The organism is Streptomyces sp. NPDC002835, from assembly GCF_053591995.1.
Genome location: NZ_JBSFUW010000030.1, coordinates 55,613 through 98,837, shown reverse-complemented (window position 1 = coordinate 98,837; position 43,225 = coordinate 55,613). Strand labels below are relative to the sequence as shown.

The window sequence follows — 43,225 nt, the reverse complement described above, 5'->3', positions numbered from 1 at the left end:
GCTGCGGGGTCCGAGGGCAGGTCCCAGGACGCGACCTGGTCCGAGCCCAGCAGGTGGGTCCTGGCAAGGAGGAGGGCGGCGTCGTCGCGCGGTGGGACGGTCAGCAGCGCGTCGACGACGTTGTCGCCCGTCTCCTGCAGAGACGGGCCGGGCACCGCGAGCGTGCGGCTCAGCCGGGAGAGCCCGATGTCGATGTCGCGGTCCGGAGCCCGGACGAGGCCGTCGGTGTACAGCCCGATGAGGCTGCCCTCGGCCAGTTCCAGTTCCGCGGACTCGAAGGGCAGGGAGCCGAGGCCGAGCGGCGGTCCGGCGGGCAGGTCCAGGAAGTCGTCGGCGCCGTCAGGGCTCACGATCACGGGCGGGAGGTGACCGGCCCGGGCCACTGTGCACAGCCCGGTGACCGGGTCGTACACGGCGTACAGGCAGGTGGCCCCCATCATCGCGGCGCCCACGCTCTCGCTCTCCGCCGATGCCGGCTCGCCGCCGTCGGGCGACTCGCTGAGGCCGATGACCAGATCGTCCAGGTGGGCCAGCAATTCGTCGGGGGGAAGGTCCAGATTGGCCAGCGTGCGCACCGCCGTGCGGAGCCGCCCCATGGTCGCCGCGGAATGGATGCCGTGCCCGACCACGTCCCCGACGACCAACGCGACCCGGGCCCCGGAGAGGGGAATCACGTCGAACCAGTCACCGCCCACGCCGGTCGGCGCGTCCGCCGGGCAGTACCACGATGCCACCTCCAGAGCGGATCCTCCGGTCACCTCCTGTGGCAACAGGTATTGCTGCATCGACCGCGCCGCGCTCCGCTCGCGGGCGAAGCGGCGTGCGTTGTCGATGGACACAGCGGCGCGGGAGACGAGTTCCTCGGCGAGGCGTACGTCGTCCTCCTCGAAGGGCCCCAGGCGTCGGGAACGGACGAATGTCGCCGCGCCCAGGGTGATGCCGCGGGCCCGAACCGGCACCACCATCACCGAGCGAAGGTCGAACCGCCGGATGGCGGGGCCCAGTGACGCGTCCATGGCCACCCACGCCTCGGGGGAGTGTTCCAGGTCCTCCACCAAGGTCCTGCTCTCCAGCAGGCAGCGGGCGACGGGTGAGGACGGCGCACGCTGGACCACATCCCCCACGGCCAGTCTCGCCTCCGGGCTCCCCTCGCGGACCGACCTCTGCCCCGCGCGGCGGATGACGGGTCCGAGGTCGACCGGCCCGGGAGCGGGCTCCTCGCCCCTGATGACCGACTCCAGCAGGTCGACGGCGACGAAGTCGGCGACGGAGGGCACGGCGTTGTCGGCCAGTTCCTGCGCGGTCAGCTGTACATCCAGCGCGCTGCCGATACGGGCACTGGCGTCGTTCAGGAGGGCGAGACGCTCCTGTGCCCGTCGGCGCTCGGTGACATCGATGATCATGTACCAGACGCCGACCTGCCGGCCGCGGCGGTCTTTCATGCCGAAGAACGACGCCGAGTACGCCCGCTCCCGGTAGGGCTCGCCATGGCCGAAGCCGCTGAACTCGTGGTCCATCACCGGAGCCCCGGTCCGCAGGACGGTCCGCATTCTCTCCTCGAACGCCTCCGCCGTGGGGCTCGGCAGTACCTCCTTCACCTGGCGCCCCAGTCGTCGTTCCGGCGGCATCAGCCGCCCCAGCACCTTGTTCACCCAGACGTAGCGCAGATCGGTGTCCAGGACGGCCACACCGACCGGCGCGTCGGACAGGAACGGCACGAGCAGCAGCTGGCTGACCCCGCCTCCCGGCATTCGCCAGAAAGCACGTTGCGGTGGCCGGCCGACGAACCTGCCGAAGACCAGCGCGGCGGCCGTGGCGACCAGCACGCCCGGGACCATTTCGTAGATGTCCGACTCGAACGGCCCGAGCAGCGGATTGATCCTGTCCCACAGGAGCACCGTGGCCGCGCCCGACACGATTCCGGCCATGGCCCCGGCCCAGGTCATACGGGGCCAGTACAGCGACAGGAGCACGACCGGTCCGAAGGCCGCGCCGAAGCCCGCCCAGGCGTAGGCGACGATGTTCAGGATGCCGCCGCCCCCCAGTGCGACCAGGCAGGCGACCATGATCACCAACACCACTGCGCCGCGACCCACCCACACCAGCGTCCTGTCCGAGGCGCGCCGTCTGAGGAACGCCCGGTAGAAGTCCTCCGTGAGGGCGACGGAGGACACCAGGAGCTGACTGTCCGCGGTCGACATGATTGCGGCCAGTACTGCGACCAGCATCAGCCCGGCGATCCAGGGGTTGAGCAGGGTCTCGCTCAGGACGATGAAGACGGTCTCCGGGTTGTCCAGGGGGATGTCGAGCTGCGCGATTCCCACGAGGCCGACGAGAGTGGCGCCGGTGAGCACGACCAGCACCCAGACCGTTCCGATGCGCCGGGCCGCCGGGACGGCCCGGGTGCTGCGGATGCCCATGAAGCGGGCGAGGATGTGCGGCTGGCCGAAGTAGCCGAGGCCCCAGGCGAGGAGCGACACGATCGCCACGGCGCCGAGCGACCCGCCCGCCGTCCACCGGCCGTCGACGAAGCCGGCCTCGGCCCCGACGTCCAGCAGTGTCGGCGTCTTGCTGTCGAGGGAGTCCGCCAGGGAGCCGAAGCCCCCGAGCGCCGCGATACCGACCAGGGGGAGTACCAGCAGGGCGAGGAACATCAGAGTGCCCTGCATGACGTGTGTCAGGCTGACGGCGAGGAAGCCGCCGAGACACGCATAGGTCACGATCGTCAGAGCGGTCAGCACCACCCCGAGTTCGAAGGCAACGCCGAATACCTGCTCGAACAGCAGCCCCCCGGCCACCAGACCGCTGGCGACGTAGACGGTGAAGAACACGACGGTGACGGCGGCCGACACCATCCGGAGCGTCCGGGTGCGGTCCTCGAAACGCTCCTCCAGGTAGGCCGACAGGCTGACGGCGTTACCGGCCCGCTCGGTGTAGGTACGCAGCCTCGGCGCGACGAGTAGCCAGTTCAGATAGGTGCCGGCGGCCAGACCCACGGCGATCCAGCTTGCGCCGATGCCGGCCGCGTAGACGGCCCCGGGAAGGGCCAGGAACAGCCAGCCGGACATGTCGCTCGCGCCGGCGGACAGTGCCGCGACCGGCGCGCTGAGCCTGCGCCCGCCCAGCGCGAAGTCGGCGAAGGTACGCGTCCGGGTGTAGGCCCAGATTCCCACCGCGATCACGGCCACCACGTATACGACGAACGTGGCCAGAACCGGCGCGCTCAGGTCGGACATGTCTTCCTCGCTCGGGAGGCGGATGAGCACAGACAGCAACGGTGGCTGGGCTGCAGCTCGCCCTGGCACAAATGTACCGACTTGGGGTCGCAGGTTGCCGATCGGGATAATTACACCTGAATCACCTGATTCATGTCGCCTTGTGGTGTTGTCTGGGGTGAGGTGCCGGCTGAGCCGTGGGGGCGGTGTCAGCGGGCGCCCCGCACCCCGGTGCGCGGACGCGCCAGACGACACCGGCACCGGCCGCACACGCCAACAGGACTCCCCCTGCCACCAGGAGGGTGCCGGATCCCCCCGTACCGGAAGGGGCCGCAGTCTCAGGGGCGGCCGCCGCGGTGGTCCGCCCCCTGCCGTCGCGTCCCGCAGACTCGGCGGGCGTGGCGGGCTCGGGCTGTGCCGGACCTTCTCCGGCCGTGGGCGAGGCAGGGGTCCCGGGAGAGACCGTGATCTCTTCCTCGTCCCGGCCGAGCCCTGGATGGCCCGCCTCCACGGTGACCCTCCAGCGCCCGGGAGGGAGCGCTTCCGCGGTGGTGTAACCGGTCGTCGAGGCGGGGTCGCGGACGAGTCTCCAGGGACCGAGGGACCTGTTCCCGTCGGCGCTGACCGCGTTCACCGTGGCAGCGACCCGCTCATCGACCGGGTCGTTGTCGTTCTCCCAGGTGACGGTCGTTCGCACGCGACCGAAGTCGTGTCCGGTGATCTCCACCTGCAGGGTGTCACCGTGGGCCAGGGCGGCGGTGGCGGTGGTCAGGGACAGGGCCGCGCCCGCCAACGCGGTGGCGACGGCCGGGACGAGGGCTCGGCGCATGACGATGTCCTCCATGGACGAGATGTGGGGGTTGGAATGGAGACGGCCAGCGGGCCACAGGCCCGCCGGCCGTCATGGGAAGTGATGCGGGGTCCTCAGGCTCAGGCGGCCTTCTGGACCGTCCACACCTGGGCCGGTGCCCCCGCCGCGTTCTGCAGCTCGATCAGCCATGACCCGTAGTACGGGCGGTTGCTGACGCCGAGGACGTAACGGCTGTCACCGGCCGTCACGGTCACGCCGTTGCCGCTCGGGGCGATCCTCCACCGCTGGGCAGCGGTGCCGGCGCAGGGCTGCTGCGCCACATACATGCCGGCGGAGGGGGCGCCGCCGACCTGGAGGCACTTGCCGGAGACGGCAGAACGAATACGGGTGTAGCCGCTGCCTGCGCTGTCGAAGTACCACTGCTGCTGGGCGTATCCGTTGTGCTGCGAGCCGACGAGGACGGTGCCGTCGCCGCTCCTGCCACCCCAGACCTCGGCGGCGTTCCCGGTCGCGCCGTTGGTGAGCAGATAGCGCGTGTTGGGCGTGGGGGTCGTACCACCGCCGTCACCACCGCCGGAGGTACGGAACGCGGCCGCCCTGCCCCGACCGCTGTCGCGGCCCGAGGAGTCACGCACCGAGACGGAGACGGTGTAGTTCGTTCCCGGCTTCAGGTTGTAGATACGGGCGCTGGGCGCCTGCACCCAGCCGATGGCCTGGTCGTTCAGGAAGATCTGGTACCAGGCCGCACCGCTGACCGCGTTCCAGCCGGCGACTGCGGAGTCCGGGCCGATCTGCCCGACGGTGACGGCAGGCCCGGTGCCGGAGCCGTTCGTCGGCGTGGGCTTGGGCGTCGGGGGCGTCGGCGTCGGACTGGGGTTCGGGTCGGGCCCGGTGTTGCCCTTGATCAGGAACTGGTTGTCCGCGACGTTCCAGTGCGTGGCGAGATAGCTGCCCTGCCTGGGGTTGGTGTGGAAGTAGTCGTCGTGGTTGCAGTCCAGACGGTTCTCGTACTCCTGGCCCTGGCAGACGGAGCGCATCCTCGGGTAGTACGGGGTGTCCGAGTAGCACATGACGTCATATTCGTCCGTGCAGTGCGCACCCCGGCTGGTGTTGGGTGCGCTGTTGTTCACGGCGCCGAGGTTGTGGCCCAGTTCGTGCGCCGCGGTGTGTCCGCCCCAGCAACCGGTGTCGGTACGGCCGTAGGACGGGCCGAAGTTGCTGAGGTTGCTCTGACCGGGACGCTCGTCTCCGGCGAAGCTGCCGATGCCGCAGTAGACCTGAGTGTCCGCGAAGATCATGTACTTGCGGTCACGGCGGTCGAGGCCCTTGGCCGCGAGCGCCCTGTTCGTGGCGCTGAACTCGGACAGCGCGGAGGCCGGGAGCTCGATGTTGAGCACGGTCGGCGTACAGTCGGCGGCCGTCACATAGCGGATGTTCCGCACACCGCCGGTGTCCTTGGCGCTCTCCGAGTAGATGAGGTCGGCGTCGGCGGCCCACTTGCGGAACGACGGGAAGTACTGCGCGTACCGGTCTCGTCCGGGGGCGTGCACGTACACCACCTGGACACGGTTGCCGCTGTTGCCGTCGCCGTCGCAGCGCACGGTCTGCCCGGCGGGCCCGTTCGCCGCGGGGGCCTGCGAGGTGGAACCCCCGGCAGCGGGAGGGCTGCTCGCCTTACCGGCCGCGGCGTCGAGTGCGGGCGCGGTGCGCGGAAGCTCTCCCCCGGAAGGCTTCGCGCTCTCCGCCTTGGTCGGATCCTCCGCGGGTGCGGCGGCCTTCACCGCGGGAGGGGTGTCCTTCTTGATGTCGACGCCCTTCGGAGGGGCGTCCGGGCCATGAGTGCAGTGACCGCCGGCCGTGCGGTACACCCCCGCGCACGGATCCCCCTCGTGCGCGGGCTTCAGCCCTTCGTAGATCATGCCCCGCTTGGGCTCGCTCTTGGGCACTTCCTTGAGCGGCTCGGGGTCCTTGTCGCGAGCCGGCTCCTTGGCCGGCTCCGGGGTCGCTGCGAGCGCCTCTCCCTGGGCGAGCGACAGCGGTTGGGTTGCGTCCGTCCCCGGCTGGGTCACCTGGTAGGCCACTCCGGCCACGACCGCCATGACGGCGACCGCGGCCGTGCCGAGTATGAGCCGGCGGGACTTGCGACGCGGAGGCTTCTTGAGTCTTCTGCGTCCGGACAAACTGCACCTCTTCCTTGGTCAGGGGATGGGTGCGCGAAAGCTTGCCAGACCAAATGAGTGGAAAATTCAGACAAATGGGGTCGGCTTTCCGGAGTTGTTCTGTTATCAACGCTCTGAAATTGATGATCAGTCAATCTCCCTTCCATCCAAGGGAGTTACGCGCGTTGAGTCGCGGTGGTCTAGTCCCATTTAAGGATGTCGTAATCTGATCGAAATATGAGACGGCCCTTTTTGAGTCCCCGTCAACTAGGCCTTTCACGCGGCGAGTTGATGTGATCACCAACAGTGGCCTCCTTCCTGTCGAGGGGAGGGGAACGCTGCCCCCGGCGATTTCGACGAATAACCGATCCACCACTGCTCACCCGCCCTCGGCGAGCTGCTCACCAGTCGGGGTGACGCCACAGACGTGTGCGCGGCTCGCGCCACGAGGTAGCCACGGGGCGTGAGCCGGATCCCTGTGGCGATCGCCGAACTCGTGGATAGAAGTCCTTCGGGGTCCGAAGTGGTTCGTGAGACAGACCAATGGGCTGCCTGTGAACCTGTCGCCGGCGATGGTTTCGCGACGGTCCTCGGGGATCGCGGCCGACATGTTCTCCCGGTCCGGCTCAGCCGGCGACCTGGTGCGTGATTGGCATGAGGCCGTGTTGGGTCTCGGTCGGTGTTGTGGTCAAAGCTGTGAGGGCAGCGCAAGTGCCTTGTTGTGTTGGGTTGCTCGCTGCTCGGTGGTCAGGAGCCGGTTGACGAACACCAGCTTGCACTTCGCCCCCTGCGTCCACGGCTCGACGGCGCGGAACTGCGTGACCCGGTTGAATCCTGGGGTGGCTTACCAGCGAGGTGTATCCGGCTGACCCGACGAGAGCCTCACGCGCCACCGTTCGCCCCGCCTTGCTGCCTCTCGCCGGCCCAGCGGGGCGCCGGCAAGCCCGGTTGATGGTGGAGTCCACCGACACGGCAACGCCGGGGGCGCCCAGCTCCGCGCAGAGGGCCACGAGATCCGGCGTGAGCATCGCCCTCCCGCTCAAGCACCGCAACCTCAACGTACTCGGCTCGCTACGGTTTCACCGCCTCCGTCGCGCGAGAGAGGCAGCGGCCGCTGCGCGCCCCGGGTACGGTCCCCTGTTTGCAATTCGCTTGCGGCGGACATCGAAGGGGGGAGTCCATTTGCTGGCTCCTGGTAGCGGAGGGACCGGTGGGCGGCCCCTGCGAAGTGGTGGGGCGGGCAAAGGCGTTCGGGGGTGATCCGGGCATCGAACGTCTCGAGCAGCGCTCCCCCTGACTCCACATGACTCCGTTGAGTGACGTACTAAGTGCGAAGCGTAATCGTTTTGGCGCAAACCCGCCTTGAGTCGGGCGGGGAGTGGCAAAAGACTGCTCGTGTGCCGAAGCGGACATCCGTCCGAGGGGTCCGCCCGCACGCCCGTCACGTATGCCATTGTCAGGAGACCATCGCATGCCCGACGTCGGCCAAGACACCGCGCACCCGATCACGTTGACCGACGGCACCGCCACCCGGACCCGCGAAGTGACACCCGCCGATCTCGAACCGATCCAGGCACTGCACCGCCGCTGCTCGCCAGGCAGCCGGGCCCTGCGCTACCACACCGGCAAACCCCAGCTCTCTCCCGCCGGATGGCGCCTGCTGTCCGACCCGGAGCGAGGCACCACGTTGGTGACCACCCCGGCCCAGCGCATGGACCACATCATCGCCATGACCAACGTGATGCGCACCGACCGGCAAGGGGTGGGCGAGTTCGCCGTTCTGGTTGAGGACGCCTGGCAGTCCAAGGGGCTGGGCACCGCCCTGGCCGCACACGCGGCCGAAGTGGCCCGCCGCGCGGGCCACCGTACGCTGACCGCGGCGGTCGCTGCGCAGAACGTACCGATGCTCCGCGTCCTGAAGCGTCTGGACGCATCGCCCCCTCGTGCCGCCGGACCCGTCCTCGACTTCCACGTCCCGCTGTAGGGCCGACGGACGGCCGTGGTCTTCTCCTCCTTGAAGCGAAGCCCCCTCGCGGCCAGCCAGTCCTCCAGCCGGGCCCTGACCTGGTACACCTCTCTTTCGGCGCGGGAAAGCACGACGAAATCATCGGCATACCTCACCAGCACCGGAGTGCCCGGCATGGCGCCCGGCTCGCGCCCGGCCCGCACCGTGTGTTGGCACCCAGTGGCCTGTTCCGGTCCAGAGCGACGTTCATCAGCTGTGTGCGTGTCGCGTGTCCGTGCCCGGCTCCCGCGGGGGTTTCGCGGCAGGATGGAGACAGGGCGAGGCGCCCGCGGCCGTCCGATGCCGTGACCGTGTGCGTGGCGAAAGGTGATCCGGCCATGGAGCTCACTCTGGTGGTGCTGATCATCATCGTGGGGCTGACGTTCGACTTCACCAACGGCTTTCACGACGCCGCGAACGCGATTGCCACCTCCATCTCCACCCGGGCCCTCACGCCCCGCATCGCCCTGGCCATGGCCGCCGTGATGAACTTCCTCGGCGCCTTCCTGGGCACCGAGGTAGCCAAGACCGTCGGCAGCGGCATCATCGGTGCACCTCAGGAACTGTCTGGCCTGCTGCTGGTGTTGTGCGCGCTCATCGGCGCGATCGGCTGGAACGTCTTCACCTGGTGGCGGGGGCTGCCGACCTCGTCCTCCCACGCCCTGATCGGCGGACTGGTCGGTGCCGCCCTCGCCGCCTCCGCCACCGTGCACTGGACCGGCATTGTGGACAAGGTCCTGCTGCCCATGCTGCTGTCCCCGCTGGTCGGCGTGGCCCTCGGCTACACACTGCACACGATCATCCTGTGGGCGTTCCGCCGCTCCGCCCCGCGCCCCGTCACCCGCCGCTTCCGTATGGCGCAGACCATGTCAGCCGCCGCCATGGGCCTCGGACACGGGCTGCAGGACGCGCAGAAGACCATGGGCGTCATCGTCCTCGCAATGGTCACGGCGGGATGGCAGGACGACTTCTCCGTACCCCTTTGGGTGATCGCGGCAGTGGCCGCGGCGATGGCCGCCGGCACTTACAGCGGCGGACGCCGCATCATCACCACCCTGGGGCGGCGCATCGTCCACCTCGACCCGCCGCGCGGCTTCGCCGCCGAGACCGCCGCCACGGCCGTCCTCTACACCACCGCGTTCGTCTTCAAGGCCCCGATCTCCACCACCCAGACGATCACCGCGGCCATTCTGGGCGCCGGCGCGACCCGGCGTATCTCGGCCGTGCGCTGGCAGGTGGCCCGTTCCATCGGCACCGCGTGGATCCTCACCTTCCCCGGAGCCGGGCTGCCCGCCGCCGCCCTCTACCTGATCCTGCACGCCATCACTGGCCTGTGACCGCAGCGGAGGCCCACGATGCCCACCCCAGCCACTCCCAAGTCAGGCAGGCCGCCAGGCGCCGGACTTCCCGACGGCCTCCCCGTGCCAGGCCGCTTCAGCCATCTGCACCCCGACGACGGCGCCTGCCTGATGGAGGAGGCCTCCCTGCTGGCCACCGGTCGCTTCACCGATCGACCGCCCGGCACCCATCCGGTACTCGCCGCGCTCGCCCGTACGGTCAACGACGCCGTCGACGACGCCACCCGCCACACCCTGTGGCCGCTGGCCGCCGATCTCGCCGACGCGGACCCCGCCGACCGTGCCTACGGTCCGCTATTGGTGGGCACGGTCGTGGACGCCGCCCGCCGCGTGCGGCCCGGCTCTCGGCGCCTGAAATGGCGCAGCGCGGCCTGCCACGCCCGGGCCCACCGGCTCGCCGTAGCCCGTACCGCGACGACACCGGCCCGCATCGCCGACGTGCTGTGGTGGCACGGCCCTGGCCACCACCACCTCGAACACGCCCTCCGCGTCCTGCTCACAGCCCCCGACGCCGACCAGCGCCTGTCCCGGCTCCTCCACCAGGCTGTGACCGACGCCCGGGTCCGAACCACCAGGGAACAGGCACCGACCCACGCGGAGCCCTCCTCGGAGCGCGGATCATCCGCCGACGTGGTCCGCTGATGGCCGGCACCGCCTTCATGTCGAGCAGAAGCCGGCACTCTCGACGGCCTGCATGGCACCGCGGTGCGTGCTCTCTCCCGCCGCCGGCTTCTGACTCAATCTCTGAGTCGCGGCAGGAAGACGCTGCCGTCCACACATGACCGGAACGCACGAATGGGAGGACGCTGGACGAGACGAGCCCGCTGTCACGAGCGGAAGCTCTCCTCGGCCCACGTCAGGTCGGCGGTGTCCTCCATCGTGTACGTCCCGGGTTCCAGAGCGGCGCGCAGCACGTCGGCCCGGAGCGTGTCTCCGGGCATGACGACCAGGCTGCGTCCTGGATGCTGAGCACCAGCTCAGCAGGGGTCTCCTGCCCGCGAAGGGCCGCGGTGAGAACACTGCGCAGCAATGCCGTCCGGGCCGCTGCGTCCACGGGCGGCGCGTCGAGGTCCGCATGGGCGTGGACGGTCACCACGCAGCCCGACTCCCGGGCGCCGCTGACCAGTTCACGCAGGGGCCGGTCGAGCACCCCTGGCCCGGACACGCGGCCGCTTCTGGCAGTGACCGCCTGCCGGGCCGCTGCGCCGGGCCGCCGAGGGGCGAACGGTGGGCCGTGTGCGGCCTGGTCCACGGGACGACGACCGACCAGGGGGCGGTGCTCTGCCGGCACCACCAGCCCAGCGATCTGAGGGCCCGGCACCGGAAAACCTCCGGATTCGAGTAAACCTCCCGCGTGGTTTGCCCCTCTGATGACTCGACAGTGCCGAAGGTCAACCCCCTTGCGAGGGCCGGTCCTTCGGCGTCCGTGATCAGAAGGGAGATCAACCCCCATGAGCGTTTCCCCGATCCGCAACAGTCTTCGCCGGATAACCTCCGCCGGGCTGGTGGCGAGCGCGGCGCTGGCCCTCGTCGGATCGGCCGTCACCACGGCCACGGCGCAGACCGCACACGACGAGGAGCGGACGAGGCCCGGCGTCAGGATCATCGGTGGGGTGGAGCAGTCCAATGGCGCCCACCCCTGGATGGCGGCCTTGCTGAGCAAGGGCTCCAAGAACCCGGCCGATCGCCAGTTCTGCGGCGGCAGCCTGGTCAGCGACACCGTGGTGCTGACGGCCGCGCACTGTGTCACGGGCACCAAGCCGAAGCAGCTCGAGGTCACGGTCGGACGGACCGTGCTGTCCGACAAGCGCCAGGGGCAGCTGCGCAACGTGCGGAGCATCGTCTCGCACCCCCGCTACGTCAAGGGGAACGAGGCGTACGACCTGGCGCTGCTGGAGCTGGCCAAGCCGGTCACCGGCATCGCCGCCGTGAAGATGCCGACCGCCGGCACCGACGCCCTGCTCCGCCCCGGTGCGCAGGCGACGGTCATCGGCTGGGGCAACACCGACACCGAGGTGCCCAGCTTCCCCGACCGGCTGCGCGGCGTGAAGGTGCCTCTGCTCTCGCACGCCGAGTGCACGGCGACGTACCCGGGCTACAACAAGGCCGTCAACGTCTGCGCGGGCGTGGAGAGCAAGGACTCCTGTCAGGGCGACAGCGGCGGACCGCTGTTCCGCAAGGTCGCGGGCCGCACGTACCAGATCGGCATCGTGTCGTACGGCGAGGGCTGCGGTGAGCAGGGTGCGCCCGGCGTCTACACCTCCACCAGCTCGAAGAAGCTGTGGGACACCCTCGCCGAGTCCCCCGAGGGCAAGCGAATGAAGCAGTTGCTGCGGCGCTGACGCAGCGAGGCGGTGCCGGATCACCCCGTGCGCCCTCGGTCGGGCCGCGTTTCGGACACGCATCGCCGGGGCGGCCGTAGTCGCACATGGCGGACCACCCGAGGGGGCCGGCGTAGTCGATCCGATGGCGGAGGCGCCTGGCGGCCGCGCAACCGGCCAGCCGCTCTCCCGGCGAAGCACACCGCGGGCGGCTCATCGGGCACCGGGGGCGCCCTCGGCCCAATGCTGCGCCGGTGCGCCGCCCCCTCCGCACCGCGGAGCCGGCCGTCACACCCCACGTGAAGGAGCGGGGGCGGAATCCGGACCTTCCGATGTCCACTGCCGGATGGGTGATCGGGTGGGCACTGATTCCCCCCGCCGTCGGGGGCCGCATCACGCCCCTCGCGCGGTGCTGCGTCTGCTGTCAACGCCATGGTCGGTGGACTGTTTCCCCGAGGGAGCGGTCAACTGCGCCCAGAGGGACCCTGGTTGAAGCCGGCCGTGCGGACCGCTCCAGGGCGACAGCGGTGGTGGAGCCGCCCCGGCTGCCGGTCATCACGAGTGGAGGACGAGGCGACCACCCGCATAGGGGAGGGTCTTGGCGCGCGGGAGATGCACCAGGAACTCTTCGGTCGCCGGGATACCGTCCTCCCGTGGCACCTTGGCCCGGATGAGCCGGCCGGCCAGCTCCATTTCGAGAACGCGCTGCGGGCCGTGGTCCCGGACGCCCCGAAGCCTGGCGGGAAACGTGTTGGGCCCGGGCTGGGTGACGACTTTGACGTACTCGGGCCGGATTCCCACCTGTCCCTCGGTGGTGGTCTCCGGAATGTCCCACGCCGTTGCCAGGGCCCGGCCCCCGAGGGTGACGTTCCCGTGTGCCCGGTCCACGCTCAGGAAGTTCATTGCCGGTGATCCGATGAAGTAGCCGACGTACGTTGTCGCCGGGGCCTCGAAAAGCTGCTCCGGGGTGCCCTGCTGCATGGCTCGGCCGTCCTTCATGACCAGCACTTCCTGCGCGATACTCATGGCTTCGTACTGGTCGTGGGTGACGTAGATGACGGTGGGCCGGAACTGCTCCGTGATCTCACGAATCTTGCGCCGCAGCGAGTGCTTCAGCTGTGGATCGATGACGGTCAGCGGCTCGTCCATCAGCACGGCGGCCACGTCGTCGCGCACCAGACCGCGGCCGAGCGAGATGAGCTGCTTGTCGTCGGCGGTGAGCCGCCGGGCGGGCTGCCCCAGCCTGTCGTCCAGATCCAGCGCCTCGGCGACCCGGCGGACCTTGGCGTCGATCCTCGCCTTGTCCCACCGGCGGCACTGCAGGGGGAAGGCGAGGTTCTCGTACACCGTCATCGACTGGTAGATGACCGGAAACTGGAACACCTGGGCGATGTTGCGCGCCTTCGTCGGCAGAGCGGTGACGTCCGCGCCGTCGAAGAGGACTTGGCCCTGCGATGGTCTGACCAGCCCGGACAGGATGTTCAGCAGTGTCGTCTTGCCGCAGCCCGACGGTCCGACCAGTGCGTAGGTCTTGCCGGCCTCGAAGGTCAGCCTCAGTGGCTTGAGCGCCCACTGCTCCTCTTCGACCCCGCGCGTGTAGCTGTGCCCGACGTCGACGATGTCCAACTGCGTCATGTCAACGCCCTTCCACTGAAGCGGGATCGTATGAAGGCGTCCGCACGAGCGTCCCTTCCTCGGTGAAGGCGAACAAGCGCTCCGGACGCAGCCGCAGTTTCACGAGTTCACCGATGGCGACGTCATGGATGCCCTCGATCTGTACGACGAACGGGGTCTCGCCGACGGCCGCGTGGACGAAGGTCTCCGACCCGGAGATCTCGACGAACGTGACCTCGCCCTGGACGCCGAGGGACGTCAGACCGACATCCGTGGCACGAAGGCCGAACCGGTAGGCGCCGTCGGGCAGGCCGGCGAGATGCGGGGACACGTGCGTGGCCTGGAAACCGGCCACCGTGACCTGCCCGCTCTCGATGCGGCCGGCGAAGATGTTCATGGGCGGGTCGTTGATGATGGACGCCACCGTGGTCGTCGCCGGGCGCTCGAAGACCTCCTGCGGGGGACCGATCTGGAGGATCCGTCCCTCGTGCATGACCAGCACCACGTCACCGAGCATCATGGCCTCGGCGGGCTCGGTGGTCGTGTAGATCACTATCGTGTCGCCCTGGTCCGAGAAGAGGGTCTTGAACTCGTCTCGCAACTGCTCACGCAACTTGTAGTCCAGATTGGCCAGCGGCTCGTCGAGCAGGAGGATGCCCGCGGAGCGGGCGAGGGCCCGGGCCAGCGCGACGCGCTGCTGCTGGCCGCCGGAGAGCTGGGACGGCTTGCGCCGCTCGAAGCCGGCGAGGCCGACCCGTGCCAGGCTGTCGCTCACACGCCGCCGGACCTCGTCACGTGCCACCCCGGCCCGCCGGAGCGGGAAGGCGACGTTGTCGAACACGTTGAGATGCGGGTAGTTGATGAACTGCTGGTAGACCATGGCGGTGTCGCGTCGCCAGACCGGCGTCTTCAGGAAGTCCGTGCCTTCCCTGGTCAGCGTGCCGGAGTCCACCCCCTGCAGACCCGCCAAGGCCCGCAGCAGCGTCGTCTTTCCCGCCATCGTCCGGCCGATGACGGTGTGGAGCCGGCCCGGCAGGAAGGCGGCGGTCACGTCCTTGAGGTGATCGACGCCGTCCACGGTCAGAGACAGCCCGGTGGCGCTCAGGCCGGCGCCGCTCAGGCCGGCAGTACTCACGTCGGGTGTACTGGGCACAGTGGTGGTCGGCTTCATCGGACCGCTCCCGAGAGGTTGCCTTTGGACAGGTAGCGCTCCACCCGGAGCGCGAGAAGAATCAGCGGCGTCACGCCGAAGAGGGCGGCGGCGGACAGCGTCCACCACGGCGGGATGGACGAGTTGAGGGCGACGACGGTCTGAGGCAGCGTCTGGACCTCGGTGAAGGTCAGCCTGAAGGCGAAGAAGAAGTCGTTCCAGCCGAACACGACACAGAACATCGCGGCCACCGTCAGCCCGGGCAGCGAGTTCGGTAGGATCGCACGTACGAAGGTCTGGAACGGGCCGCAGCCGTCGAGCATGGCCATCTCGTCGATCTCACGCGGAATGCCGTTGAAGAAGTCGACCATCACCCAGACCGCGATCGGCAGCAGCAGCGCGACCGTCACGACGACCAGGCCCAGAATGGTGTCCAGCAGGCCCGTCCACTGCAGCAGGTAGAAGAACGGGATCACCAGGACGACGGGCGGCATGATCCGCTGCGACACGAAGAAGAAGACGATGTCGCTGTTCTTGATGAAGCCGAACCTGAAGCGGTACCGGGACAACGCGTAGGCGGCCAGCGACCCGAGGACGAGACTGATGGCCGAGGCGGCGACGGTGACGACGGCGCTGTTGAAGAAGGGCTCCATCACATCGACGCCCCCGGCTCCGCCGAAAATGTTGCGCCACCCGGTGACGGTGGGTTCGTACTGCAGCCACGGCAGATACGTGGCGCCGCCCTGGACGCCGTTGACGTCCTTGAAACTGGTCGTCATGGCCCACAGGAACGGCCCCGCGACGAAGCACGCCCAGAGCGCGATCACGGTGTACTTGAACACGGGATAGAGGCGTGACCTCATGAGTCCCCCTTCAGCTTGAAGGCCCTGGCGAGCAGCGCGGCGACAACCGTGAGCGTGACGATCATCAGGACCAGATAGGTCAGGGACATCGCCCCGCTGTAGCCGGTCTGCTGGTCCCTCAGCCCCTGGATGTAGAGGTAGTAGCCCGGCGTCTCCGTGGCGGAGCCCGGCCCGCCGGAGGTCAGCACGTAGACGCTGTCGGAGAGCTTGGACGCCTCGATCAGCCGGATGATGACCGCCGCGACCGACACCGGCGCCATCAGCGGGAAGGTCACCTTCCGGAAGGTGCGCCAGGCGTCCGCCCCATCGATGGCCGCCGCCATGAACGGCTCCTTGGGGAGGCTCAGCAGGCCGGCCAGCAGCAGCAGGAACATGAACGGCGTCCACTGCCAGACCTCGACGGTCATCAGCGCGATCAGCGCCGGACCGGACTCGGTGAGCCAGGGCACCTCGGCCAGGCCGGCCATCCCGAGCAGGTCGTTCACCGGCCCCAGCGACTCGTGGAAGATCATCTGCCAGATGGCGGCCATCACCACGGGAGTGGTCATCATGGGGACGAGGAACAGCACACGCCACAGCCGGCGGCCGCGTGTCTCACGCCAGACCAGCAGGGCCATCCCGAAGCCGATCACGTACTGGATCAGGACGGTGCCGCCCGCGAGCAGGGCCAGCCGCATGATCGACGCCCGGAAGCGGCCGTCGTGCAGCATCGTCGTGTAGTTGGCTCCGCCGATGAAGTCCATCTGAGGGCTGCTGACGTTCCAGCCGGAGAAGCTGACGCGGATGGTGAACAGAAGCGGAAAGATGATGATGAGTGCGAGCGTGAGCAGTCCCGGCAGGAGGAACATGCTCTTGTGCCGGCGCAGAGCTTCCATGGTTGTCCTTGCGGAAGTGGGCGGGCGCCCCCGGCGGCCGACCGGTTCGGCCGGCCGCCGGGGCACCCTGGTGATCAGGTCGGATCGGGTCAGTCGTCCTCGAGTGCGACCACGTGCCGATAGGCGCTGCGGACCTTGTCCTCGCCGATCTGGCCGGTGATCTTCTCCCACTCGGCGGCCACCTCGTCCAGCGCGCGCTGCGGCGCCTTCTGCCCCGCGAGAGCCGCGGCGACGCCGTTGGCCAGTGCGGACATGTAGCCGTTGACACCCGGTACGCGCAGGTCGAAGACGCGGTTGGTACTCGACTCCATGCCGGACAGCGTCCGGACGTACGATTCGGCGACGTCCTTGTCCCAGCCCTGCCGTTCCCAGAATTCCGCGTCGAAGTGCGCGTTGCGGTAGGGGTTGACGCCGAACCGGCCGATGGTCAGGTCGAGCGCGGTGTTGGCCTCGTTGCTGAAGAAGCAAAGATAGTCGAAGGCCATGTTCTGGTTGCGCGCGGCCTTGGCCACCGCCGATGTCCAGCCCCAGGTGAAGTACGGAGCCTGGTTGGGCTTTTTGTCCCAGGTCTTCGTGGTGCGGTTGTAGACCTCCTCCGATCCGGGCAGTTCGGCCGCCCGGATCTTGTTGCGGATCCTGCCGTCCGGCTGCTGCGCCTGGATGAAGGCGTCGTCCCATGAGTACGACATCAGGCTCTGGCCGCCGCCGAACGAGAGGATCTCGTCCCCCAGCCCGAAGTTCGCGCCGCCCGGCGCCCAGGTCGACTTGGCCTTCACCATGTCCTCGAGGGCGCGTACGAAACCGGGCGTGTTGATCAGCGGCTTCATGGTCTCGAGGTCGAAGTAGAGGCCACCCCCGACGTCGGGGTGCTTGATGTACGGCGCCGCACGGCTGATGAACGCCGAGAACGTCAGGTCGTCGCGCTTCGTCACCTCGGCGCTGCCGAAGTTCGGCTTGCCGTCGCCGTCGACGTCCTTGCCACTGAAGAACGCGGCGATCTCCTGGTATTCGGCCCACGTCCGGGGCGTCCGGAGGTCCTTGCCCGTGGCTACCTTGTACGCCGCCCGCCGCTTCGGGTCCTCGAGGACATCCGTGCGGACCTTGAGGTAGTGCCTGTCACCGTCCACGGGGTACTGCACGACCTTCCCGTCCCAGGTCGCCACGTCCATGTAGGCCTTGGTGACGTCCTTCATCGCGGGAGTGTCCAGATACTTCTTCGGCACCGGCGCCAGATGAGGGGCCATGTCGCCGATCCACAAGGAGGGGTAGAACATGACGTCGTACGCCGGCTGGCCCGCCTGCAGGGGCGTGAGAATCTTCTGGTGCAGCTCCCCGAAGGGGACGTTGACCACCTCCACCTTCGCCCCGGTGATCTCCTCGAACTGCTCGGCATGCAGCTGGGTCGGCTCCCCGATGACCGGGATGGCATGGCTGATGATCTTCAGCGTCTGACCGGAGTAGTCCTTGCGGCTGATCGACTCGTAGCTGCACGGGCCCGGCACGTCCCTGACCTTCGTCTTGGGATAGTCCTTGCTGTACTTGCTGTAGCTGATCTCCGAACCCGGCTTGAACAGGGCGGGTTTGTCGGGCTTGTTCTCCACCGGGCCCTGGCCGGTGCAGGCAGTGGCGGTGAGGGCCACGACGATCGCGGTGGCGATCACGCCCCGGTACGAACTGTTGCGCATGGAAGTGCTCCTTCGACCGTCAGGGAATCAAGATCGCTCTGCCGCGTACGGCGCCGGCGGACAAGTCGTCGAGGGCGTCCTTGAACGACGCCAGGGGGTACCGCTGGGTGTGCAGGCCGACCTTGCCCCGCGCTGCCAGAACCATCAGCTCGGACAGGTCGTTGTAGGACCCCACGAGGTTGCCGATGAAGTTGATCTCGGTGGAGATGACGTCGATCGTCGGGACGTCGAGCCGGCCGCCGTAACCGATCACGTAGTAGTCGCCGTTACGGCGCAGACAGGCCACGCCCGTCTCGACGGCGCCCCCCTCGCCGACGAAGTCCAACACTGCCTCCGCCCCGTGCCCCGCGGTGAGTTCCCGTACGCGCTCGGTCTCACTGCCGTCGGCGAGCAGCGTGTGTTCGGCCCCCAGCTCCTTGGCGAGGGCTAGGGCGTCAGGACTCCGGTCGATCACGATGATCTCGACCGGAGACAGCGCCCGGAGCACCTGAATCCCGATGTGCCCGAGACCTCCGGCGCCGATCACCACGGCCCGGTCACCCGGCCGCAGGACCCGGGCCGCCTTGGCGACGGCGTGGTACGCCGTGAGCCCGGCGTCGGCCAGGGCCGCCACCGACGCCGGCTCCAGTGACGGGTCGAGCGCCACGACCGAGCGGGCGGTGGTCTTCAGATAGTCTGCGTAGCCCCCGTCGGCGTCGATCCCCGGGAAGGCCGAGCTCATGCAGTGCACGTCGTCGCCGGCCCGGCAGGCCGGGCACAGACCGCAGGTCACCAGCGGGTGCAGGATGACCGGGTCGCCCACCTTGACGTTGGTGACGGCCTGCCCCACCTCCTGCACCCAGCCGGCGTTCTCATGGCCGATGGTGTACGGCAGGACGACCCTGCTCTTGGCGGCCCACTGCCCTTCGAGAATGTGGAGATCGGTACGGCAGACCCCCGCACCTCCGACCTTGACGATCACATCCAGCGGACCGGTGATCTGCGGGTCCGGCACCTCCACGAGCACGGGCGGCTCGTCGTACTCGATGACCTGCACGGCTTTCATGGCGCTCCCTGCGAATCGGCGGGTGGAGACGGTGCGCCGATTACACAGGCCGCCGCTCGCACGCCGATGTCTCAGAAACGGTCCGCGGATGTCTCAATGTGATACACGGCATAGGCGCGACGTCATCGAGCTGTTCCAATCGGTCCCCCGAGGGATGACGCGCGTGATACGGAAGTGTTAAATGCCCCGACGTCGACCTGGCAGCTCGCTGACTGCGGCCAGAGAGCTGTATCTGGAAGTCACCAAGGACCCGAGCGCCCGCCCGCTCGTGGTCGCTTCGTGGCAGCGCTCGATCGAGTACGAGGTGAAGTCGAGCTGCGTCGACGCTCCGTACCTCGAGAATCCCAATCTGGACAGCCCGCTCGCCAGGGCAGCGCTGCCGATAGTGAACAGGCTGCACGAACAGCTCGCCGACGACCCCGTGTCCACGATGATCACCGACCGGGACGGCGTGGTCCTGTCCCGCAAGCTCTCCCACGAGGGTCTGACCACGCGCCTCAACCGGGTGCAACTGGCCCCGGGCCATGTGTTCGCCGAGCGCTACGTGGGCACCAACGGCATCGGAACCGCGCTGGCCAGCGGCCTACCCGTCATGATCGCCGGAAGCCAGCACTACGTCGAGGAGCTGCGGGACTTCCACTGCGCGGCCGTGCCGATCCTGCACCCCGTCCGGCGCACGCTGCTGGGAGCCTTCAACCTCACCACGGTCCGCCAGGGCTCCGCAGGGATGCTCATGGCCCTCGCCCGCTCGGTCGCGGGCCAGATCGAAGGCGAGATCGCCGCGATCAGCTCGCGACGTGAACGGGCCCTGTTCCAGGACTACATGGACGCGTGCTCAGCGGTGCGCCCGGGACCCGTCCTGGCCCTCAACCCCGAAGTCGTCATGATGAACGAGCAGTTGAGAACAGCCGTGACCGGGCCGGACCACTACGCACTGCTCGACCACGCACAGGAGATCGCCGCCGACGCCCGGTTCGAAGGGACCCGGAGCATAGCCCTCCCCTCCGGACGCGTCGCCGAACTCCGCGTCAACCGAAGCCGACGCGAGGACAGCGACGCGGGCGCCATCCTCCGTGTCCGGGTCATCGGCCGTCCCCAGCCCGGACCCGTCCCTTCCGCGGGCCCCGGAGGATCCGGCCTGGGGCTGGTGGGCTCCTCCACGCCATGGCGGCGCGCGGTCGCCGAAACCGAGGCGGCGTACGTTGCCGGCGCCTCGCTCCACCTCGTGGGCGAAGCCGGCGTCGGCAAGCGGACGCTGGTCCACGCCGTCCACCGCGCCCGCGGCGCCGGGCGCAGGCTCGACATGGTGGAAGCCCCGCTGTCCGAGTCAGCGCAGGCCACCGAGCACTGGCTCCGCGAAGTCCGCGAACTGCGGGCCAGGCCGTCGACCGTGGTCGTGCTGCTCGATGTCCATCTGCTGGGCGACCAGCTCCGCCGCCGCCTCGCAACCCTCCTGGCGGACACCGACGGACCCGCCACCGGACAACTGATCATGACCAGCCAACCCTCCGTGGTCACGAGGGACGACGAACTCGACCGTCTGTGCGGCTCCTTGCTGGAGGTGCCGCCGCTGCGCCATCGCTACGGCGACCTCGAGCACCTGGTCCGGTTCTTCCTCCTCAAATACCGCCCGAGCGGAGAGATCAGCTTCTCTCCGGATGCGCTGGCGATGCTGGAGCGCTGCCCCTGGCCGGAGAACGTCCGCCGGCTGGAGTCCGTCATCCGCGGCCTTGCCCGCCGCCCGTCCGGTGGGATCCTCCAAGTGGACGACCTCCCGCCGGAATGCCGGGTGTCGTCCCACAAGGTCCTGACAACCATCGAGGCGCTGGAACGGGATGCCATTCTGCGTGGGCTGATGGACCGCAACTCCAACGTCCAGCGCACCGCGCAGGACCTCGGCATCTCCCGCGCGACCATGTACCGCAAGATGCGCCGTTACGGGATCGTCCCGTCGAACCTCAGCTAGTTTTCTGAGTCAGGAATTCTGTTCAGACATGAGACGAGACGTCGACGAACGTTGTCCCTCGATTCAGCGGCCGAGCGGAGTTGCGAGGGGGGCTCGAAGCGGTGCAGCGTTTCGGCGAGGATCTGCTCGAATTCGTGGCGGTCTTCGGGAAAATGTTGATCACGGTGATCCAAGGTCCGCCCCGGACGGGGTGGCGTGGCAGCATCTTGATCAGCGGACCCGGCTGATCCGGTATGGGCCCCTGTGCTCCGAGCAGGCAGGCCCCCGGCGCGCACTCCGGTGAAGGCCGGGGCGGTGCACACGTCGACCGACCCAACGGACTCCACGCCGAGTCGGCAGAGTGCTGCGAGGGTCCGATGATCCCATGCCGGATGGCCTGTGGGAACGTGCAGCCCCGCTCCTTCCGCCCGTCCACCGCGGCGCCGGCGATATCCCGGCCGGCTGCCGGCTGATGATGGCGCCGCCCCGCGGAGCATCGTTTACCTGGTGTGCGAGAGCATGAGTCGGAGAGACGTACTCACAGAGCGCATCGGTTGCACGAAGCCTCCGCCACACGAACCCGTGCCCACTGGGGCGGGCGCCGACGACAACCATCGGCTTCGCCTGGAGGACGTACCCGTCAGGTGGGATCCATTCCCCCGTCTCCGCCCTCTCCCGACGGAACCGACTCGTCGGGATCCTCCGTCGAGGGCTCATCGGCATAAGTGGGGCGAGAGTGCTCGTCCGCGAAGTCGGGCTCCTCCTCCGGTTCCGGAGTTACGAATCCGTTTCCCTGATCAGTCATAGCTCCGATTCCTTCCTGTGATGGACGGGGTACGGCTTCATCGTTGTCCTCCCAGGCCCCGGCCGCATGTCCATCAAGACGCGGCAGGCCGTCAGAGGGCCGCACCGGTGGGGTCGTGGGCCGGCTGCATGTCGACACCGTTACCGAAGTCGTGCTCGGTGACGTGGCCGTCAGCGTCCTGGGAGCGGCGCAGCCCGTAGTCGCGTGCTGCGCCGATGTCACGGCTGTACGCGGATCACCGCTGCACCGCTCACCCGGCCTTCCGCGAGGTCGTCGAGCGCCCGGTCCGCGTTGTCGAAGTCGTAAACCGTGAGCGTGGCGCGCAGTCGGTGCCGGGCTGCGGTGGCGACGAAGTCGCGTCCGTCCTGGCGGGTGTTGGCGGCGACGGTGCGTACGGTGCGCTCGCGGAAGAGGTGCCGTTGGTAGTCGAGCGGGGGGATCTCGGTCAGGTGGATGCCGGCGATGCTGAGCGTGCCGCCGCTGTCCAGGGCTTCCAGCGCGACCGGGACGAGCGCACCGGCGGGGGCGAAGAGAACGGCCGCGTCCAGGAGCTCCGCGGGCGGGGTCCCAGGGTCGCTCGCCGAGGCCGCGCCCAGCTGCAGCGCGAGCGCCTGGGCGGCCGGGGACCGGGTGAAGACGTGGACGACGGCTCCCTGTGCGATGGCGACCTGAGCCGTGAGGTGGGCGGAGGCGCCGAAGCCGTAGATGCCCAGCAGACCGCCGTCGGGCAGATCGGCGCGGCGCAAAGCCCGGAAGCCGATGATCCCGGCACACAGCAGCGGCGCCAGCTCCTCGTCCGTGTAGCCGGCGGGCAGCTCGTAGGCGTACGAAGCGGGGACGGTCGCGTACGGGGCGTAGCCGCCGTCCGCGTCCCAGCCGGTGTAGAGGGACGACGGGCACAGGTTCTCCCGGCCGCGCAGGCAGTACCGGCACGTCCCGCACGTACGGCGCAGCCACGGAATCCCGACCCGGGAACCCACCCCTGGTCCGGCCACGTGCCCGCCGACCGCCACGACCTCGCCGACCGCCTCATGCCCCGGCACGACCCGCTCCCGGTGCGGCGGCAGGTCCGCGTCCCGCACGTGGAGATCGGTCCGGCACACCCCGCACACCCGTACCTTGACCAGCAACTCGTCCGGCCCCGGCACCGGGACCGGCAGCTCGACGCACCTGATGTGCCCCGGGCCGGCGGCGGCGGCCACCCAGGCGGGCATCGTCGCAGGGGGTGCGATATCCATGAGCGTCGCCTCCCTCCACGTCCATCAGACAGCGGCCCGCCCCAGCCGTCGAGTCGCAGTCCGCCCGATCAGACCAGGCTGACGTCAGTGCCATCACACCCGCACAGGCCCGGTCGCCTCGCGAATCAGTTCGGCAACCAGGACAGGATCGTCGTCCTGCCACCGCAGCGCTTGAGCACTTGTATGAACTCGGTTCGCCGGGAGTCTGGCGTCTGTTCATGGTGACCCGGTGGGCCGGCTCGTACGGTCGGTGTACGCGAGATTCCGCCGGGCGACCCCCGGCGCTCCTCGTCGGCCGGGGTGGTCCTCTGCGAGGGCCTGCGAATCCTGGCTCTCTTTCTGCTCCTGGCGTCCTACGCAACCGAGTCCGATGGTCCGGGCGATTGCCATTGCGACAGAGCAGGCACGCTGTCCATCTGCCCTCCGGCTTCAAACTGCGCGGGTACATGCGCAGGGACATTCACAGGCAAACGGTGCTTCGCCTCCGCCCGAGACTTCCCGTTCATGTCGTCGGAGCTGCCTGGGCGTGCGTCATCTCGGCCGTTCGGCCCGGACGGCTCCGGTACTACGGCGCACCGGCGGAGCCTGGCCCTGCGAGCCGGGCGGCATACAGCCACACCACCATCGATGGGAGTTGACCAGTGAATGCCGCATCCGGGCAGCCAGTCCCGCCTACCGGCCTCATCCTCCACCAACCAGCCATGGGCGGCCGGACCGCCGATCCAAGTGGCCCCGAGTGCCACTGCGGCCGGCTGCTCATCAGCTGCAGCGGCTGCCAGACCCTCCGCTGCCCGGACTGCGAGCCCTACCGTTCTGATGACTGCCTCTTTGACCTCTGAGCATTCCCCCGGCGGCGTCCGCGCCGAGGAGAACCCGCACAACCCGATGGACGGGCCGCTTCCCGCGGGGGAAGGACAGGAGCGGTACTTCGTCGTCATCGGCAGCGAGGTGGCGCGAAGGGTCTGTGGCTCCCTGCGATCGGCGGGACACCTCGTGCGCCACCTGGCGCAACCCACGGACGACGCCCTGCGCCAGGTGCTCGACCGGGAGGTGGCAGGCGTCGCGATCCTTCTGGATGACGATGTCCTGTCCTTGCGCTACGCGCTCGCGGTCGAGCACATCTGCCCAGGCGTCACGCTGGTGGTGACCGTCTTCGACCGGACGGTCGCCGACCAACTCGTGCGCGTGGTTCCCAACTGCCAGGTCACGTCGCCGGCCGACGTCGCCGCTCCCGTACTCCTTGCCGCCTGCCTCCAGCCCGACCTGCTGGCAGTCAACCGGACCTCCACGGGCCACGTCGGCGCCCGGTGGGAGGAGGAAGCCGTGAGGCTCGAGACGTACCGGCCACCGCGCTCCCTGAGATACCGGGCCAGGATGGGGAAGATCAGGGGGCAGCTGCGACCGCACGACGGCAGCTCGCTGATCATGCTGACCGGACTCGCCGGACTGCTCGCCGTGCTCCTTGCGGACTGGGGCTGGTCGGTGATCTTCAATCACCGGCCGCCGGTGGAAGCCTTTTTCGAGGCCGTGCGAACGGTGTCGGCCGTCGGCCCCGCGTCCGCACACGGCTCAGACGCCTACCTGGTATTCGCCGGCCTCGGGATGCTCGTCACCATCGTCTTCACCGCAGTCTTCACCGCAGGCATGGTCGACCGACTGCTGGCCCCTCGCTCGATCGGCATGGTGGGCTCCCGTGCCCTTCCCCGCGCGGGGCATGTGGTGGTCGTCGGGCTCGGCCAGGTGGGGTTGCGGCTGTGTACCCGGCTGCAGGACCTCGGTATCGGGGTGATCGCGGTGGAACGCGACGCGGCGGCCCCCAACCTCCGCTTGGCCAGAGCGCTCGGCGTCCCCGTCGTCATCGCTGACGCCACCGACAAGTTCGTGCTGCGCAAGCTCAGCCTCCACACCGCTCAAGCCATGGCGGCCGTCGCCTCCGATGATCTGGACAACATCGCGGTCTCCGTAGCCGCACGCGCGGTCGCACCCGATCTGCGCGTGGTCATCCGGGCGGGCGATCACGAGGCCATCGCCGAGACCCAGTCCCTGTTCCGAATCGGCATCGTCCATGACCTGGGCAGTTTGAGCGCGGCGTACACGACGGCATGCCTGATCGGGCTGGGGCCCCGGTGTGTGCTCGCACACGGAAGGCGACTCCTGGTGCAGCGTGCGGACGGGAGGTTCGTGCAGTGGTCCCCTGCGATCCGGTGCGATCACCGACAGGACAGGCGCGCTGACGGCTCACAGCAGGTCCGTGAAAGCTAGGCAGGCATGGCGAGTCAGGAAGATCCCACCTCCGCTGTGGTCCGGGGCTGGTCGCGGGAGATCGTCGGCGCGGCGATGAGCCGTCTCGGGGTGTCGCTGCAGGCAGCCGTCGGACCGGTCGCCCCCGACCTGTCGCACGCGGCGCTGTCCCGCCGGGACGCGGACCGGGCGCTGGGGGGCGATGGCCCGCGGCGAGGTGGCGGCGCAGGTCGCGTCTCTGGACGAGGTGGGAGAGCAGGTGCTGATCGGCGAGATCCTCGCGGTCCTTGCGGAGCGGCCGGACCTGCGGGACCCGCGGCTCACCGCGCTCGTGGAGCGGGGCAGACGCAGCGGTACCAACTACGTGCAGTCGCTGCTGACGTACCTCGACGCCTTCGGGGATCTCGCCACAGCGGCGGCTCAGCTGCACGTACATCGCAACACGCTCCGGTACCGGCTCCGCCGGGCACAGGAGCTGACCGGTCTTGATCTGTCCCATCCACAGCAGCGGTTGCCGGCGATGCTTCAGCTGCGGTTGCCGCCGGGGAGTGCCAGCGGCTGAACGAGGGGCCGGGCGACACGGGTCTGCTGCGCCGCGTGCTCGGCCCCTTTGCCCAGCCGGGCATCGGGCAACGGGCGAAGTTGTAGCCGATGTCGTCCCGCCTCCGCTCTCGGCGTGGCCCTCCTGCTTTGCCCGCAGCATGCGTGGCGCGTCGGCGCAGTTCGTAACTGCTCAGGTGCCCGGTGTGGTGCAGGAAGACCGCGCTCACCGTACGCGTGCAGGTCGCGCGCTCCCGGACCATGCCCTCATTGACCCGCCACGCCTTCCGGCTGATGACCGGGGCGGCGCGATCCCGGGGCCGACCGCTCCTCGAATTGGCCCACGGCAGGCCTGAAGACGCCGGCCCGGAGTACGAGGCCGGAGTCGCGCACAAGGCCGGCCGGCTCGCCCACTGCCGGCTCCGACCTGGGCAGCCCCAGGTGTGCGTGCCTTCGCGCGCCGCGTCTCATGATGCCGATGCCCTGGTCAGGTCGGTGCAGCGCAGGTGGTTCGCTGTGACGGGGGCACCGTCCACGACGTTGCGGTCGTAGGTGACGGTTCTGACCGCGACGGGCTCGGAACCGACGGCGACTTCGAAGACGGCATCGGCCCGCGAGGCCGCCCGCCGGTGTGCCCCAGGTAGGGCTGCGGCCAGTGTGGCGGCATCAGCTTCACGCCCGAGGGGGTAGGTGATGACAGCGGGGCCTGTGGGTCGTACCGCCGGAGCCGACGCCGAGATGTCCGTCACGACGAATTTGTTGCGCCGAAGAGCCCTGGCCACTGCGGCGTCGTCGACACGTACTTTGATTCGGGCGGGGTCGGTCTCGGCGCGTGTCTGGGGCACGGGAAGAATGCGGGTGTCGCCAGTGATGGAGCGGTCGGCGCGCAGGGCGTCCCACAGCGCCTGGGAGCGGGCTTTGTGCCAAAGGAGCGTGGAGCCGACGCCGGGCACCCGGTGGTCGAAGTGGGAGATCGGCACGGTGGCGAACTCCGTCCGCTCCGCCGACAGCCGCCCCAGGGACCAGCCGATGCGGACAAGATCGCCGAGCTCGGTCCGCTCATCCGTCTGTACGGACTTGAGCAGCTTGTGAGCCGTGCTCGCGGCGCTCACGGGGTCGGTCAGCGCCCCACGGGCCGTCAGGTCCGCCAGCATGTCGGCGAGCAGTCGCTGCTGGCGGCGGACACGGCCGAGGTCTCCTGGTCGGTCGATGTGTCGGGCCCGGGCGTAGCGCAGTGCTCCGTTTCCGTCGACGCGATGGATTCCCGCGGTGATGTCGAGGCCGGAGTTCTCGTCCTTGAGAGACTTGTCGGTGCACAGCGTCGCTCCACCCAGGTTGTTGACGGCCTGTTCGAAGCCGGTGAAGCCGGTCTCGAGATAATGGTCGATACGCAGCCCGGTGGCCTTCTCGACGGTGCGTACGGCGAGGGGCCCCCGGCCGATCTTGAACGCGCCGTTGATCTTGCCCCGGCGGGCCGGAGTGGTGGCGCCTTCCGGTGTGGCGTACTCGACATAACTGTCCCGGGGGATGGAGACGATGCTTGCACGACGTCGGTCCTCGGAAAGGTGCACGAGCATCATCACGTCAGTGCAGTCGCAGCCCTGGCCGCCGACGTGAAGGCGCCGCTTCTCGGCAGCGGACAGGCCGGAACGGCTGTCGGTCCCCACGATCAGGATGTTCGTGCCGCGGCCGGTGGCCCGGGCTGTTGGTGCGCCCGGTCCGGAGTCGGCCTGTCCGGCGGCCCAGGGCCAGGAGACGAGGGAGGACAGCAAGGCCAGTCCCACAGTGAGTCGGCGCATCACACAACCCCGAGAGAGACGTAGGGAAGAGGTAGGGAACAACTGGGACGGTAACGGGAGCCGGCCGACGACGCGTGCTACGAACGATCGGCACGCCGTCCTGGCTGCAACAGTCACCCACGTTGTCCAGCACGAGCCGGTGCCGCATGACCGACCTCAAGATGCCCGAGCGACGCGGTTCTCTCGACGGTCCGGCCACCACGGCTCCTGCCTCGCCACCGCTTTGAACTCGGCGCTCTCGTGGGCACGGGCGGGGGAGTGGCGTTCGTCGCGCTGATGCGGCCGTCCGACGCCTTCTGGCTGGTCGTGCCGCTCGCCGTCGTCGCCGTCGCCGCCAGGCCATGGCGGCGGCCCGCGTTGGTGGCGGTGCTCGCCGCCGGAGCGGTCGTCGGATGTGCCCCGTGGATCGTCGAGGCCTACGTCGGCTACGGCGGTCTCATGGAGCGGCTCCGGCGTTCCAGCGAGGTCCAGGGCGACCTGGGGTGGCAGCTCGCTTTCGGCGACCAGATGCGCGCGCTGGCAGGCTGGTCGCTGTGCCGCCCCTGCGACGTCCCGTGGAAGCAACCCGTCACCGCGGTGTGGTGGTTCGTGCTGCCGCTCTTCGTCGTCGGCGGGGTACTGGCGGCGGTGCGCAGTCGGCATGCGTCCACCGTGGTGGTGCCCACGCTGGTCGGGCTCTCCCTCGCGGTCCCCTACCTGGTCCTGATCGGCTACGCGGCCCCGCGCTTCCTGCTGCCGACCTACGCCCTCCTCGCGCTGCCGACAGCGGTGTGCCTGGTGTGGACCGCCGCGGCAGCGCGGCCGAGACCACTGGTGGCCGCCGTGCTCGCGCTGCTGATCGCCTGCCACCTGGCCGTCCAGTACGGCGTCCTGCACCGCAAGGTGGTGGGCAGCCGTGCCGACCGGCAGGCGTTCGACCGGATCGCCGCCGAACTGCACCGTCTGGGCGTCCGCCCCCCGTGCGCGATCAGCGGGGCCGAAGCACCCCGGATCGCCTTCCAGGCCGGCTGCGTCTCTCGCCAAGTCGGCGGCAACGACGGCAGTCTCACTGCCGCAGGGCTCGCCGCGCTCGCCCAGGACCGGCCGGTTGCCCTCGTGGTCGAAGGGGACACCGCCCCGCCGGCGTATGCACGCGGCTGGCGGCCGGCCCGACTGCCCGGCCTGCGGAGCCGGCCCGACCTCCGTGTCTACCTGGCGCCGCTCACCCGCGGGGCGACCGACCAGCCGTCTGCAGCCGGCCGCGCCGCTTGAAACCGGAACCGAGCAGGGCTGTGGTCCGGGCCTCGGCCCAGGCCATCTTTTTGGACCACTGATCCGGGAGTGCTTTGGCCCTGTCGGGCGGACCACGGTCCCGGCAGGGTGAGAGGACGCCGAACTTCACGGAGGTCCCCTTTGAGTATCGCGTTCTTGCTGACCACCCTTGTTGTGGTGGTCACCCCCGGCACGGGCGTCGTGTACACCCTCGCCGCCGGACTGTCCCATGGCCGCCGGGCGAGCGTGGTCGCCGCGCTCGGCTGCACGCTCGGGATCGTGCCGCACCTGGCAGCGACGATCACCGGCCTCTCCGCGCTGCTGCACACCAGCGCAGTCGCCTACGAGACGGTGAAATACCTGGGTGTCGGCTACCTGCTGTTCATGGCGTGGGCGATGCTGCGTGACAAAGAGGCACTGGCGGTCGTGCAGGAAACAGAGCCGCGCCCGTCGATCCGCGTAATCGCTTCCGGAGTGCTGGTCAACCTGCTCAACCCGAAGCTCACGATGTTCTTCGTCGCGTTTCTGCCACAGTTCGTCCCCGCCGGCGCATCCGGCTCTCTTGGCGTGATGCTCCAACTCAGTGCTGTCTTCATGGGGCTCACCTTCGCCGTCTTCGCCGCGTACGGAATGTGCGCCGCCGCCGTCCGCAGCCGCGTGCTGACGCGGCCTCGGGTGATGACCGGCATCCGTCGGGTGTTCGCAGCCTGCTTCCTGGGCATGAGCATGCGACTGGCGGCGGCGTGATCACGCGCTTTGAGCACACGGATGCCATCTGGTCGGGCTACCCCCAGCTCACCGCCGGAGCGCTGTACGCCACCGGAGTCGGCGCCGACGCCGATGTCGGCCCGCGAGTCGCGGCATATACCGCCCGCGCTCGGGCCCGGCTGACCGGTGCCACGGAGAGCGAGTTCCCCGAAGTGCTGGCCTGGAGGCGGGCCTTTTCCCGAATGGGGCTCAAGCCCACTCAGTACCGGTGCGCCGCAGAGTCGCTGCTGCGGCGGTTGCGGAAGGAGGGGAAACTGCCGCGTATCCATCCGGTGGTTGACCTGTGCAACGCCATCTCGGTCGCCTACGCGGTCCCAGTCGCGGTTCTCGACGCCGACCGCATCGCCGGACCCTTGCTCACGGTGCGCCATGCCCGGGGTGACGAGCGCTACACGACCTTCGGCGGCGCCATCGAGCACCCGGCAGCCGGTGAGGTGATCTTCGCCGACTCCGCCGGCAGTGCCCATGCCCGGCGCTGGACCAACCGGCAAAGCGGCGATTCCGCGGTGAGCGAGCACACCGGCACGGTCCTCGTAGTGGCGGAGGGCATGCATGACGACGGCGCGCAGGCCGTGCCGGAGCTGCTGAAGACAGTCGCCGAAGAGTTGGCCGCGCACTGGTCGGCCGACCTCGCGTCCGCCATCCTCACCTCGTCCTCACGGGAGTTCGTCTTTGGCTGCTGAGAATCTGCCGGCGACCAGGACCCGCAGTGGCGCCTGACATCATGGGCCCGGTGGATCAGGCGAGACGGGAAGCGGGCGGACCGGCCGCCGCAGGCGCGACGCAAGCGTCCTCGACGAACGGCGGGACCTCGTCGGCCCATGGCTCGGATTTTCTGCAGCTCGATGCCGACGAAGCGCCTGTCGGTGGCAAGTCGGCCTGGCTGGCCGGGCGGCTGCGCGAGGCGATGGCCGATGGCCGGCTGACGGTGGGCAGCATTCTGCCGCCCACCCGGGTACTTGCCGCTGACCTTCGGGTGTCCCGTGGGGTGGTGGCTGAGGCATACCGGCGGCTGTCAGAGGACGGTCACGTCGAAGGGCGCCGACGCGGCGGGACCATAGTGGTCGCGGTACCTGCTGCTGTGTCACCCATGGCACTTCCAGGGACCGGCACCTCGCTGTTTTCGGCGCCGGTCACCGAGAAGACTGCACCTGGCACGCTGTTCGTCGGCGAACCGGGCGCCGATGTCTTCGACGTGCTGCGTGCCACCCCTGCTCGCATCGACTTCACCCCCGGCCGGCCCGATCTGACCGTGTTCCCCCGAGCGGCCTGGCTGAGAGCGGAACGAACCGTGCTCACCGAACTGTCCGCCGAGAACCTCGGCTACGGCGACCCTCGCGGCACCCCGCAGCTGCGCAGTGCCATCGCCGGCTGGCTGGCACGCAGCCGCGGCATACGGACCGACCCGGACGAGGTGTTGGTCGTCGCAGGTACCGCGCAAGCGCTCACCCTGCTCCTCCCGGTGCTGCGGGCGGATGGCATCGACGGCGTCGCAGTCGAGGACCCAGGCTCACTCGGCATCCGCCAGCATCTGCGGAACGGAGCCGTGGCCACCCCACCGGTGCCCCTCGACGGCGACGGTGTGCGCGTAGAGGCACTACGCGCCACCGGCGCTCGCGCGGTACTGCTCACGCCCGCCCACCAATTCCCCACCGGCGTGGTGACCAGCGGCGAACGCCGCCGTGAACTGCTGCGCTGGGCCCAGGACGGCGGACTGATCCTGGAGGACGACTACGACGCAGAACACCGCTACGACCGGCCGCCGGTACCCGCGCTACGCGCGCTGCTCGCCGACCATGTGTGCTACATGGGCAGCGTGTCCAAACTGCTCGCACCCGCGCTGCGCATCGGTTGGGTGATACCGCCGCGCCGCCACCGAGATGCCCTGATCGACACAAAACGCTTCACGGACCTGGGCAACGCCGTGCTGCCCCAACTGGTGCTGGCCCGCCTGATGGAATGCGGTGACCTGGAACGGCACCTGCGGCTGCTGCGCGGCCGTCACCGGCGACGCCGCGACGCGATGATCAAAGCCATGGCCGAGCACCTACCGGGCGCGGTAGTCCACGGCGCAGCAGCCGGTCTGCACCTGACCGTCACCTACAGGGGGGAAACACCCGACACCGAGCTTGCCACCGCAGCGCTCGCCCGGGGCGTGAAGTGCCAGCCCTTGTCGTGGCACCGGCAGCTCCCCGGACCGCCCGGCCTCGTCCTCGGCTATGCGGCCACCCCGGTCGGCGCCATCGCCGAAGGAGTGGCGATGCTCGGCGAGGCGCTGCTCGAACTGGCCTGACGCAGGTAAACTCCGGCACCGGTATGGAGCCCTTGATGACGCTTGCTCAGTCACCGCCCGGGCTGCGGCCTCTGGTGACAGGTCGGGATTACAGGACCCCAACGGCACCGCAGGCACGATGGTCGAGCGCCACGTCACCCGCCTGCGGCATGCCCCGGGGCCACCGACGAGGGCGGCCATGGTCATTCCTCGGCGCACAACTCACCCGGCGCCGGGGACTCGTCAGAAGGCGCAGCGCGCCCGGCGCCGCTCCCACGCTCGCCGGCCGAGGATGTCCGCACCAGCGCCATCGAGGGTGTGACCCACTGCGAGTACGACCCTGCCCGCCGCTGGTCGCCCCGCGCGGGTGAACGCCCTTGCGGTCGCACGGCACCATATGGCGCGAGTCTCAGCCCGGGCCAGTCCTGGTCTGGTGGTTCGGCGACTGTTAACTGGCTGTGAAATGATCGTACTTGACTGTAACCGATCGGAAGATGTTGACTGCGACTCCCGGCCTCCCAGAGACATGAGGACCATGTGAGCTCTGAGCTTCTCGCCCCGCTGGACCTGGCGTTCTGGCATCTGGAGTCGGCCGGTCACCCCATGCACCTCGGCGCCCTCGCCCTCTTCGGCCCCCGGCCCGGCGGCGGGGGTGCCGACGGCGTTCTCGACCTGCTGGCGGAGCGCGCCGCCGCCATTCCGCGGTTCAGGATGCGGGTGCGCGACGTCCTGGTCCCCGTCGGCGGAGCCGCCTGGAGTACCGCCAAGGACTTCGACGTGCGCCGCCACGTCCAGGACGTGTGCCTGACCGGCGACGATTTCACCGGAGAGGTCACCGCGGCAGCCGGTGAGCTGATGGAGCGTCCGCTCGAACGTGGTCTGCCCCCGTGGGAGATGTACCTCCTGCGCGGCCCCCGAGACGGGGGCTTCGCCGTCCTCGTCAAACTCCACCACGCCCTCGCCGACGGCATGCGCGCCGTCGCCATCGGCGCGGGCATCTTCGACGAGATCGCCGACGCCCGCCGCACCGGGACACGCCGCGCACGCCCCGTGCCCCCGCGTTCCTGGCTCGCCGGACCCCGGATGCTCGCCGACCTCGCCCAGAGCCGTATCGAGGAACTGGGTCGCGCGGTCGGCGTCGGTGCCTCCGTCGTACGGGCCAGCCGGCTCGACCCGCTTGGGCTGCCCGCCCTGACCGCGGCCCCGAGCGGCACCCGACGGCTCGGCACCGCGGTGCTGCCGCTGGACGACGTCCAGCAGGTGCGGCGCGTTGCGGGCGGCACCGCAAACGACGTCCTGCTCGCCGTCGTCGCCGGCGCGCTCCGGCGCTGGATGCATGAACGCGGCGAACGGCTGCCCGCCACGGGCCCCCGGGCCCTCGTACCGGTCTCGCGCCGCCGCCCCGGCAGCCCGCCCGGTGCGGGCAACAAGCTGTCCGCCTACCTGGTCGAGCTGCCCGTCGCCGAGCCCGACCCCCTGGCGCGCGTCGCCTCCATCCGCGACGCCATGGACCGCAACAAAGCGGCGGGACCGACGCGCGGTGCCGGAGCCGTCGCACTGCTCGCCGACCAACTGCCGTATGTGGCCCACCGGTTCGGTGCTCCGCTCGCGGGCGGCGCCGCCCGGATCCTCTTCGACGTCCTCGTCACGAGCGTGCCGCTGCCTCGCTCGACCCTGTCCCTCGGCGGCTGCCCCCTGCGCGAGATCTACCCGATGGCGCCGCTCGCCCGGGGGCAGTCGCTGGCGGTGGCCATGTCGACGTACGCCGGTCAGGTGCACATGGGGCTGGTGGCTGACGGCAAGGCACTGCCCGACCTCGACTGTCTGGCGCGCGCCATGCGGGAGGAGCTGGCTGCCTTGCTGGACGTCGACGGCAGCGCCGCAGCTCGACCGGGCGCGGCGCGATAGATCGGACAGACGACGGGCCTGCTCCGGAACGAGCACGCCGTCGCGGCTCATGGCTCCACCACGATCTTGCGGCCCCGGCCCGCCTGGAAGCGCTCGATGGCCTGAGGATACTGCTCGAGCGGTAGCCGGTCGCTGATGAACACCGCGGGGTCGAGCACTCCGGCGGCGAGCAGGGCGGCTGCGCGCTCGTAGCCGTGGAGGACGGCCATGGAGCCGGAGATGGTGATCTCCTGGTTGTAGATGCGGTAGGGCTCGATGACGGCGGTCGTCGCGTAGTCGGAGACCCCGAACTGGAGGAACGTGCCACTCTTGGCGACCCGGTGTCGTTGCCGACGTGGTCGAGCAACAGGCGGCCGGTGCCGCGCAGTTGGACGACGATGGCGAGATGCGGGCCTGGACCTTCGCCGCGCATCCCGCCCGGCTGCCCGACCTGCGTGTGGCGGAGCTGCCGGAATGGCCGGACCTGCATGCCCGTGTGGCCAGGCGACTCTCGCTGTCCAGCACCCGCCCCGGATGCCGGCACGATGCGCCGGGCCTGTCGAGCTGGGACGAGCCGTCTCCGTCGGCTGCGATGTCGCAAGGCCCGGCGCACAGAGGAGATCTTCGAGGGGGAGCCCCCTTTCAGTGACCGACGTCGTGGTCGCCGGCTTCGACGAGTCCGCTCTCATAGGAGAAGATCACGATCTGGATGCGGTCGCGCAGACCGAGTTTGGTGAGGATGCTCGACACATGCGATTTGACGGTCGCGGCACCAATGAAGAGCTGTTCGGCGATCTCTGAGTTGCTCGCGCCCCGCGCGACGGCGACGACGATCTCGCGCTCGCGGCCGGTGAGTCGCTTCAGGCGGCCCGCCACGGTGGTGTTGACGACACGCCGCTCGGCGAACTGGTCGATGAGGCGCCGGGTGATGGACGGTGCCAGCAGCGCACCACCCTCCGCGACGGTGTGCACGGCGGTGGCGAGCTGCTCCGGCGGAATGTCCTTGAGAACGAACGCGCTGGCGCCGGCGCGCAGCGCCTCGTAGACGTATTCGTCCGGGTCGAACGTGGTCAGGATCAGCACCCGCACGTCCCAATCCGCCTCCCGCAGGATCCGGGAGGTCGCTTCGAGACCGTCCATCTCGGGCATGCGGATGTCCATGAGGATCACGTCCGGACGATGTCGGCGTGCTGCCTCGATCGCCTCGAGCCCGGTCCCGGCCTCGGCCACGACCTCGATGTCGTCGTGGATCCGCAGAATCATGGTGAAGCCCCGGCGGACCAGCGCCTGGTCGTCGGCGACGACGACGCGGATGCTCACGCGGGCTCCTCTCCAGTGGGCAGATGGGCGGTCAGTCGGAATCCGCCACCGGGCCGCGGCCCCGCATCGAGCCTGCCGCCGAGCAGGATGGCTCTCTCCCGCATGCCGACGATCCCATGGCCGCCCACACCCTCGCGGGCAGCGCTCGACACGGCCTGGACGGCGGCGCCTCGGCCGTCGTCGAGCACCTCGACGGTGATGCCGCGGCCGCACTTCTCGCGCCGGAGGTTCACCTCGGTGTGCGTCCGCGGCCCACTGTGCTTGAGCACGTTGGTCAGCGCCTCCTGGACGATGCGATACACCGACAGCTCCACGCGGGCCGGCAGAGGAGTCTGGATCCCGTCGGTGACCGAGACATCCAGCCCGGCCTCACGGATCTGCTCGACGAGCCGGGCCAGATCGGTCAGGCCAGGCTGGGGACCGAGTTCGTCGCGCTCGGCCTTCGGGCGCAGCACTCCCAGCAAGTGCCGCAGCTCGTCCAATGCCTGGCGTCCCGCTTCCTCGACAGCAGCCATCGCTTCGAGGGCCTCCTGGGGATCGTCGGCGGCCACCATCCGGGCCGCGCCCGCCTGCACCGTCATCATGCTCACCCGGTGGGCGACCACGTCGTGCAGTTCGCGGGCGATGTGGGTGCGCTCCTCGGTGACGATCCGGCGCGCCTCGGCGGCCTGCTCCTGGCGTAGTCGGGCAGCGCGTTCCGTACGCAGCCGCAGGCGCCGGCCGATGTACCAGGCCACGAACATGATCAGGGCGCCGAAGCCGATTTCCCCCCAGGGGTTGGAGTGCAGCAGGCCGTCGAGCACGACCGCGGCGACGGCCGCAGCGGTGGCCGCGGTGGTGCCGAGGCTGTTCCGCCGGGTGTCCGCGGCGTATCGCCCGGCGCTGTACAGCCCTACGATCACCATCCCGCCCATGGTGGCGTAGCTGGTCCCCATCGTCGCCGCCCAGGCGAGGAGTGTCACGGCCAGGACCCTGACAGGTTCGCTGCGACGCCAGTAGAGCGCTCCGCCGGCCACGGCGAACAGCAGCAGGACCGGAACGGGTACGTCGGTGATCGGACGGACGGCGATCGCATCGCCCGGGGCCTCCTCCAAGAACACAGTTGCCAGGAACATGGCGAGCGCGAGGACGGCGTCCGCGGCCCGCGGCCAGCGGACGAACGGGCCGCGGAACCTGACCGGTTCGCTGCGGATCGGTGCATCGGAAGGCCCCGCCGTGCGGTTCATCATCGCTCCATCAAGAGGCATCCGCTGCCCTGACCTCGATCATCAGTGCACCTGGCAGGCCATCGTAGTTCCAGGTCGGACGCGTAGTCACCCGCCGACAGGCGGATCTGGGCCTCCGCCGCCAGGGGGAGGTGCCGCGTCGATCTCCCCGCCCCGGGCTGGAGGCCGGAACCCCTCCGGCGGCCGGGGACAGCAACGTCGCCGGCGCCCACGATGGAGCCGCTCACGATTTCTGCCACCGCGCGCTGAGAAGAGACGACGGGCGGCAGCCCTCTGACAGGAGCCCACGCATCCATGAACCGATTCACCCGTCGCATCGGCAGAGCGAGCGCCCGCCGACCGTGGGCCACGATCGCCGCCTGGGCGGTTGCCCTTTTCCTCGTGCTGCCCCTGGCCGGCACGGTCGGCGGCTCGTTCGTCGACGACCTGGTCGCTCCCGGCAGCCAGAGTGAGGAAGCGATGGAACTGCTCGAAGAGCGCTTCCCGGAAGCATCCGGCGGCAGCGCCATGGCGGTTTTCGCCGCACCGGAAGGGCAACGCCTTAAGCGCCACCGGCCCGCCCTCGACGCCGCGGTCGCCCGGATTTCCAAGGTGGACCACGTCGCATCCGTGGCCAATCCCTTCACCGCCGGCACGATCTCGCCCGACGGGCGTATCGGCTTCGCCCGGATCACCTTCGACGTGCCCCCGATGGACGTGGGTCCCCAGCAGATCGATGCGCTGACCGGTGCGATCGAGCCGGTTCGGGATGACGGGGTCGTTGCCGAGCTGGGCGGTGACGCCATCTTCGTCAATGCCGAAACGCCGACATCGGGTGCGGAGGCGGCAGGCCTGCTGACCGCACTGGTCATCCTGGTGGTGGCGTTCGGCACGGTCGTGGCCGCACTGGTGCCCATCGCACTCGCCCTGGTGGCCGTCGCTGCGGGCCTGGGCAGCATTACGCTGCTGGCCAACGCGATGGACGTCTCCACCGCCGCCCCCACCATCGGCGCGATGATCGGCCTGGGTGTCGGAATCGACTACGCCCTGTTCATCGTGGCCCGCCACCGCGAGAACCACGCCGCCGGCCAGGACAACCCCACCGCTCTGTCCAACGCCATGGGATCCGCAGGCGCGGCCGTCCTCTTCGCCGGCGGTACCGTCGTCGTGGCGATGGCCGCCCTCGCGCTGACCGGCCTGGGCTTCCTGACCTCGATCGGCCTGAGCACCTCGCTGGTCGCCCTCTTCGCCGTGGCGACCGCCCTCACACTCCTGCCGGCCATGCTGTCACTCCTGGGCGATCGCATCCACAAGGGACGACTCACGGGCCGCAAGCGCCCCGTGAAGAAGCCCGAGGACACGGCGTGGTGGCGTTTCGCCCACCGCGTCTCCGGCCGACCGTGGCCGTACCTGATCGTCGCCTCTGTGGCGTTGCTCGCGCTGGCGGCCCCCGCGGTGCGCATGGAGACGGGCTTCCCCGACGCGGGCAACGATGCGTCCACCACCACCCACCGCCGCGCCTACGACCTGCTGACGGAAGGTTTCGGCCCGGGCTTCAACGCTCCGCTGCTGGTCGTCGCCGACCTGCGCAGTCCCGGTGTGGACGCCCAGTCCATCCCAGAGCTGTCCGAGCGCATCGCCGCCGATCCCGGCATCGCCACGGTCGGCGAGCCCCAGACGTCCGCAGCCGCAGACACTGTGGTGCTGCCCACGATCCCCACAACCGCCCCCGCGGACGCCGAGACTTCGCAGACCCTCGAGCGTGTCCGCGACCTCGTCCCGGACAACGTCGCCGTGTCCGGCATGACCGCCATGACCGACGACCTCACCCGGCAACTCGCCGACACCCTGCCGGTGTTCGTCGGCGCCATACTGATGGCATCGTTCCTGCTGTTGATGCTGGTGTTCCGCTCCATCGTGGTACCCCTGAAGGCAGCCGTGATGAACCTGCTGTCCATCGGCGGCGCCTACGGCGTCGTGGTCGCCGTCTTCCAATGGGGCTGGCTGGGAGACCTGTTCAACCTCGAGGGGACATTCCCCATCGTCTCGCCCCTGCCGACGATCTTCTTCGCGGTCCTCTTCGGTCTGTCCATGGACTACGAAGTCTTCCTGCTCTCGCGTGTCCGCGAAGAGTACGACACCACGGGTGACAACACCGAGTCGGTGGCGCGCGGCATGGCGGCCACAGGCCGTGTGATCACCTCGGCCGCTCTGATCATGACGGTGGTGTTCCTCAGCTTCGTCGCCAATCCGTCGCCGCTCGTCAAGATGATGGGCCTGGGCCTGGCCACCGCGATCGTGCTCGACGCGACGATCGTACGGATGGTGCTCGTGCCCGCGACCATGGCGCTGATGGGGCGCGCCACATGGTGGCTGCCCCGCTGGCTCGACCGCCGGCTGCCCCGCATCGGCGTGGAGAGCCCTGACGTCCCGCCTGAGCCCGAGCCGGTACTCACCCCTGCGTCCAGGAGCAGCTGATGCCACGGTCCCGGCGCACTGCGACCCACCCTCAAGAAACCGCCGGCAACAAGGAGTTCCCCATGAAGGCCGTCGTCCAGGACCGGTACGGCTCCCCTGACACCCTGGCCGTCAGGGAGGTCCCCCAGCCGGTGCCCACCGACAACCAGCTAGTGGTACGCGTCCACGCCGCCGCGGTCAACGCCTACGACTGGCACGTCATGCGGGGCGACCCCTACCTTGCGCGCATCATGCTCCCCTCCGTGTGCGGACCCAGCGGACCGAAGAAGAAGATCCGGGGCAGGGACTTCGCCGGCCGGGTGGAAGCAATCGGAAAACACGTCACACGCTTCCGTCCAGGCGACGAGGTCTTCGGTGACCTCGGGGACGACAGCGGCGCCTTCGCCGAACACGTATGCGTTTCGGAAGAGATGGCGGAGCGCAGACCGGCCAACCTGACGTTCGAGCAGGCGGCCGCGATACCACTCGCCGGGAACACCGCTCTCATGGGCCTGCGCGATCTGGCCCGGGTGAAGCCGGGCCAGAAGGTCCTGATCAATGGTGCGTCAGGCGGCGTGGGGACGTTCGCCGTACAGATCGCCACAGCATTCGGCGCGGAAGTGACCGGCGTGTGCAGCACACGCAACGCCGACCTGGTCCGGTCGCTCGGCGCGGAGCACGTCATCGACTACACCCGGGAAGACTTCACCCGCAACGCACAGCGCTACGACGTCGTCTTCGATCTGGTGGGCAACCGGACATTGACCGAATGCCGACGCGCCCTGGCACCCAGGGGAGTACTCGTGCTGTCCGGCGGGGGCCCTTCCAACGGCGTCAGCCTCATCGGGCCGATGGGAATCATCCTCAAGGGGCAGGTGCTGGCCCCTTTCGTCCGCAGTCATAGGCTGCGCGTCCTCACCGCAACGCCGCGCAAGGAGAACCTGGCGGCGCTCAGGGAGCTGGCCGAGTCCCAAGCGATCACCCCGGTCATTGACCGGACCTACCCGTTGAGTGAGGTACCCGAGGCCATCCGCTACCTCGAAGGCGAGCATGCTCGCGCAAAGGTCGTCATCACCCCCTGACCACAACCAACACGCTTGGTGGTGATCGAGGTGGGCAGCACCTGTGCGCCAGGGGCAACCACCGACAACATCGTTGAACGAGTCCCCAAAGAACCGACCGGATGGGGCAGCGACGGGTAGTCCAGGCCACCGCCGAGGACGGCAACCAGGCTCCGTTGCGGGTGCGCCGCCCGTGCTGCCCGACACAGCGCGGCTGGGAAATTACGTGGCGTGCCCCGCCACCGGGAACCACGACGCGCCGGACACGTCTGCCGTGCGGCACCTGACACGCGAACCAACTTGCACCGTCTGCACAGCAGCTTCGGCCACCGCATCCCGCCGAGGTTCGCTGTCACAGGTCAAGGGTGTCCTGTGACAGCGAACGCCGAGTCATACCGATGAAGTTTGCTTGCGCAAGCCCATCAGGAGTGTGGTGTGGGTCCGCGATGCCTGTGCTCACGGGTGGCCACGCCCTCGGGTACCGCCGGGTCCTGGCCATCGGCCATGCGTCGGGTCAGCTCGCGCAGTCCGATCTGGACATCCCGAGCCCACCGCACTCGCTCGGTCAATTCCTCGTCAGGCAGGCTGCGCACGTCCAGCACGTGGACCGCCTGCCACAACTGCCCGGCGACATAGGACTGCACCTGCCACGTGCGCTTGAGATCCAGCCTTCCGGCCGCCTCGTTGGCCTCCCGGCCGACGTCGAGTAGTTCCTTGATCAGGTGTGCAGAGTTCGAGGAGTTGGCGCCGGACGTCTGTGCAGCTCGGGCGCTGTTCAGCAGTTCGACGTCGCGCCGCCGTCGCTTGTCCGTGAACCGGCGGTAAACCCCGCCGATCACAGGCGTCCACCGCAGTCGCTCGCGAAAACCTTCCTGGCGTCGCACCGCCGCCAGGAGCCGACGATCGGCGCCCTCCGGAAAGAACCACACATTGGACACTTCGGCCCCCTCCGCAGCCCAGACACGGGCTCACCCAGTATGCAGGGAAGGTCAGCGAACCGCTCCGGTTTGCCAGATGCCGGTGATTGTGTCCGGCGCCCGTACCGCCTGCTGGTCGGGGGTCGTGGTACGGATCTGCTTGCCCGCACTGCTCCGGACAGGCCCGACGCACTGGCCGGCCCGGGCATCCTCGGCCGCGCGCGGACCGGTCGGGCAAGACCCTCGCTTTCGGGCCGGCCGTGCTCGCCCGTACGGCGGGCCGGGGCCGCCGAGCCGAAGCAGTCGCGCGGGCCGGTCCTCGTGCCGACCCGCGAACTGGCGCAGCAGGTGAGGGACGCGCCGGCCCCGTAAGCCCAGGCGCTGAAGCGGCGGCCGGCGGCGGTGGTCGGCGGGTTGTCGATCGGGCGGCAGGCGACGGAACCGCCGGCCGGCGCCGACGTGGTCATCGCGACTCCGGGGCGTCCGACCGACCTGGTGGCGCGCCGGGACTGCCACCGGGACCACGTGCGGATCACGATACTGGAGCCCGGATCACCGGCGGCGGACGCCGCCTCCACCTGTGAATCTCCGCAACCTGGCCCTGGCGGCACGAGCTGACCGGCGCAGTCGCCCGCTCGCGGTCCCGCCACGGCCGTCCATCCGACTCGCGACACCGCCCCTGCCCGCCCACGACCCGAGGAATCCTGGAGCCCCCGCCCCAAGCGTCGGCCCCCAGCCATGGCACTCTGCGACCGGCCACCGATACCACCCGGCCACCGCGATCAGGTCCAGCTCAGCCATCCGAAGCGAAACAGGGAGGTCAGGGGTCAGCGCCGGCGGGCGATGGCCTCGAGTTCCCGCTTGAGCCGGGCGATGGCCTCCTCGGCCGTATCGCGCTGGGCCATGGCGTCGTGGACGACGGCCTGGATCACGAGGGTCACCTGATCGTACTGCGGACTCTTGGGCCGCGGCTTCGCCGCCAGCACGGCCTCCCGGAGCGTGGGCAGGTAGGGGAACTGCCGCACCAGCGACGGGTCGTTGTAGAGATCGGCCCGTACCGGTGGCAGGCCGCCGTCGATGAGGACCTGCCGCTGCACCTTCTGGCTGGTCAGGTAGACCAGGAGATCGGTTGCGGAGTCACGGTGACGGGAGTCCGCGTTGATCGCGAGATTGGAGCCGCCGAGGATGCCCGCTGCATTCCCGCCCAGTCCCGGCAGCGGCGTCACACCGAACTTGCCTGCCACCTCCGAGTCCTTGCCGCCGGCCAGGGCGTGCACGTAGGGCCAGTTGCGCAGGAAGAGGAGGTGACCGTCCTGGAAGGCCTTGCGGGACTCCTCCTCCTTGTAGGTGAGTGCCTCCTTGGGGATCCAGCCGTCGCGGACACCCCGGGTCAGGAGTTCCAGGCCCTGACGTGCGGCGGGAGAGTCGACAGTCACTCGCCTGCCGTCGTCGACGAGGATCGTGCCGCCTGTGGACTGCATGGCCTCCGCAGCGTTCACCGTGAGCCCCTCGTAGGGAAGGAACTGCCCGGCATAGCCGTCCAGGCCGTACTTCGGTGCCACCGTCTTGGCCAGTCGCTCAAGCTCGGCCCACGTGCGCGGCGGTTTCTCCCCCTCTTTCTCCAGCACGTCCTTGCGGTAGTAGAGGAGGCCGGCGTTGGTGACATAGGGCAGCGCATAGAGGCGGCCGTCGAACGTGGCGGTCTGCACCACCGGCGGGAGGAACTGCTTGATCGGGAAACGGTCGGCGTTCAGCGGAGAGATCCAGCCTGCCGCGGCGAATTCCGAGGTCCAGGCCACATCGATGTTGAGCACGTCGTAGCGGGCGCTGCCGGACCGCAGACTGGTGGCCATCTGCGCCCGGACCTCGTCGGCTGCCTCCGGGAGTTCGACGAGGGTGACCTTCTCGCCGGGGCGGGCCTGGTTCCAGTCCTTCAAGACCCCTTCCAGGTATCCGGTGAGGTCCTCACCGGTTACCAGGGTCAAGGGTCCTCTCCTGGCAGCGGACTCGTCGGTCCCACAACTCACGGCGCTGAGGCTGACGTAGCCGGCGCAGACCAGCGCAGCGAGGAGGAGTCCCCGGCTGGCGGTTCCTGTCCACCGCATGGCTCCTCCTGGTGCAGCGATGCCAACTCGCCGGGCGGCCGTGCCCTGGATATCCGTTGTGTAGTGGAATGCTGACGGCGTGGAGACGGGTGCAGTGATACAGCTCGTCAGGCAGACGTACGCTGGATACCCGTTAGGTAAGCGGAATGCTCGACTGTGCGGACAGGTCCGTAGCCTTCGGCCGCATGCCGGGCCGGGGGCACCTGCGGCAAATTTTACGCCGGGAAGGGAGGCGGGCGAACGTGCGTCTCCACCTTCTGGCTCTTCTGGCGAAGGGTCCCGCCCACGGCTACGAGCTCAAGCAGGCTCTGGA

30 protein-coding genes and 3 pseudogenes (1 of these 33 only partly in view) are annotated in these 43,225 nt (G+C 69.4%); 17 read left to right on the top strand and 16 right to left on the bottom strand.

The window, feature by feature from the left end; genetic code table 11:
* The 3 genes from putP to ACWD01_RS27405 all read right to left on the bottom strand — a co-directional run.
* Positions 1-3,236: sodium/proline symporter PutP (gene putP, locus ACWD01_RS27415; RefSeq protein ID WP_451165460.1), on the bottom strand; the 3,236-nt coding region annotated here is incomplete at its 3' end.
* 130 nt (positions 3,237-3,366) lie between these two features.
* Positions 3,367-4,059, bottom strand: a complete 693-nt coding sequence (locus tag ACWD01_RS27410) for a hypothetical protein (protein ID WP_451165459.1) — start codon at positions 4,057-4,059, stop codon at positions 3,367-3,369.
* Positions 4,060-4,145: 86 nt separating this feature from the next.
* Complete coding sequence (locus tag ACWD01_RS27405; protein ID WP_451165458.1) at positions 4,146-6,206, bottom strand: RICIN domain-containing protein; 2,061 nt, start codon at positions 6,204-6,206, stop codon at positions 4,146-4,148.
* Between the two features lie 1,450 nt (positions 6,207-7,656).
* Here ACWD01_RS27405 and ACWD01_RS27400 point away from each other — a divergent pair.
* The 4 genes from ACWD01_RS27400 (at position 7,657) to ACWD01_RS27385 (ending at position 11,890) form a co-directional block, all read left to right on the top strand.
* Complete coding sequence (locus ACWD01_RS27400; protein ID WP_451165457.1) at positions 7,657-8,169, top strand: N-acetyltransferase family protein; 513 nt, start codon at positions 7,657-7,659, stop codon at positions 8,167-8,169.
* Between the two features lie 359 nt (positions 8,170-8,528).
* Entirely contained in the window at positions 8,529-9,527 is a 999-nt protein-coding gene (locus ACWD01_RS27395) for an anion permease (protein ID WP_451165456.1), read from the top strand.
* A gap of 84 nt (positions 9,528-9,611) precedes the next feature.
* Positions 9,612-10,190 carry a hypothetical protein gene (locus ACWD01_RS27390; RefSeq protein ID WP_451165455.1) on the top strand — a complete coding sequence of 193 codons (579 nt, stop codon included), beginning with the start codon at positions 9,612-9,614 and terminating at the stop codon, positions 10,188-10,190.
* Between the two features lie 809 nt (positions 10,191-10,999).
* Entirely contained in the window at positions 11,000-11,890 is an 891-nt protein-coding gene (locus ACWD01_RS27385) for a S1 family peptidase (RefSeq protein ID WP_451165454.1), read from the top strand.
* 534 nt (positions 11,891-12,424) lie between these two features.
* On the opposite strand, the gene ACWD01_RS27380 is transcribed toward ACWD01_RS27385, so the two are convergent.
* The 6 genes from ACWD01_RS27380 to ACWD01_RS27355 form a co-directional block, all read right to left on the bottom strand.
* Positions 12,425-13,504, bottom strand: a complete 1,080-nt coding sequence (locus tag ACWD01_RS27380; RefSeq protein WP_451165453.1) for an ABC transporter ATP-binding protein — start codon at positions 13,502-13,504, stop codon at positions 12,425-12,427.
* Between the two features lies 1 nt (position 13,505).
* Positions 13,506-14,618 (bottom strand): ABC transporter ATP-binding protein, encoded by a 1,113-nt coding sequence (locus tag ACWD01_RS27375; RefSeq protein WP_451165452.1) that lies wholly within the window; start codon positions 14,616-14,618, stop codon positions 13,506-13,508.
* Positions 14,619-14,650: 32 nt separating this feature from the next.
* Positions 14,651-15,496 carry a carbohydrate ABC transporter permease gene (locus ACWD01_RS27370; protein ID WP_451165451.1) on the bottom strand — a complete coding sequence of 282 codons (846 nt, stop codon included), beginning with the start codon at positions 15,494-15,496 and terminating at the stop codon, positions 14,651-14,653.
* On the bottom strand, positions 15,493-16,371 hold the full coding sequence (locus tag ACWD01_RS27365) for a carbohydrate ABC transporter permease (protein WP_451165450.1): 879 nt from the start codon (positions 16,369-16,371) through the stop codon (positions 15,493-15,495). The genes ACWD01_RS27370 and ACWD01_RS27365 overlap by 4 nt, the downstream gene beginning before the upstream one ends.
* 89 nt (positions 16,372-16,460) lie before the next feature.
* On the bottom strand, positions 16,461-18,056 hold the full coding sequence (locus ACWD01_RS27360) for an ABC transporter substrate-binding protein (protein ID WP_451165449.1): 1,596 nt from the start codon (positions 18,054-18,056) through the stop codon (positions 16,461-16,463).
* A 19-nt stretch (positions 18,057-18,075) separates the two neighbouring features.
* A complete protein-coding gene (locus ACWD01_RS27355; protein ID WP_451165448.1) occupies positions 18,076-19,101 on the bottom strand; it encodes an NAD(P)-dependent alcohol dehydrogenase in 1,026 nt (341 codons plus the stop codon).
* Between the two features lie 181 nt (positions 19,102-19,282).
* On the opposite strand from ACWD01_RS27355, the gene ACWD01_RS27350 reads away from it, so the two are divergent.
* Positions 19,283-21,067 carry a sigma-54-dependent Fis family transcriptional regulator gene (locus ACWD01_RS27350; protein WP_451165447.1) on the top strand — a complete coding sequence of 595 codons (1,785 nt, stop codon included), beginning with the start codon at positions 19,283-19,285 and terminating at the stop codon, positions 21,065-21,067.
* A 1,002-nt stretch (positions 21,068-22,069) separates the two neighbouring features.
* Here the strand turns inward: ACWD01_RS27350 and ACWD01_RS27345 are convergent.
* A complete protein-coding gene (locus ACWD01_RS27345; RefSeq protein WP_451165446.1) occupies positions 22,070-23,089 on the bottom strand; it encodes a zinc-binding alcohol dehydrogenase family protein in 1,020 nt (339 codons plus the stop codon).
* 816 nt (positions 23,090-23,905) lie between these two features.
* Between ACWD01_RS27345 and ACWD01_RS27340 the strand changes: the two genes are divergently transcribed.
* Entirely contained in the window at positions 23,906-25,351 is a 1,446-nt protein-coding gene (locus tag ACWD01_RS27340; RefSeq protein ID WP_451165445.1) for an NAD-binding protein, read from the top strand.
* Between the two features lie 181 nt (positions 25,352-25,532).
* Positions 25,533-25,892 carry a helix-turn-helix domain-containing protein gene (locus ACWD01_RS27335; protein WP_451165444.1) on the top strand — a complete coding sequence of 120 codons (360 nt, stop codon included), beginning with the start codon at positions 25,533-25,535 and terminating at the stop codon, positions 25,890-25,892.
* A 445-nt stretch (positions 25,893-26,337) separates the two neighbouring features.
* Here the strand turns inward: ACWD01_RS27335 and ACWD01_RS27330 are convergent, their stop codons facing one another.
* Positions 26,338-27,669 carry an LCP family protein gene (locus tag ACWD01_RS27330; RefSeq protein WP_451165443.1) on the bottom strand — a complete coding sequence of 444 codons (1,332 nt, stop codon included), beginning with the start codon at positions 27,667-27,669 and terminating at the stop codon, positions 26,338-26,340.
* A 240-nt stretch (positions 27,670-27,909) separates the two neighbouring features.
* Here ACWD01_RS27330 and ACWD01_RS27325 point away from each other — a divergent pair, with 240 nt between their 5' ends.
* From ACWD01_RS27325 to ACWD01_RS27305, 5 genes are all read left to right on the top strand, one after another.
* On the top strand, positions 27,910-28,920 hold the full coding sequence (locus ACWD01_RS27325; RefSeq protein ID WP_451165442.1) for a hypothetical protein: 1,011 nt from the start codon (positions 27,910-27,912) through the stop codon (positions 28,918-28,920).
* Positions 28,921-29,061: 141 nt separating this feature from the next.
* Positions 29,062-29,667, top strand: coding sequence for a LysE family translocator (locus ACWD01_RS27320; RefSeq protein ID WP_451165441.1), 606 nt, complete (start codon positions 29,062-29,064; stop codon positions 29,665-29,667).
* Positions 29,664-30,371: a B3/B4 domain-containing protein gene (locus ACWD01_RS27315; RefSeq protein WP_451165440.1), complete on the top strand. Its 708-nt coding sequence runs from the start codon at positions 29,664-29,666 to the stop codon at positions 30,369-30,371. Before ACWD01_RS27320 ends, ACWD01_RS27315 begins: the two co-directional genes overlap by 4 nt.
* Before the next feature lie 41 nt (positions 30,372-30,412).
* Positions 30,413-31,981 (top strand): MocR-like pyridoxine biosynthesis transcription factor PdxR, encoded by a 1,569-nt coding sequence (gene pdxR / locus ACWD01_RS27310; RefSeq protein WP_451165465.1) that lies wholly within the window; start codon positions 30,413-30,415, stop codon positions 31,979-31,981.
* Positions 31,982-32,497: 516 nt separating this feature from the next.
* A complete protein-coding gene (locus ACWD01_RS27305; RefSeq protein ID WP_451165439.1) occupies positions 32,498-33,868 on the top strand; it encodes a wax ester/triacylglycerol synthase family O-acyltransferase in 1,371 nt (456 codons plus the stop codon).
* A 47-nt stretch (positions 33,869-33,915) separates the two neighbouring features.
* On the opposite strand, the pseudogene ACWD01_RS27300 reads toward ACWD01_RS27305, so the two are convergent.
* Positions 33,916-34,188: pseudogene (locus ACWD01_RS27300) on the bottom strand (alcohol dehydrogenase); the annotation flags it as partial.
* Between ACWD01_RS27300 and ACWD01_RS27295 the strand changes: the two are divergent.
* Positions 34,185-34,346: pseudogene (locus ACWD01_RS27295) on the top strand (VWA domain-containing protein); the annotation flags it as partial. The pseudogenes ACWD01_RS27300 and ACWD01_RS27295 sit on opposite strands and share 4 nt — an antisense overlap.
* Before the next feature lie 143 nt (positions 34,347-34,489).
* Here the strand turns inward: ACWD01_RS27295 and ACWD01_RS27290 are convergent.
* The gene (locus ACWD01_RS27290; RefSeq protein ID WP_451165438.1) at positions 34,490-35,167 is read right to left on the bottom strand and encodes a response regulator; all 678 of its coding nucleotides are present in this window, start codon (positions 35,165-35,167) and stop codon (positions 34,490-34,492) included.
* The gene (locus ACWD01_RS27285; protein ID WP_451165437.1) at positions 35,164-36,396 is read right to left on the bottom strand and encodes a sensor histidine kinase; all 1,233 of its coding nucleotides are present in this window, start codon (positions 36,394-36,396) and stop codon (positions 35,164-35,166) included. Before ACWD01_RS27285 ends, ACWD01_RS27290 begins: the two co-directional genes overlap by 4 nt.
* 291 nt (positions 36,397-36,687) lie before the next feature.
* Here ACWD01_RS27285 and ACWD01_RS27280 point away from each other — a divergent pair, with 291 nt between their 5' ends.
* Together ACWD01_RS27280 and ACWD01_RS27275 are read left to right on the top strand one after the other, a co-directional pair.
* A complete protein-coding gene (locus ACWD01_RS27280) occupies positions 36,688-38,850 on the top strand; it encodes an MMPL family transporter (protein WP_451165436.1) in 2,163 nt (720 codons plus the stop codon).
* A gap of 62 nt (positions 38,851-38,912) precedes the next feature.
* Positions 38,913-39,911, top strand: coding sequence for an NAD(P)-dependent alcohol dehydrogenase (locus ACWD01_RS27275; RefSeq protein WP_451165435.1), 999 nt, complete (start codon positions 38,913-38,915; stop codon positions 39,909-39,911).
* A 401-nt stretch (positions 39,912-40,312) separates the two neighbouring features.
* Here the strand turns inward: ACWD01_RS27275 and ACWD01_RS27270 are convergent, their stop codons facing one another.
* Positions 40,313-40,828, bottom strand: a complete 516-nt coding sequence (locus ACWD01_RS27270; protein ID WP_451165434.1) for a hypothetical protein — start codon at positions 40,826-40,828, stop codon at positions 40,313-40,315.
* A 108-nt stretch (positions 40,829-40,936) separates the two neighbouring features.
* Between ACWD01_RS27270 and ACWD01_RS27265 the strand changes: the two are divergent.
* Positions 40,937-41,374: pseudogene (locus tag ACWD01_RS27265) on the top strand (DEAD/DEAH box helicase); the annotation flags it as partial.
* Positions 41,375-41,634: 260 nt separating this feature from the next.
* Here the strand turns inward: ACWD01_RS27265 and ACWD01_RS27260 are convergent.
* The gene (locus tag ACWD01_RS27260; RefSeq protein WP_451165433.1) at positions 41,635-42,912 is read right to left on the bottom strand and encodes an ABC transporter substrate-binding protein; all 1,278 of its coding nucleotides are present in this window, start codon (positions 42,910-42,912) and stop codon (positions 41,635-41,637) included.
* Positions 42,913-43,154: 242 nt separating this feature from the next.
* Here ACWD01_RS27260 and ACWD01_RS27255 point away from each other — a divergent pair, with 242 nt between their 5' ends.
* Positions 43,155-43,225, top strand: partial view of a PadR family transcriptional regulator gene (locus ACWD01_RS27255; RefSeq protein ID WP_451165432.1) — the start only. 436 nt of this gene lie beyond the right edge of the window; only the first 71 of its 507 coding nucleotides appear in the window; it begins with the start codon at positions 43,155-43,157; its stop codon lies beyond the right edge, outside the window.

Coding starts and splice junctions, on each gene's coding strand:
- ACWD01_RS27355 (WP_451165448.1), bottom strand. CDS start 19,101: ATGAAAGCCGTGCAGGTCATCGAGTACGACGAGCCGCCCGTGCTCGTG.
- ACWD01_RS27340 (WP_451165445.1), top strand. CDS start 23,906: ATGACTGCCTCTTTGACCTCTGAGCATTCCCCCGGCGGCGTCCGCGCC.
- ACWD01_RS27395 (WP_451165456.1), top strand. CDS start 8,529: ATGGAGCTCACTCTGGTGGTGCTGATCATCATCGTGGGGCTGACGTTC.
- ACWD01_RS27330 (WP_451165443.1), bottom strand. CDS start 27,669: ATGCGCCGACTCACTGTGGGACTGGCCTTGCTGTCCTCCCTCGTCTCC.
- ACWD01_RS27350 (WP_451165447.1), top strand. CDS start 19,283: ATGCCCCGACGTCGACCTGGCAGCTCGCTGACTGCGGCCAGAGAGCTG.
- ACWD01_RS27260 (WP_451165433.1), bottom strand. CDS start 42,912: ATGCGGTGGACAGGAACCGCCAGCCGGGGACTCCTCCTCGCTGCGCTG.
- pdxR (WP_451165465.1), top strand. CDS start 30,413: ATGGGCCCGGTGGATCAGGCGAGACGGGAAGCGGGCGGACCGGCCGCC.
- ACWD01_RS27400 (WP_451165457.1), top strand. CDS start 7,657: ATGCCCGACGTCGGCCAAGACACCGCGCACCCGATCACGTTGACCGAC.
- ACWD01_RS27280 (WP_451165436.1), top strand. CDS start 36,688: ATGAACCGATTCACCCGTCGCATCGGCAGAGCGAGCGCCCGCCGACCG.
- ACWD01_RS27385 (WP_451165454.1), top strand. CDS start 11,000: ATGAGCGTTTCCCCGATCCGCAACAGTCTTCGCCGGATAACCTCCGCC.
- ACWD01_RS27370 (WP_451165451.1), bottom strand. CDS start 15,496: ATGAGGTCACGCCTCTATCCCGTGTTCAAGTACACCGTGATCGCGCTC.
- ACWD01_RS27285 (WP_451165437.1), bottom strand. CDS start 36,396: ATGATGAACCGCACGGCGGGGCCTTCCGATGCACCGATCCGCAGCGAA.
- ACWD01_RS27410 (WP_451165459.1), bottom strand. CDS start 4,059: ATGGAGGACATCGTCATGCGCCGAGCCCTCGTCCCGGCCGTCGCCACC.
- ACWD01_RS27275 (WP_451165435.1), top strand. CDS start 38,913: ATGAAGGCCGTCGTCCAGGACCGGTACGGCTCCCCTGACACCCTGGCC.
- ACWD01_RS27365 (WP_451165450.1), bottom strand. CDS start 16,371: ATGGAAGCTCTGCGCCGGCACAAGAGCATGTTCCTCCTGCCGGGACTG.
- ACWD01_RS27360 (WP_451165449.1), bottom strand. CDS start 18,056: ATGCGCAACAGTTCGTACCGGGGCGTGATCGCCACCGCGATCGTCGTG.
- ACWD01_RS27345 (WP_451165446.1), bottom strand. CDS start 23,089: ATGGATATCGCACCCCCTGCGACGATGCCCGCCTGGGTGGCCGCCGCC.
- ACWD01_RS27335 (WP_451165444.1), top strand. CDS start 25,533: ATGGCCCGCGGCGAGGTGGCGGCGCAGGTCGCGTCTCTGGACGAGGTG.
- ACWD01_RS27380 (WP_451165453.1), bottom strand. CDS start 13,504: ATGACGCAGTTGGACATCGTCGACGTCGGGCACAGCTACACGCGCGGG.